The sequence below is a fragment of the Vibrio sp. 10N.286.48.B8 genome, from assembly GCF_003050085.1.
Classification (GTDB): Bacteria; Pseudomonadota; Gammaproteobacteria; order Enterobacterales; family Vibrionaceae; genus Vibrio; species Vibrio crassostreae.
The window spans coordinates 115,344-173,014 of record NZ_PIGD01000005.1; the positions used below are offsets into that span (position 1 = coordinate 115,344).

Here is a 57,671-nt window from a genome sequence, read left to right on the forward strand (position 1 = left end):
CTTTGCTAGGGAAGTGGCGGTATAACGCAGCCTCAGAAACACCCACTTGCTTGGCCAACTTTACCGTTGTGATACGAGAAGCACCTTCGGTCGATTCCAACATTTGTGCGAGAGCTTGTAGGATTTCTTCACGACGGTTTGATTTTCGAGCACCAGCCATCTATTTACTTCCTTTCCTAAAGATGAGGATTGAGTGAAGAAGGATTATAAACACCAATCAATTCTGTTTCCTAGTTTTGTGAGCCCTAGGTCAACAGAATCGAGAGGTGTCAGCAGATTGTCAGAGCAAATTTGTGCGTTTATGCATCAATAAGCTGTTGGATCTGATCGAGGATCTGGAAACCAAGTGTGTCTTTGCTTTCCAGTGGCAGAGACTTATCGCCGCCTTTCCAATAAAGATGCAGCTCATTGCTAGTGCTATTGAAGCCTTGACCTTCGACAGAAACGTCGTTGGCGCAAATCATGTCGAGGTTCTTTCTTTCCAGTTTGCCGCGCGCGTACTTCTCAACATCTTGAGTTTCAGCTGCGAAGCCGACAGTAAATGGGCGACCTTCAGTCATTGCAGCGACAGAAGCGACGATGTCAGGGTTCTTAACCATTTGAATGGTCATGTCGTCTTTACCGTCGACCTTTTTAAGCTTTTGGTCTGCGATGGTCTCAGGGCGATAATCTGCAACCGCGGCGCAGCTGATGAAAATATCGTGCTGAGCTGCATTGGCACTCACGGCATCAAACATCTGCTGAGCGCTGTCGACATCAATACGATTAACCTTATTTGGTGTCGCGAGTGATACAGGGCCGCTGATTAGAGTTACTGATGCGCCTTGTTTCGCTGCCGCTTCAGCCAGAGCATAGCCCATCTTGCCCGAGCTGTGGTTGGTAATGTAACGCACAGGGTCAATCGCTTCACGAGTCGGTCCTGCAGTAATAAGCACAGAACGGCCAGTAAGCGGCTTAGGTTGGAAGAAGTCTTCACAACGGTGCACAAGCTGCATTGGCTCGAGCATACGCCCCATACCGACATCACCACACGCTTGTTCGCCAGCCGCCGGCCCCCAAATCTCACAGCCACGACGTTTTAGGGTCGTGATGTTCTCTTGAGTCGCAGGGTGGCTGTACATCTGTTGGTTCATTGCTGGAGATACCGCAACTGGCGCATCGGTTGCTAAAACCAAAGTGGTTAGCAAGTCGTTACCCATGCCAGCTGTCATACGAGCAATAAGGTCTGCGGTTGCTGGCGCTAGTAATACCAAGTCAGCCCACTTTGCGAGCTCAATGTGGCCCATGGAAGCCTCAGCAGCAGGATCAAGCAAACTATCAGACACTGGCCTGCCAGAGACGGCTTGCATGGTGAGAGGAGTAATGAACTCCTTGGCTGCATTGGTCATGACGACCTGCACTTGTGCTCCACGCTCAACCAAACGTCGAGTCAGCTCGGCACATTTGTAAGCAGCGATACCACCACTAATACCAAGAAGAATTTTTTTCCCTGCTAGGCCTTGTTGGTCAGCGTTACTCAGTGGATTAACCTGTGTTTGCATGATTCTGTTCCTTAATTTTTCTGCGACTTACGATATCAGAACAAAGGATGAGTGCCTAGAAGCAGAACTCGAACAGAGTTGACGCTCATCAAGTTGGTGTTATCAAACTTATCAATTACACAGTTTTGCTAGTGAGTCGTTTCCTTTTATCTCTATCGAAGGATCTCTGATTACGATCTCATTACGCTGGTGGGTCGTGTTCATGACTAGTGATCAGTTTTTATATGCCAATAGATAAAATACCTGCCGAATCGATGCCGAGAGAAAAGCTATTAAATAGAGGGCCTGATTCTTTGAGTGATGCGGAACTGCTCGCGATATTTCTGCGAACAGGGACACAAGGAATGAACGTGTTGGAGCTCGCAGACAAGTTGATCAAAGACTTTGGCTCGCTCCGTCATCTCTTTTCAGCAACGCAGGAAGAGTTTTGTGCCCATAAAGGGATGGGGCAGGCCAAGTATGTTCAGCTACAAGCTGTATTAGAGATGACGCAGCGTTATCTAGCAGAGACTTTATCTCGTGGGGATGCACTCACTAGCCCAAGTCATACTAAGCTTTATCTTTCGAGCATGTTGCGTGATCGCCAGCGAGAAGCCTTCTATATATTGTTCCTCGATAACCAAAATAGGGTAATAAAGGACGAGGTGATGTTTGAAGGAACCATCGATGCCGCATCGGTTTACCCGCGTGAAGTGGTTAAACGGGCACTTCATCACAATGCGGCGGCATTAATCTTGGCTCATAACCATCCTTCGGGTGTTGCTGAACCCAGCCAAGCGGATAGGCGGATTACACGCCGATTAACCGATGCATTAGCGCTGGTGGACATCCGAGTTCTCGACCATTTTGTCGTTGGAGATGGCGAAGTTGTCTCTTTTGCAGAGCGTGGATGGATTTGAATCACATTTTAGGTTGTTAGTTGCGTTAAATCTGCTATTATTCCGCCCACATTTTTAGACCTAAAATCAGCTCTGATTACTCAAGCAAGCTGCGCTGCACAAAAAAAGATCACGAAATCCGTAAAAAGGATCTGTTCGGGTCTTGAGCAATGCGTGTCAAGTTAGTATAATGCGCGACCTTTGATAGCCTTGTATGGATTTTCCATAACGGTTTTTACCTTCTATTTTAATTGATAGAGAGGTTCGGCCACCAAGGTTGATATCGAGCTGAAACGATTGGAGAAGACATTCATGTCCCGAGTATGCCAAGTAACTGGTAAGCGTCCAGTAACGGGTAACAACCGTTCACACGCACGCAATGCTACTAAGCGCCGTTTTCTGCCGAACCTACAAACTCATCGTTTCTGGGTAGAGAGCGAAAAACGTTTTGTTAAACTACGTCTAACTGCTAAAGGCATGCGTATCATTGATAAGAAAGGCATCGATGCTGTTCTTGTTGATATCCGTGCACGTGGCGAAAACGTTTAAGAGGAATTAAGCAATGGCTAAAGGCATTCGTGAGAAAATTCGTCTAGTATCTTCTGCAGGTACTGGTCACTTCTACACAACTGATAAGAACAAGCGTAACATGCCAGGCAAATTTGAGATCAAAAAGTTTGATCCAGTAGTTCGCCAACACGTTATGTACAAAGAAGCTAAAATCAAGTAATTGATGCTTTTTTTGCTCTTCTTCAGTAGAAGAAAGAATTGAAAAACCCAGTTTAATCGCTGGGTTTTTTTATATCTAAAATTTGAGTAACTCAATTGCTCTTGTTTGATGTAGCGCTTGATATAGCGTCTGATAGATAGAAAACCGCGCAACATAGAAAATATTGCCACTTTCACGATATACTGATTACTCAATAGGTTAGATGAGCAGAATCAGATGAGATATCGTGGACGCCGGTGGAACAACATACTCATGTTCAGTGTGATCGCTTTTATTGGCGTGTTAAACCTTCCAACATTGATCAAAGCGTACCTTATCGAGCCTGAACCGCAGGTTGATAGCCCTTATCCTTATCTCCTGAATCCAAAAGCAGAGCTTCAAGCGTTGCACTTTGCTAAGTGGTCTGTCATTCAACAAGACAATCAATGGGTTTACCAGTTCCAAGGTATGGACTTCCCTCAAGCCACCAATGCACAAGAGCTGTCACAACGTTGGAAAGAGCTTGTGGGCACGGAAGTCGACTCACAGACCTACACAGATCTTACGCCTCGGTTAAAGACACCGCACACCATCGAAGTATGGTATCAAGACCAAGAAGAGCCCCAGCGTATTACCTATTATCAATTGCCTGAGTTCTGGTTGTTAAAAAACTGGAATGATCAGTGGTTGGCGGTGTCTATTGAAGAGAGCTACCTGTTTCCAAGTTTTAGCTCGAAACCTTCATTTAAATCAGACAAGCTATCTATATCAGACAAACCACCTAAATCGGACGACTAGATTATGCCTGAATTACCCGAAGTCGAAGTAAGCCGCATGGGGATCTCGCCTCATTTAGTTGGCGAGACCATTAAAACCCTTACCTTTCGCACGCCTAAGCTGCGTTGGGATATCCCACAAGAGCTCAAAGCATTAGAAGGGCAGGTGATTCGCTCTATCTCGCGTCGTGCTAAATATTTATTAATTGAAACGGATACTGGCACTGCCATTGTTCACCTTGGTATGTCGGGCTCACTGCGCGTGTTAGATGCCGATTTCCCGCCAGCAAAACATGATCACGTGGATCTTAAGCTCACCAACGGCAAAGTACTGCGCTATAACGATCCGCGCCGCTTTGGAGCATGGTTATGGTCGGCGCCTGATGAGATTCATCCTGTGTTACTGGGATCTGGTCCTGAGCCGCTCACTGACGACTTCAACGCCGATTACATAGCCGAGAAGGCAGAGAAACGTAAAGTCGCCGTCAAGCAGTTCATCATGGACAACAAAGTGGTGGTCGGGGTAGGGAACATCTACGCCAATGAAGCACTATTTTCTTCACGTATTAGCCCTTTGCGCCCAGCAAGTAAAGTGACAAAAGAAGAGTGGGTCTTGTTGACCCAAGAGATCAAACAAGTACTCGCTACCGCCATCAAACAAGGCGGTACTACGCTTAAAGATTTCGCTCAAGCAGATGGCAAGCCGGGATATTTCGCTCAAGAGCTACAAGTGTATGGCAAAGCAGGCGAAAAGTGCCCTACTTGTGAAGCTCTTATTCAAGAGTTAAAAATAGGGCAGAGGAACACGTTTTATTGCGAAGAGTGCCAAGTATAAAAAAACTGAACTCGTGTTCACTTTTTTACGCTAGTAGATAGGCAGGCTAATAGCTACAATTACACTAATGATATGAATTGAGAATAGTAGAATGAAATATTTAGTAACTGGCGTTGCCGGGTTTATTGGCTCTGCAGTTTCAGAGCGACTATGTGCGGCTGGACATAAGGTTGTCGGCATTGATAACTTGAATGACTACTATGAAGTCTCTTTGAAACATGATCGCCTAAAGCGCATTGAGCATGAAAACCTGACCTTCATCGAGCTAGATCTTGCTGATAGAGAAGGCATGGCAACACTGTTTGCTGAACAAAAGTTTGACCGTGTTATTCATTTAGCGGCACAAGCGGGCGTTCGTTACTCAATTGATAACCCGATGGCGTATGCCGATAGCAATCTGGTTGGTCACCTAGCTATTTTGGAAGGCTGCCGTCATAACAAGGTTGAACACCTAGTTTACGCTTCATCAAGCTCAGTTTATGGCTTGAACCAGAAAATGCCATTCCACACGGCAGACAGTGTTGATCACCCTATCTCGTTGTATGCTGCGACCAAGAAGTCGAATGAGCTAATGGCGCATACCTATTCTCATTTATACGATGTACCGACAACAGGTCTACGTTTCTTTACGGTTTACGGCCCTTGGAGTCGCCCAGACATGGCGATGTTCAAGTTTGCGAATTTAATCGTAGCGGGTAAAGAGATCGATATTTATAACAACGGCGACATGATGCGTGACTTCACTTATATCGATGATATCGTTGAAGGTATTATTCGTGTGCAAGACCGCATTCCAGAAAAACAGCCAGATTGGACGGTTGAGCAAGGCTCACCAGCAACCAGTTCAGCACCATATCGCGTATTTAACATCGGTCATGGTAGCCCGGTTAAATTAATGGACTACATCGAAGCATTAGAAGGTGCTTTAGGTGTTGAAGCGAAAAAGAACTTCATGCCAATGCAACCAGGTGATGTGTACGCGACTTATGCTGATACGGAAGATCTGTTTGAAGCGGTTGGCTACAAGCCTCAAGTTAAGATCCAAGAAGGAGCGAAAGCTTTCGCGGATTGGTATAAAGCCTATTACTCGCTGTAGTAATTGATAGCTTTTAATTAAAAATAGCGCTCAATGAGCGCTATTTTTGTTTTTTCGGTGTAGATCAAGCGAATTACTTAGCTGTTTTTATTTTGATTTCAGCCGCAACTTTTTGTGGTACAAACTGACTAATGTCCCCACCATGAATAGCCACTTCTCGGACTATTGTCGAAGAAAGAAATGCATACTCTTCTGATGGGGTTAGAAACACACTTTCAAGGCCGGGCAGGAGTTTTCGGTACATACTCGTGAGACCGAATTCGTATTCAAAATCCATGGTCGTTCTGAGGCCGCGTACTAGCACATTAGCTTTCTGTTGTTTGACAAAATCGACCAGTAACCCAGAAAACCCCTCAACAGACACGTTAGGTAAGTGAGACACAGCATCCCGCAACAGCTCTACTCGTTCCTCTAACTTAAACATGGTCTTTTTGCTTGGGCTCGCGGCCACCCCAACGGTGATATGATCAAACATGCTCGCGGCACGGACGATAATATCGAGGTGACCATTGGTTACCGGATCAAAAGTACCAGGGTAGATAACGTGTGTGGTCATATTAGCGGTCCTTGCTTAGTGTTTTTATGGAATTTAAGGCTTTGTCGAGTGTCTGCTTTACCATGTCGAGCGTGATGTCTTTCATTAAATCATTGCCTTTTGCTCGGGTTCCCCATGGAAGGTCTTTAACCGGTTTCCCTTGTTGTGCTTCTACATGTTGTTGATAAACACTGACCACGATATCCAGATCGTTGTAAGGGCCAGTTCTACGGGGATCGCTATGTGCGTACAAGCCGATTACAGGCGTAGACTGTGTTGTTGCCAGGTGTGCTGGGCCTGTATCTGGTGCGATTACCACTGTCGCATGTTTAAGTACGGCAGTGAGCTGCTTGAGGTTGGTTTTGCCAATTAAGTTGATGACAGGAGATTGACATAAGGCTTCGATGTCGCTACCTAGGTTAATTTCTCTTGGTGCCGGAGAACCACATAACACCACTTGCATGCCTTGTTCGACAGCATAATCAGCAATAGCTGCATATCGCTCAGTTAACCAGTTACGCGAATCCTTACTGGCTGCAGGAGAGATAACCAAGGTTGGCTTATCAGCCATAGTGTCGATGGCTAGCTGTTCATCTTCAGGTGTTAAAGGGATATCCCATTGAGGCTTATCGAAGGGGACACCAATGTAGCGAGCAAATTCGGCAAAGTTATCCAACACATGAAACTTATCTGAAATAGGTAGATGGTGGTTGGTAAAGAGTGACTGCATTTCACGAGTACGGTTTTTGCCAAATCCCACTTTGCACTTCGCCTTTATCCCCCAAGATAGCACGCTGGCTCTGAGTGCGGCTTGCATATGCAGAAGTGCATCAAATTTACGATCAGATAGCTGACGCCATAATTCACGCATTCCTTTGAAGCCTTGTTTTTTATCGAAAACAATCACCTCAATACCGGGTAGATCGCCGATCAGCATGGCTTCTATTTTGCCGGTTATCCAAGTAATTTTCGTTTCAGGCCACTGCTTCTGGATGGCTTGAACCACAGAAATAGCATGACAAACATCGCCAATCGCGGAGAGGCGAAGTATGCAAAGAGATTGAGGTGCAGTTGAGAACAGTGACATAAAGTGCCCGAAAAAAGTGAATAACATCAGAATTATGCAGATACTCGCATTAGTTGTAAAATAGCAATGACGAAAAGCGACCCAAAGGCCTCATAGATGGAAACGATTAGCACCAAGAACCAAACAATTTGGTACGACCCTGAACTTCTGGCTCAGGTACCAGAGGGCGATATTGCTCAGATTTTTGAGGCTGAATATTGGCAGCAACAAGACGCCATTTCAGGCAGTGCTCAAGGACGCGGTACCACATGGTTCATTCAGCTTGATGGAATACAGGCCGCATTGCGCCATTATCGCCGTGGCGGATTGTTTGGGAAGCTAGTCGAAGACCAATATCGTTTCTCTGATTGGGAGAGTACTCGCTGCGCTATGGAGCTTAATGTCCTAAAGATATTGGCAAACGCAGGTGTGAATGTACCGAAGCCCATTGCTGCTAGAGCCATTAAAAGCGGACTACTTTATCGAGCGGACTTGATGTCTGAACGAATTCCCAATGCCAGAGATCTAGTTGATGTATTGGTTACTAACCCGATTGATGCGGATATCTATCAAAAAATTGGCCAAGAGATACGCAAAATGCACGATACTGGGGTCAATCACACTGATCTCAATATCCATAATATCCTGCTTGATGATTCGCAAAAGGTGTGGATTATTGACTTTGATAAGTGTGGTCATCAAGCGGGTGATGACTGGAAAGAAGGCAACTTGGATCGCTTAAAGCGCTCGTTCTTAAAAGAAGTGAACAAGCGCCAGATTCAATGGCAAGAGCAGGATTGGGAACCGTTATTGCAAGGTTACCAAGGGTAGTTGCTGTTAGTTAAGAGTGGTGACTAGCTAAGAATGGTCATTAATTAAGAATGTATGCCAAGGTTTTATCCAACGCTCCTCGGTTCTGCTCAACCACTTGATAAGCCGCTAAGCCTTTAGTTTTACGCAGTTCTGATTGTTTGAACAGTTGTTGGAGTTGGCCTGCGATATCTTGGCTATCTTGACAAATAACCACGGCATTGGCTTCCAGTAGCTTGTCGGTGATCTCGCTAAAATTAAAGTAGCTAGGGCCATTCAGTAAGGGTAGCTGTAGAGCTGCTGGTTCTAGAAGATTGTGGCCACCTACCTTATCGCCTACAAGGCTTCCTCCCATAAAACACACATCAGCACCACCGAGTAAGGTCAACATTTCTCCCATCGTATCAGCAATATACACTTCAACATCAGAGGCGATAGGTTGTTGACTTGTTCGAGTGATGGTGTTGAATTCTTGCTGTTTAGCCAGTTCCGTCACTTGGCTGAATCGTTCAGGGTGACGAGGTACAATCATCAATAACGCTCTTGGTTTGTCTTTTAGAAGTTGCTTATGAGCATCTAAAACAATTTCATCTTCACCTTGGTGGGTACTCGCAGCAATCCAGACATCACGATTAAAGCCGACTTGATCCCTCAAAGCTTTACCTTTTTCTACTTGTTCAGAAGAGACTTCAATATCAAACTTGATTGAGCCTGTCACATGCACCGATGCTCTATCTAACCCTAATCGTATAAAACGATCAGCATCACTTGGGTATTGGCAGAGTACTTGAGAAAGGTTTTTCGCTAGAAGGTTAAAGACGGATTGGAATTTAGCATAGCGCTGGCACGAGCGCTCAGATAGGCGAGCGTTGAGTACTGAAATAGGAATCCCAGCTTTCGCGACGCAATGTAACGTGTTTGGCCAAAGCTCTGTTTCCATAATCAACATTTGCTTTGGTTTTACTGATTTAAGGAAGCCTCGTACACACCAAGAAAAATCAATCGGCATGTAGCGATGTTCGACCAAATCACCGAGTTTTTCTATCTGCTCTGCACCCGTGCTGGTTGTGGTGGTAACGATAATGGCTTGGTTTGGATTGCGTCGCTTCAGTTGCTTTATGATCGGTACGGCGGCAATCGATTCACCAACCGATACTGCGTGAATCCAGATAGGATTCTTACCTTGAGTTTGCGGTGTGATCCCGAAATGTTCTTTCCAACGCTGACCAAAACTTGGCTTTCCAGGTTTGCTCTTATAAAGCCCATACAGCAGTAGCGGAGAAGCTAATGACAATATGAGAGTATAGATAAGTCGTATAAGCATAAGAACAGTGACACCAGAAGGCAAAATCAATATTCAGAAGAGTATTTTCTTCAATCTCGAAAGTAAAGAGCGTTATAATTAAATGCTTAGTTGCGCTTTCAAACGGACATGGTGAATTTTATCTCATCGCTTATGCAAACCGATCAAACCTATCGTTTCTTGCTCTACGTCGAGCAAAATTATTCATTTGCTATTCTTCGCCCATTCTATGATTACGCGAAGCAACTCGGCCATGAGGTTAAGTGGTTGCTTGTTGGTGAAGACGCTTCTGAACATCTTTTACTGGATCAAGAGCAGAGCGTCTCTTTAGTTGAAGCTGTCTCCTTTAACCCTTCAGCTGTTTTAGTGCCCGGTGATCGCATTCCTGCGTTTATTCCAGGGTTGAAGGTACAAGTATTTCATGGTTTGAACGAGAGCAAACGTGGGAACTTATACCCTGAACGTGGTCTATTTGATTTGTATTGCACCGAAGGCCATGAAAGAACAAGCTCGCTTGAGCCGCTAGCTAAGCAGCGCGGCTATTTTCAAGTTAAAGAGACCGGGTGGCTGAAGCTCGATAGCTTGTTTAATTATCAAACCAGTGACAAGCATTTTGAAAGACCTCAAATTCTATTCGCTTCCACTTTTTCGCCAAGTTTATCCTGTGCTGAATTGGTTTATGAAGAGCTTAAGCGCCTAAGCAAACTGAGCCAGTGGCAATGGTTAGTCACATTGCATCCTAAAATGAAGCAAGAGACACGAGAAAAATACCAGGCGTTGGAAGGGGACAACCTTCTGTTCTTCGACAATGATCGAGTGATTGAAATGCAGCATCGTGCTGATGTGATGGTATGTGACAACTCATCGATCTTTCAGGAGTTTTTGTTGCTCAATAAGCCGGTTGTTACGGTAAATAACCGAGAGCCTCAAGCGAGCTTCATCAATATTACCCAAGCAGAGCAGTTAGAATCAGCAATTCAACAAGCTATGCTGCCTGATGAAACAAGAGATAAAGCCATTGCTAATTATGGTCCGTCAATAACGCCATATTTGGACGGTCAATCCTCAGCGAGAGTTCTGAGTGCTATTACGGATGTGCTAGAAAGCGGTTGGCAGGATAAAAAACCAAAAAATTGGATTCGTAACTTTAAAATCCGTAAATCATTAAACTATTGGAAATTCTAGGGCTGAATAATGAAAATATTAGTTTGTGCATCGTATCTACATGCTTGGAATAGTATTCGCCCTGAAGCGGAAATATTTGTAGAACTTGTAAATCAAGGGCATAGCGTTACGGTTATGACCCAAGGTGAGTCTGAATACGTAGATCGGCTTCGAACAAACGGTGTGAAGGTCATCGATTGTTATCCTAAAAGAAAGGTTTGTTTTGATACGATCAAGACCATTCGACGAGAATTAAAGAGTGGTGAATATGACATTTGTTATGCTTTTAACTCAAAAACTATTCCGAATGCGGCATTTGCATGTATTGGATTTAAAGTAAAGTTGATCGCCTACAGGGGAACAACGGGCGGCTTGTATCGACATGATCCAAGTGCTTACTTAACTCAACTTCATCCCCGAGTTGATGGCATCGTTTGCGTATCTGAAGCTGTTCGACAGGATGTTATCAAGCGAGTTTGGAAGAACAAAGATAATGTTGTCACCATATATAAGGGGCATCAATTAGAGTGGTATCAAGTCGATCCTACTTCTAGGGAGTCGTTAGAACTGAATCAGACCGATGTTGTTGCGTTTTGCGCTGCGCATGTGCGCCCTAGTAAGGGAATATCTGTTCTCCTCGAGGCGACTAATTATATTACAGTATCCAATTTTCATCTGGTCCTCGCGGGTAGTGGCTATGAGCCCCACTTTGACGAGATGAAAAATAGCCTGATCTCAGATAGAATTCACTATATTGGTCATCGAAAAGACATTCCGTCATTAATGGCCATGGCTGATATTCAGGTACAGCCATCCGTTAGTGGTGAAGGACTGCCTCGTACAATTATTGAAGCGATGGCCAATGGAACAGCATCAGTTGTTACCACTACAGGCGGAGCGCCTGAGCTTGTCGATGATGGACAAACAGGTTTTATTGTTCCCACTGCTGATGCTCAGGCACTAGGTGAAGCTATTAATAAAATTGCTCAGGATAAACAACAATGCTCTGATATGGGGCTTGCTGCTAAAGAGAGGCTAGCACGTCACTTTAGTTCTAAAGTGACAGTGGCTGAACACTTAAAGTATTTTGAACGTTTACTAGGTCATTCAAACTAGCTCAATGAAAAAGGTATATTGATTCAATGAGAACATTATCAGCGTTAATTATTTGTAAGAACGAAGAAGACCGTATTCGACCTTGTTTCGAATCGCTAAAAGGTTTTGCTGATGAAATAATTGTTTATGATTCTGGAAGTACGGATAAGACAGTTGAAATAGCAAGAGAATATACGGATAAAATCTGGGTTACGGAAGATTGGCCTGGTGATGGTTATCAGAAGGCCAGGGCTTTTGAGCAGGCTACGTGCGATTGGGCACTAATTATTGATGCAGATGAGTACTTGGATGAAGATATGAAGTCCGAGATAACACGCCAGTTAAGTGATCCAAATTTAGAAGAAGTAGCTTTCAAGTTACCTTGGGGGAATCTTATCTTAGGCAAACAAATGCGCTTTGGTCGTTCATCCAGAGCCCCTAAACGTCTTTTTAAGCGTGAAGGAGCCTCGATTACTAAAGTTGTAGTACATGCAAATGTAGAAACTGAAGGGAAGGTCTCTACACTGAAAAAGGGTTTTTTGATGCATAACTCGTTACGCGGCTTTGATCATTTGATGGAAAAAAGCCGAGTATACGGTTGGGAAACCACAAAAAAATATTACAGCAAGGGTAAGCCAAGTTTAGGGATTCCTTTCGCTATTGTGCGCTCAGTTTGGACATTTTTCCTAATTTATATTATCCGATTAGGATTTTTAGACGGTAGTCGTGGTCTATTGATGGCAATGAACTTTGCTCAATCGTCATTCAACAAATATGCGGGCCTGTGGTACTTAGAGCAAGAAGCCAAGCTGAAAAACAATAAGCATTTAGATAAGAATTAATAGAGATTTTAGTATGTTAAACAATAAGACAGTATTAATTACAGGTGGCACAGGTTCATTTGGTAAACAGTTCATTAAAACGATTTTAGAGCGCTATCAAGACGTAAAGAAAATCATCATATTTTCTCGTGATGAACTAAAACAGTTTGAAATTAAGCAAAACTATCCTCAAAAAGATTACCCACAATTACGTTTCTTCATCGGTGATGTGCGTGATCGTAACCGTATGATTCAAGCCTGTGAAGGTGTTGATGTAATTATTCATGCTGCGGCAATTAAGCAAGTTGATACAGCAGAATACAATCCGACCGAGTGTATTCGTACTAATATTGATGGGGCTGAAAATGTAATTAATGCAGCACTACAGTGTGGTGTAAAAGATGTAGTAGCACTATCTACGGATAAAGCGTGTGCTCCGATTAACCTATATGGTGCAACTAAGTTAGCTTCTGATAAATTATTTGCAGCAGCTAATAATATTCGTGGCTCTAAAGATATTCGTTTTAGTGTTGTTCGTTACGGCAACGTTATGGGCTCTCGAGGCTCAGTTATTCCGTTCTTTATGCAGAAGAAAGAAGAAGGTGTATTACCAATTACCCATGAAGAGATGACTCGTTTCAATATATCTCTTCAGGATGGTGTCAACATGGTGATGTACGCTATCGAGAACCATATTGGTGGTGAAATTTTTGTACCCAAGATCCCATCTTACAAAATATTAGACATTGCAGAAGCGATTGCGCCTGGTATGCCAACTAAAGTTGTTGGTATTCGTCCTGGTGAAAAGCTTCATGAAGAAATGATTACGGATACTGACTCTCTTAATACGATTGACCTAGGGCGTTATTACGCGATTCTTCCGTCGGTATCTTTTACATACACAGAAGATGAATACATGAATCATCATAAAGCTGAAAAAGTCCCGTTCGGTTTTAAGTACAACTCAGGTACGAATACTGAGTGGGAAACGATTGAAGGTCTACGTGACCTAATCAAAGAACATGTTGATCCTAAATTTACAGTGTGAGTAGAACAGTGATTCCATACGGCAAGCAAGATATCAGTCAGCAAGACATTGATAGTGTAGTTGATGTCCTTAAATCTGATTTTCTAACTCAGGGACCACAAGCTCCTGCGTTTGAAAAAGCGTTAACAGAACATACCGGTGCTCAGTATGCGTTAGCAGTGAATAGCGCAACCTCCGCTCTACATATTGCTTGTCTTGCTTTGGGTTTAGGCAAAGGTGATTGGCTTTGGACATCTCCTATTACTTTTGTTGCGTCTGCAAACTGTGGTCTTTATTGCGGTGCAAAAGTGGATTTTGTCGACATCGACCCAGACACATACAACATGTGCCCTAAACGACTTGAAGAGAAGCTCATCAAAGCAAAAGCTGAAGGTAGGCTGCCAAAAGTCTTAGTGCCAGTACATTTATGCGGACAGCCATGTGATATGGCTGCAATTGGTAAGTTAGCCAAAGAGTACGGTATTAAACTTATTGAAGATGCTTCGCATGCGATTGGTGGTCGATATCAAGAGCAACCGATAGGGAATTGCGAATATTCAGATATCACGGTATTTAGTTTCCACCCAGTAAAAATCGTGACAACTGCCGAAGGTGGCGCCGCTCTTACCAATAGCAAAGAACTGGCTGATAAAATGGCACTGCTGCGTAGCCATGGTATTACGCGTGATCCAGAGTTGATGCGTGGTGATGCTCATGGCGGTTGGTATTACCAACAGATAGACCTTGGGTTTAATTATCGTATGACAGAGTTACAAGCAGCACTGGGTGTGAGCCAAATGAAGCGCTTGAATGAATTTGTCTCTGCTCGCCACGAGTTAGCACAAGGCTATTATATTAAATTAGAGAATTTGCCGGTTGTTCTGCCTTACCAACTTCCCAATACCTACTCAGGGTTGCATTTGTTCGTGATTCGTTTGAAATTAGATGATATTTCACTCAGTCATCAACAGGTTTTTGATGCGTTGCGCGAGCGTGGTATTGGTGTGAATTTGCATTATATTCCAGTACATACTCAGCCGTATTATCAAGACTTAGGTTTCACTGAAGGGGAGTTCCCTGAATCCGAACAGTACTATCGCGAGGCGATTTCTTTGCCGATGTTCCACGGTATGACTGAAGCTCAACAGAATACAGTTGTCGACGTGTTAACTGATATTCTAAAAGGTGCGTAATGAAAATAGCGATTATTCCAGCTCGTGGGGGGAGTAAACGCATCCCGCGAAAAAATATTAAAGATTTTAACGGAAAGCCGATAATTGCGTACTCTATAGAAGCCGCATTGGCATCTGGATGCTTTGATAGGGTCATCGTATCAACGGATGACCCTGAAATTGCTGAAGTCGCAGAGCAGTATGGCGCAGAAGTACCGTTTATGCGTCCAGCAGACGTTTCTGATGATTTTGCCACTACGGCAGACGTTCTGTTGCATGCTATTGATTGGTACGAAGAGCAGTCGCAGTCGATTGAATATCTGTGTTGTATTTACGCAACAGCACCCTTTATCGATGTCAACGACATACGCAATACCTATAAGTTGCTACTAGAATCCCCCTCTGCTGATTACTGCTTCCCTGTTTGTGAGTTTCCATTCCCAATACAAAGAGGCGTAAAGTTGACTCAAGGACAACGTGTTGAGATGTTCCAACCAGAACATTTCAATACTCGATCTCAGGATCTTGAGGTCGGATATCATGATGTAGGGCAATTTTATTGGGGTAAACCAAACGCTTACCGTCAAAAGATCCCTATGTTTTCAGATAAAGCAATTGCATATCCTGTCTCTAGGAAACGAGTTGTTGATCTTGATACCCCTGAGGATTGGGATTTTGCTCTATTACTTTCTCAAGCATTAAAAGGTTAGATAGGTGCTTATTGGTATTCGCGTTGATGCGTCGTTCAAGATGGGGACGGGGCATGCATTCAGAATGCTCACACTTGCACGTAAGTTAGAGAGCAATGGACATCAAGTTGTTTTCATATGTCGAAAATTGGGAGGAAACTTAATTAATTTCATTGAAGAGAGTTTCAATGTTATTAGTTTACCTAAACCGGACGGAGCGGAGACTCACAACACGCATTGTGCTCATGGTAATTGGTTGGAAGTCCCTTATCAAACTGAGATTGTACAAGTACAAAATGTCGTATCTCATTACCTATCTGGTCTAACTCGAACAAAGTTAGACTGGTTGGTAATCGATCACTATGCGTTAGATGAGCGCTTTCAGGTGGCTTTGAGGCCACTATCTTGCTGTATTCTTCAAATCGACGACTTGGCTGATAGAGTTCATGATGTAAACATGTTACTTGATCAGAATTATTACTCTTTAGGTAAAAGTCGTTATGATGCTTACCTTCCCAGTTATACCAAGCGCCTTTGTGGCCCTAAATATGCGTTGTTGAGAGATGAGTTTCGTGAAAGCAGAAAGCATATTCCAAACTATACACAGCGTTTATCTAAGAGAAAAGTTGTGCTCTTTTTTGGGGGCATTGATTGGGCTAATGAAACATCCAAAGCGTTACTTGGATTATTGAGTGTCGATAGTGGTGATCATTTCGATGTGATTATTGGGATGAACAACCCTCATAAGCAACAGTTGGAAGCGTTGTGTGCTGAACATAAGGCTAGGGTGACCCTTCATGTTCAAGTGAAAAACATGATGGATTATTTTTCAGATGCCTACCTGTATGTTGGAGCGGTCGGTGCTACAACGTGGGAAAGGTGCGTGCTTGCCCTTCCTGGTATTGTGTGCTCGGTCGCCGACAATCAAACTCAGCTCGCTAAAGATTTGCATGACATAGACGGCCATTGCTATTTGGGCTTGAATTCCGAGCTATCATCACAAGATTATGCGCTTGCATATCAGCGTTTTATTTCTCAAAAAGAACTTCTCTTGAATCAATCTTCCATTTGCGGTGACCTAGTTGATGGTAAAGGGTGTGAAAGAGTTGTTGAACACCTAGAAGAGATTTCAAAAAATGACAACATTTAGTCTCCGCCCTGCACAAGAAGGCGATAAGTGGGCAGTGTTAGAGTGGCGCAACCACGCTGATGTGCGTGCTGTGATGTTAACTGACCATATCATATCTAAAACGGAACATTCTGCATGGTGGGATAAGACCATGCTAATGGACCAAAGACAGATCTTAATATTCTGTCGCGATGAGAAACCAGTTGGTGTAGTGACCATTTATTCATGGGAGCAAGACAACGCGACAGCATGGTGGGGGTTTTACCTCAACAACAGTGCGCTTGAGCAAGCTGAAAAAACAGCTATTTGGCTTGAACTTGAACAAGCTGTTATTCACTATGCGGGTAAAACGTTAAAGGTACATGAGTTGTATTGTGAATCACTAAGACAGAATCAGCTCGCGTGGAAACTACATCAAAAAAGTGGTTTTGTAGAGTGCGAGGCTCCTGTAGATGCGACTGATACTGCAAAAAATGTTGTTTACATGAAATATGTTTATCCAGAAAATAAGCTAGATAAACGCCAGCGGTTGTACCTATTCGCATCTCATAATACCGATTTTTTGTCGGATACCTTAACGAAGCATATTAAGACATATACGCAGTTTCCTTATAAAATTGCGATAGCTGAATTCGGTCGGTATCAGCTAGATCTTTTGGATTCTGAAAATACTGATATTAATGATGCATCTTCTTGCTACGCTTTTATCGAGCGAATTGAAGACTTCTTTGCTGATATCTATACCTTGCCAACAGAAGAATCCTTGTTACAAACAGAGCAACGCGTGTTGCAATATCTTGCATTCATCAAAAGTATTGCTCAGCGAGGTAATCGGGTTTTTGTTGCAGATTTTGCTATTCAGAAGGGCTTTCCTTTCTCGATTTCTGAACAATTGTCAGACTCAAAAATTCAGAGGCTAATCCAAGAATGGAATAACACGCTTTATACGATGAAAACCGAGAATTTGGTTGAAGTTATTCCTTACTCTCAAATTATCAAGCGTGCTGGCCAAAGTTTCTCCAATAAATATTGGTATATGGCAAGAGCACCGTTTTCCATTCAATTTCTGGAAGCGTACAGCCAGGCAATCATTGGTACTATTTTTGCGGCAAGTGCACTTTCTGCTCGAGTCTTAGTGCTTGATCTTGATAATACCTTGTGGAAAGGGATCATTGGTGATGATGGAAAAGACGGTATTAGCTTAGGGGGGGATTACCCAGGCAATATTTACAAAGACCTTCAGTCGCTCTTCCTCACACTAAAATCCAGAGGTATTTTGCTGACTATATGCAGTAAAAATACTGAGGAAGTGGCGTTAGATGCTATTGAAACCCATCCGGAGATGCGTCTGAGAGCGAAAGATTTTGTCAGCCATCGAATTAATTGGGAACCAAAATCACAGAATATTCATGCATTAAGTAAAGAATTAAACCTTGGTTTATCCTCTTTTTGTTTCATCGATGATAACCCTGTAGAGCGTGCAGAAGTGCGCCGAAATGCTCCCGACGTTTTTGTACCTGAACTACCGGAAGATCCTGCTGAATGGTTCCAGTACCTTTGTAATCTTCCTGAACTTTGCGTCGCGCAAGTGAGTGACTCTGATAAACGACGTTCGGAGCTCTACAAGCAAAGAGTAGATATTCAGAATGCACAAACTGAATTTGTTGACCGAGCGTCATTTATTAAAAGTTTGGGAATGGAAGTATGTGTAGAAGAGTTGAACTCAGATAACTTCGACCGAACACATCAACTCTTTAATAAAACGAATCAATTCAACACAACGACAACACGCTATAGCAAAGAGCAATTGAGCGAATGGATGAGGGCCTCTGACTATCAAGTTCTCCATGTCCGCTCTAAAGACAAATACTCTAAAGAGTATGAAGGCGTCGCGGCACTGGTTATCGTGAAAAAGGATAATCGTTGGGTCATTGATAACTTCGTTATGTCATGCAGAGTGATGGGGAGAGACATTGAGCATGTTATAATAAGTAAGCTGATTCTTTTAGCGAGTGAATCTTCTCAGGATGCTGTGACTGGTCGCTTTATAGCGAGCTCTAAAAATATGCCAGTTCGAGAACTCTATAAGAATAATCACTTTGTTTTACATGATAACGAGCAATGGGTATTCGAGTTTGCTCAGCAGTCGTTGCCGTCAGAGCCCAACCTAATGACTCTAAATTGGAAGGCGTAGGAGAAATTTATATGAATGCAATGTTTTCGGCTTTAGGTGTACTTCATGTTGATCACTATGCTGTGACGACGAAAGACTTGATAGCTACATTGAAAGATTTTTTATCTGTTCCAGGAGCTAAGTTGCTTCGTGGCCCTGGAGAAAACCCGGCACAACAAGTGTACTATGCATTTGTGGAGCTCAATGGTATGGGTGTTGTAGAGATACTTGCACCACTAGATGATCATTCTCCGATTCTTGGGCATCTAGGCTCAGGTGGTGGTGCTTATCATCTTTGTTATGCCGTGCAGGACATTGATAAAGCGATCAAAGTTGCTGAGCAGGATTTTGGTGCAAAACTTGTGGTTGCTCCTCGTGCCGACGGCGCATTTGATGGCCGTAGAGTCGCTTTTCTTGTCCATCCAAATCATGGTTTGTTTGAGTTACTTGAAGCTTATCCTGTAGACTCAATACCTGTATCCCATCAGTCTATTAAGCTTGATGTTGTAGATTCGAAAAAAGATAAGCTTATGGAGATCTATCGTTCAGTTATAGATAGTAGTCGCGTTGATTACGATGGAACGGATATGGCAAATTGTCCTGAATGGGACTCGTTTAAACATTTGATGTTAATAATGGAAATCGAAAAGCAATTCGAAATATCGATACCTGCGTCTGATATGTCGACGTTGGATTCGTTGAAAAAGATTGAAAGTTACCTGGCGAATAAGTAGGAAATAATGAAGATAGCAAATAGAGATATTGGTAAGGGACATAGACCTTACATCATAGCGGAGATGTCAGGTAACCATAATGGTGATATCACTCGCGCAATTGAATTGATTAAAGCTGCGAAAGATGCGGGGGCCGATGCTGTTAAATTGCAGACTTACACGGCTGATACCATCACAATTAATCACGATAGTGAAGAATTTATGATCCGTGGTGGTCTATGGGATGGCTCAAAACTTTATGACCTGTACGAGCAGGCACATACCCCTTGGGATTGGCATAAGACATTGTTTGATGAGGCTGAAAAGCTTGGTATTACCATCTTTAGTTCTCCATTTGACCATACAGCTGTCGATTTCCTAGAAAGTTTGAACGCACCGGCATATAAAATCGCGTCATTTGAGTTGATCGATTTACCATTGATTCGAAAAGTGGCGGCAACCGGTAAGCCGATGATCATGTCGACGGGTAACGCGAATTTGGCAGAAATTGAAGAAGCGGTTGCGGCAGCGAAAGGAGCAGGCGCTTTAAATATCGTACTTCTTCATTGCACAAGTGGTTATCCAACTCCAGCATCTCAAGCAAATATTTCTACAATGGCTGTTATGCGTGACGCTTTCGGAGTAGAAGTCGGCTTATCAGATCATACTATGGATATTGGTGTATCGGTTGCTGCTGTAGCATTGGGAGCATGTGTGATCGAAAAGCACTTCACGCTTGCGCGTGCAGATGGTGGCCCTGATTCGGCTTTCTCGCTTGAAAAAGAAGAGCTAAAGTCACTAGTAACAAATTGTACTATGGCTTTTGAAGCTATAGGAGCTCCAAATTTTGTAAGCACAGAGGCAGAGCTACAGACTAAATGTCATCGCCGTTCACTTTATGTTGTTAAAGATATTAAGCAAGGTGAATTGTTTACTGAAGAGCATGTTCGTTCAATCCGTCCAGGCAATGGCATATTGCCAAAATACCTTGATGATGTCATTGGCTCAAAAGCGACGTGCGATATTAAGTTTGGAACACCTTTAGACTTTAAGCATTATTAAGTATGAAGTGCCTAGAGGGAATGAAAGGTTTCTTCTAGGCGCTTTTTTAATAGGTGTGGATTCTTCTTCCAAGAAATGATCTGCTCATCAAAATTACCCATCTCTTCATCTCTGAACAGCTTACGCCTTTCACAAAATTGTTCAAACCCTAGTCCCGCTGTTGAGTTAATAGAAGCAACAATCACCTTATTAGGGCTATTAAGAAGCTCTAATTCTAATGGGTGTTTGACTGAAAGAAATTTATCTTCATCAAAATAAGGAAGGTAATCCTTTATGTCTTCACTAGGGTGAAGCTTTATAAAGTAAGGCTTCCCTTCACTCTCCATATGTTTTGCTATACATTGATGTATATAGAAAAAGTAACCTTCATCTTTAAGCATGTTAGCAAGAGTTGATGATAGTGGTTGAGTAGCAATAATAACGATATTGCTTTGAACATTTACTAATTTTGGAGTGAATTTAAAAACAGTGTTGATTGATGGTAAACCTTCTGATTTTCCAAGAAATTCAATAGTTTTTCCTTTTTCTTTCACTGAATTCGGTAACTTTTCAGGCCACACGACATTGATAGTAGTGCAACGCGTGCTTTCCCCCATAACCCAAGTATTAAGGCCTTTAAAATTTATAGGGTTTAAGTATTTACTGATTCCCTTCTTTGGTATCTCATAATAATTCCCAACCCCATCCTCTATAACTTCATATTTTTTTATTAGCAACTTAAAAAGGCGAGCAACTTTGTTTTTGTCATTGAAAACAAACAAGGATAAATCATTAAAATCGCTTGGCTTCAATATTTCTAATTTTATTAGTTGATCAGATGCTAATTTTGTTATTTTTTCGTTTGGCTCTATATTTCTCATGGATAGGAATAGTGTTAATTTTCCAAGCCAAGATTTTTTTAATTTATAGATTAATTCTTTTCGACTGATTAATATTATTTCTATATTTTCATTTTTAATGTTTTTATTTATCTTGTCCTTATCAACCCCTTGGTAATCATAGAAAAACAAAATAGTAGAATGTTCATTTGGCTGATAGCAAGCTTTTGATATCGAAAATAAAAAGTGTCTTAGCGTTGAGCAAACGTAAAGGTTCATTGTTGCCCCCTATTGTTTTTTATCTTTTTAATTAAAAACATAGTGGTAAGTAAGTAAAGAAAGTACGTGCCTGGATGCGAGATAGGTACATAACTTAACCCTGCTACAAAAATAAATATTGGCATGATTAATAATAGCGGGGAGTAATTTGAGTTAAAATTCTTAATTCCATAAAAAAATGGAATAATCAAAACGCTTATATATAATATAAGACCAATGAAACCATATTTCACAGTCCTATCTACAACGCTATTATGAAAGTTCTTGTTGTCAAATCGAGCTAGGGACTTTTTAACTTTACCTTCTTTATACATTTTCTGAATGATTTCTAGGTGTTTGGTTTGGCCTAAACCTAGCCACGATTTATCGTTTTTTATAATATCGTAGCCAACTAACCATAGCTGAACTCTTATACCCCATGATGAGTCTAAGTTGCCTTTTGTAAGGAGCTCTATTTCTTTTGCTGATGTGTCAATTCTGCCTTTGATAATAGGGTAGTTTAATGTTGTCACAGTAGCAAATAAGGCAAGGCTCATGAGAGTAACTTTCCAGTTTCTTTTCTTCATAAATATAAGAAAAATGATAGTTATATATACTGTAATTAGAGCGAGCCATGTACCTCTTGTATCGACTAGTATGACATTAATAGTAAGAAGAATAAAACTTACAACTGATAGCAATGATAGTAATTTACTCTTACTAATATAGCCAAGATAAAGGGCTATTATCGATAATAAACCGGTATAATTTGAATAAGGGATTGCATTTAAGGGGAGTTTCATCCGACTTAAGTTTTTTATCTCTATAATATTTATAGTTTGGTAAGTTATGTATATCGAACTCAATGTAATTATAAATATCAGAGACTTATAACGAATTTTTTTTGGGATTGATATTGCTGAGTATAAAGCTGTACTAATAAGAACCCTGATCTCAGAAGAGCTATATCCGCTATGATAATACTTTAACGATGCATAAATAGCACATATGAAAACTATCCCAATCATATGGTTATATTTAAAATCAATGCTATCATCACTATCGAAAAGGCAACCGACTAATTTTGCGACTAAAGATATTATTATCAACGTGACTAAAATCTTATCACCGTTGTTAATAATGAAAAGACCACTAACAGCCCAATAAATTGGCAGTAAGTGTATAATTTGCATTAATTTTCGAAACATATTATTTATAAGGATTGATATTAGTTTCCGGACGAGTCTTAAGTAACCTTAAGATCCACATATATTGTTCTGGATTCTTACTCACATAATCTTCAATGCATTGATTCATCATACGTGCGTCCTCCTCTTCGCTTCCTGTTGGGAAAGGAAGGGCAGGATAAAAATCCAGAGTGTATTGGCCGGTCTTGCTATCGTATTGAGCAAACAAAGGAACTATTTTAGCTTTACTCAGTTTCGATAGCCGACCAAGGCCTGAAATTGTTGCTTTTTGAGTCGCGAAGAAGTCAACGAAGACACTGTGTTCACGACCAAGATCTTCATCGGGCAGATAGTAGCCCAGATAGCCATCTCTCACTGATTTGATGAAAGGCTTGATGCCTCCACTACGGTCGTAAACGCGCCCGCCGTATTGCACTCGCTGTCTGTGCATCAACCAGTCACTGAGTTTGTTTTTCTGCGCTTTCGCCATCGCAGACACGGGTAAATTGCGCGATGCTAATAATACGGCTGGGATATCGATGGCCCATGTGTGTGGTACCAACAAGATCACATTCTCGCCACTGTTTGTAATATCGGTTAGGTTGCTCAGGCCGTTTATCGAAGTGTTATTCTCTAGCCAAGTTTTACTCTTGAGTGTCAGAGAAGCAAATCCCATCAAAAATGAGATGGAAGTAACGTATGACTGATAAAGAGTTTCTTCGCGCTCTTTGACTGATTGCTCGGGAAAGCACATCTCAAGGTTTACGCGAGCTCGACGGTTAGCCTTATTCTTGATTTTTACAGCTTGCTTAGCCATAAACTTAGCTAATGTTAAACGAATGCTATTAGGTAAGAAGCAGACTAAAGACGATAACAGAACAGCAATCCAAGTGCCCCAGTATTTAGGTGCAAGAAATCCCCATTCAAACTTAGGATTGTAAGCTTTTGGATCAAAATCATTGCGTTGTGTGGTCATTCGTTCACTACATTATTTAAATCAGAGAGTTAACTTTATATCGGTCACTCAGGGAATGATTATGTTTACTAGATTGCCCAATAATGCACCCCAAAAAGTAGGGGGTACTATTAGACTTAATCTGAAATATAAAGCTTACAGCTATGCGTTTACGAGCTTCATGTACTCAGCGACGCCATCTGCTACTGTTCTAAACTCGACATCGCAACCTGTATTGCGAAGCTTAGTTAAGTCAGCTTGAGTGAATTCTTGGTAAGCACCTTTCAGATGCTCAGGGAAAGGAATCGTTTCGATTTCGCCTTTACCATGGTGCTTGATTACGGCTTTTGCGACTTCTTCAAAAGACTCTGCGTTGCCCGTACCTAGGTTGAAGATGCCTGAAACACCATTCTTCAAGAACCATAGGTTTACCGCCGCTACATCACCTACATACACAAAATCACGCTTGAAGGTTTCGCTACCTGCGAACAACTTAGGGTTTTCGCCGGCGTTCATTTGGTTGTTTAGATGGAATGCTACTGAGGCCATGCTGCCTTTGTGTTGCTCGCGTGGGCCATAAACATTGAAGTAACGGAAGCCAACGATTTGTGGAAGCGTTTCGTTATGCGCTACGGCATCTGCAGTTAGGCGACGAACGTAGTTATCAAACTGCTGTTTCGAGTAGCCGTAGACATTCAATGCACCTTCGTATTCTCGCTCTTCAATGAAAGTATCAGTTTCACCGTACGTTGCAGCGGAAGAGGCATATAGGAACGGAATTTCACGCTCAACACAGTAATGAAGTAGCTCTTTTGAGTACTCATAGTTGTTAAGCATCATGTACTTGCCATCCCACTCAGTGGTCGCAGAGCACGCTCCTTCATGGAAAACCGCTTCAATATGGCCGAAGTCATCACCAGCCATGACTTGAGTTAGAAAGTCATCACGATCCATATAATCAGTGATGTCTAGGTCTACAAGGTTCTTAAACTTCTTACCATCTTTTAAGTTGTCGACGACTAGTATATCGTTGTGGCCCGCTTCATTGAGCGCCTTTACCATATTGCTGCCGATCATGCCAGCACCACCCGTTACGATAATCATAATTTTCTAACTCTTTTGAATACAAAACTGTCTCGAGTATAGCAAGGAATGGATAAGGCGGGCTAGTGGAATAATTCTCCAAGCAGAGTATGATATGGCCAGTTTAACTATGAATTAATTTGAGTAAATAACTCAAACCAATAGGTATTAATATGAAAATTGCAGTAGCTGGGACAGGCTATGTTGGTTTATCAAATGCGATGTTATTGGCACAAAACCATGAAGTCGTAGCTGTCGATATTATTGAAGAAAAAGTTGCAATGCTTAATAAGAAACAATCCCCGATTGTTGATAGTGAGATTGAACACTTTTTATCGAGTAAGAAGCTTAACTTTAGAGCCACAACAGACAAGGCTGCATATAAAGATGCCGAGTTCGTTATCATCGCAACCCCTACGGATTATGATCCTAAAAGTAACTATTTCAACACTTCCTCTGTTGAGTCTGTTATTAAGGATGTTATGAACATAAATCCTGATGCGGTAATGGTGATTAAATCAACGGTTCCTGTAGGTTACACCGCGCAGATAAGAGAAGAGCTTGGTTGCGAAAACGTTATATTCTCACCTGAGTTTTTACGCGAAGGCAAAGCTTTGTACGATAACCTACACCCATCACGTATTATTGTTGGTGAGTGTTCTGAACGAGCTAAAGTGTTCGCTAATCTTTTGGTTGAAGGCGCTGAAAAAGACAATATTGATGTTTTGTTTACCAACTCAACAGAAGCAGAAGCAGTAAAGCTATTCTCAAATACTTATCTAGCGATGCGTGTTTCTTATTTCAATGAACTTGACTCTTACGCAGAAGCTCACGGTTTGGATTCTCGCCAGATTATTGAAGGTGTTGGTTTAGACCCTCGAATTGGCAATCACTACAACAACCCTTCATTTGGTTACGGTGGTTACTGCTTACCGAAAGACACCAAGCAGCTATTAGCTAACTATCAAGATGTACCAAACAACATTATTGGTGCCATCGTTGATGCTAACCGTACCCGAAAAGATTTTATTGCGGATTCAATTATCAAGCGATCTCCTAAGATTGTTGGCATCTATCGATTGATAATGAAAGCCGGCTCGGACAACTTCCGTGCTTCTTCGATTCAAGGCATCATGAAGCGTTTGAAAGCTAAAGGTATTGAAGTGGTTGTATTCGAACCTGTGTTAGAGGAAGAGCATTTCTTTAACTCGAAGGTTTATTCTGACCTAGAAGAGTTCAAAGCCGTATCAGATGTAATTGTATCTAACAGAATGGTAGAAGAGATCGCAGACGTTGCAGATAAGGTTTACACACGAGACCTCTTTGGCAGTGATTGATTACAGTAGCGATTAATTTGGCTCTATTTTAGCTATTGCTAATTAGACCAGATGTTAACAGCTCGATCTATCCGTTTAGTGGCGATATACTGACCCCCTAAACGGATAGGGATACTAATAACTAATGAAAACACGTGACAAGATTGTTTACGCTGCTCTAGAGCTTTTTAATGAGCACGGCGAGCGCAGTATTACGACCAATCATATTGCTGAACATATAGAGATTAGCCCTGGTAACCTCTACTATCACTTCCGCAACAAACAAGAAATTGTCCGTGATATCTTTACTCTCTATTCAACAGAGTTGCTTGAAAGGTTCACGCCGATTCAAGGCCAACAAGAAAGCCTGACGCTACTAAAGACCTACTTAGATTCTATCTTCACACTGATGTGGAAGTACCGATTCTTCTATGCGAATCTGCCTGAAATATTGTCACGTGATGAAAAACTCCACCTTGATTACATGGCCGTGCAAGAAAGATTACAAACCAACCTTGTCGATATCATGAGAGCCTTTGTTGAGTTGAACTTGCTCAAAGCAACGGATTCGGAAATGAAATCGATGGTCACTTCTCTTCACTTGATCGCATCGGGTTGGTTAGCTTATCAGTCTGCGATGTCTCCAAAAGCTCAAATTACTGAGCAAGTCGTTCACCAAGGAATGCTGCAGATGATCGCGACTGTTAAACCAATTGCGACTGCTCAAGGTTTTGAACAGCTGACATTATTGGAAGACGGTGTGAGAGCGTTGAACTCTAAGTAGAAAGATACGAGTAATGAAGATCGGGAAAGAGCAGATTCGAGTAACGGGATACGAGTAAACGAAAAGTTTAAAAGCAGATGCGAGTAACCGAGATTCGAGATACGAAGAGCGGTGGTTACTCATTAATACGATTACTGCACTCGCTTTCTAAAGCTCTTGGTTAGCGTTATTCGTATCGATGTCTTCATCACGCATTGTAAATAGCGACGTCATTCCCTACAGCGAGGTACGAGCGTGATAGGGAATCTTTGTGTTGTGGTGAATTAAACATGACAAATAATATATGAGACTGAGATTCCAGATATTTCGTTCCTCAATTCTGGAATGACGAGGTTTTGTAAGTGACTAGTTCAAGGCCTCTTAACTCTTTTGGGTTGCTCAAGATTAATTAGCACCTTTTCCTCGAACCTACTCTTAACCTTTCTGTCTCTGGAGCATTCGCCCCCGATTCTGCTTTAAGCTCTTCGCATCTCGGTTACTCGTATCCCGCATCTGCTCTTACCTAACCAACCAACTCTTTGGATTCTGAGCTTGGCTGTTTCTGCGAATTTCAAAGTACAGTGATGGGCGCGTTTGGCCGCCAGTGTCACCCGCAAGTGCGATGGCTTCACCCGCTTTAACCTTGTCACCTTCTTTCTTTAAAAGCGCTTGGTTAAAGCCATAGAGCGTCATATCACCTTTACCGTGGTCAAGTAGTACAACTAAACCATAACCACGCAGATACTCGGCAAATACCACCGTACCTGAGTAAACAGATTTTACCTGCTGACCGTACTTGGCGTTGATCACCATGCCTTTCCAGTTAATTTGACCCGTTTGGCGTGAACCATAGTTATGTAGCACCTTATCTTTGATCGGCCAAGGTAGCTTACCTTTGCGTTTTGCTAGGCCATCCATCGGGACTGCATTACGTCGTTCTCGAGCTGCTTTTTCTGCTTTCGCAATTTCGGCTTTCAGGCGAGTTTCATTGCGCTGAAGTTCAGCTAAGTAATTTTTGTCGCCAGAAATATTCTTCTTGATACTACCAACGGTTTTCTTACGTTGCGTTTGAGTCTGAGACAACTTGTCACGCTTGGTGGTTTGCTGTTTTAACAATGTTGCTATCTGTTCTTGCTCGAGTTGGCGCTGTTTATGGCTTTCTTCTAGCTCAAGTTGAGTTTGTTCAATCGTTTTGATTGTTGCGGAGCGAGCTTTGGCAAGGTGTTGGTAATAGTGGCTGATGCGATCTTCTTCCACACCTGTGTTGAGGATGTGAGAAGAAGCTTTAGCTCGACTAGTCATGTAGTAAGTCTGAATCAGTTGCTCTAACTTATCGGTATGGACTTTTTTCTGAGCAGTAAGCGATTTAATCTTGGTGTCTAAGCTGGCAATATTTGCATTGGCCGTATTGAGTTGCTTTTTACTGTCTAGAATCGCTCTTTCAAGCGAAGCGATGGATAGCTCTTGTTTCTTGAGGCTTGCTTGCAGGCTATCGAGCTTTTTCTGCTGTGATGATAGGTTTTTTTGTTGGCGAGATATTTCACTCGACACGCCTTTCAGCTCTCCCTGAGAGGCGGCAAATGACGATGTAGATAAAAGAGCAGCGCAAAGGCTGGCAGATATCAGAAGAGTCCGGCTAATGGCTCGAATTTGTTTCATCATTATCGTCATTTAGTTGTATTCATCTGCTCTGAATTTTTAGAATTTAGCTGAATCGAATCTCGCATCTGCTTTTAAGCTATTCGTATCCCGGCTACTCGAATCCCGCATCTGGTTTTAAGCTTTTCGCATCTCGGTTACTCGAATCCCGAACCTGCTTTTAAGCTTTTCGTATCTCGGTTACTCGAATCCCGAATCTGCTTTTAAGCTCTTCGCATCTCGGTTACTCGCATCCCGTATCTGCTCTTAAATCCCATCACCATGGATGAAGTTCTGAGAGCGACCATTAAACCCTTGGTCCATATCTAGAGATGGTTTATCTGTCTTTGGCTTGCCAACAATCTTGGCCGGGACACCCGCGACCGTCGTATGAGGAGGTACGGCTTGTAGTACCACAGAGCAAGAGCCAATCTTCGCGCCTTCGCCAACTTCAATATTGCCGAGGATTTTAGCACCTGCACCAATCATCACGCCTTCGCGGATCTTAGGATGACGATCGCCGCCTTCTTTACCCGTACCACCTAAGGTAACGTCTTGAAGGATAGATACATCATTTTCAACGACAGCGGTTTCACCAATCACAATACCTGTCGCGTGGTCGAGCATGATCGCTTTACCGATACGAGCTGCTGGGTGAATATCCACTTGGCAAGCGACTGAAATTTGATTTTGCAGATAGGTGGCAAGAGCAATACGACCTTGCTTCCACAACCAGTTCGCCACTCGATAACCTTGAAGGGCGTGATAGCCTTTCAGATAAAGCAGAGGCATCGAGTACATCTCGACCGCAGGATCTCGATTTACCGTCGCGCAAATATCACAAGCGGCAGCATCAATAATCGACTGGTCCTGCTTAAATGCTTGTTCAACCACTTCACGCACTGCCATTGCTGGCATTGAAGCCGTCTTTAGCTTGTTTGCTAGGATGTAGCTAAGGGCTGCGCTTAAACTTTCATGATTGATGATCGTGGCATGATAAAAACTCGCAAGCATAGGTTCTTGCTCTGACTGCTGTCGAGCTTCCTTCACAATGCATTGCCAAACTTTTTGTTGTTCACAGTGTTTCATTTTACCATCCATTCCTTTAAACCAGATACGTGTAGCGAGATGAGAGATGCGAAGAGCTATAAGAGCAGGTGCGAGTAACCGAGATTCGAGATACGAAGAGCGAGATGTAAAGAACAGATTAGAGTCGTGAGATACTAGTAATGAAAAGCATTGTCATCGAACGTTTGAAGGCACTCTTCATCTTTTCGCATCTCGATTACCCGAATCTCGTTTCTGCTTTTACTCTTTTCGCATCTCGTTTACCCGTATCTCGTTTCTGCTTTTACTCTTTTCGCATCTCGTTTACTCGAATCTCTCTACCGCTTTTCTATCTTTCTGACTTCTTGTCTCGTGCAAGTAGATCTTGTGCTGCTAAGTGTGCATCTTTCCCTTGATACAGCACTTGATAGATTTGTTCAACAATTGGCATCTCGACGCCCATGCGTTCTGATAATAACCAAACTTCTTTGGTGTTGCGATAACCTTCAACGACTTGGCCAATTTCTTCTTGAGCCGTGTCGACGTCTTTACCTGAGCCTAGCGCCAAGCCAAAACGGCGATTTCGCGATTGGTTATCGGTACAGGTTAGTACTAGGTCACCTAATCCAGCCATGCCCATGAAGGTTTCTGGTTGCGCGCCAAGAGCTGCACCTAATCGGCTCATCTCAGCTAAGCCGCGAGTGATAAGTGCGGTACGAGCATTAGCACCAAAGCCAATACCATCCGACATGCCTGCGCCAATTGCGATAACATTCTTCACTGCGCCGCCAAGCTGCATACCAATGAAATCTGAGTTTGCGTATACGCGGAATGTTTTGCCGCAGTGAATTTTTTCTTGAAGCTCCTCTAGGAAAACTTCATCAGGTGAAGCTACAGAGATAGCCGTTGGCATACCCATCGCTAACTCTTTTGCAAAAGTAGGGCCAGATAGAACCGCTAACGAGTACCCATCACCAAGCACATCGTGCGCGACATCTTTAAGTAGGCGTCCTGTCTCTGGCTCTAAACCTTTCGTTGCCCAACAGATACGTGAGCTTTCTGATAGATGAGGTTTCAGACTGTTTAAAACGATGCCAAACACGTGGCTAGGGACAACGACAAGAAGGTCGCGACTTGCTGTTACTGCTTTCTCAAGATCTGATTCGATGATTAGGCTTTCTGGGAAGTCGATGTTTGGCAGAAATTCATTGTTAGCCCGTTCTGATTCAAGGCGACTCATATGAACAGGATCATGTCCCCAAAGAACAACATTGGCACCGTTACGCGCTAGAGATATCGCTAAAGAGGTTCCGTAAGAACCTGCACCAATGACAGTCATGGCGATCTCTTTGCCGTAAGCGCTGTCTTTACCGTAAGCGTCTGCCGTGTTAGTCGGGCGAGTTGTTTCTGTCATGCTTCCACCTAAAAATAATGAGGGAAATCGAAGAGTTCTGAAAAAGCTTTCCACTAAAATAAGCAGAGCTTTCAATCTTAGTACAGTGTAAAGAAAAAATGCACATCGCAGAAGTTGCGATGTGCATTTAAAAGCTAACTAGCGCTTGAATCGTTAGAGTTAAGTTCTACTGTGAGACTTAAGCCTGTTCGCCTTCAGCTTGTTGAGCTTGGTTTTGTAGGTAGTTCATGAACAAAGCATCAAAGTTTACTGGAGCTAGGTTCAGTTGTGGGAACGTACCTTTAACTACTAGGCTAGAAATCGTTTCACGAGCGTATGGGAATAGGATGTTCGGGCAGAATGCACCTAGGCAATGAGCCAGTTGACCAGCTTCCATTTCGCTTGCAGAGAAGATACCGCCTTGCTGAACTTCACAAAGGAATGCTGTGTCTTCTGCGTTCTTAACGGTAACCGTTAGACGTAGAATTACTTCGTACACGCCTTCGCCAAGTTCACGGCTTTGAGTGTCTAGGTCCAGTTTTACATCTGGGTTCCACTCTTTTTGAAACATGTCTGGAGAGTTTGGCGCTTCGAAAGATACGTCTTTTAGGAAGATACGTTGGATTGCGAAGTTTTGTTGTGCGTCTTGTTGTGCTGCTTCAGCCATTTTCTTGTCCTTAAAAATTTAAATTAGGTTTTGTTCGTCATATCTGCCAGACAAAACCTTAAAGTCATATTCGTGTAATCAGGTCAGCTTGCTGCTTGTCTTTAAAGGTTTTTCACCTTTAACTACTTCTTACCTTTAACCAAAGGTAAGTTAGCTTCGCTCCAAGCCACTAAGCCGCTTTTCAGTACGCTTACGTTTTCGAAACCTGCTTTAACCAGCAAGTTTGCGCTTTCTTGAGCGGTTTGACCTGTCTTGCATACTACGATGATTGGGTCTGCTTTGCGGCTTTCAAGGCTACCAAAGCTATTTGCTTTGATGTCTGACGGCAAAATGTGAACTGCGTCCGTAATATGGCCCTTTTTGAACTCATCCTTAGTACGAATATCAACCACAACACCATTTTCACGGTTAATCATGTGTGTGGTTTGCGCTGCCGTGATCTCTTTGTAGGCTGCGTTTGATGTCTTGATAACGTTCGCAATGATGGCAACAACCAAGCCGATCCATACGATGGCTAAAATCATATTCTCTTGAACAAATGGAACTAACTCTTGCATATCTTGAACTCTTATTCGTTATTGGGCGAAAAATTATAGGGTAGGAGTATAGCGATAAAGGGGGGGATAATACAGAGGAAGGACGTTGTTGTGAGGATATCGGCCGTAGCTCGAGGAAAAGCATTATAGTGACAAATGTAAGGAAAACTATTGCTAGTGGAATTGGCTTGTAACTGTTGTTACCTCTTAGCGTAAAGTGTGCAGTACTTTACGAGTAAAAGTTGGATAAGCCTCACTCTATTTGGTATGATTTTTCACTTTTAGTAAACTCTGAATTCAACCATAGAGTTCGCATACCCTGATAAGTTTTTGCCTTTAGGAGCCAAACCTAAGGGCGGTAGCTTATCTAAATTTGAGTACACATACGTTTGGGTATGGGTATCTAGCAGCTTATGAGAGTATGCGCTAATTGATATTAACTTCACTCTCATTTTAAAAATAATGTTGGAACTGTGAATGGATTGGCTTTTATTATCGTGCATGTCCGACTTTATACGCTCTCGAAATTATGGAAAGTAGAGTTTGGGCTTATAGGTGTTGTGTCCATGACGGTATTACTGCTGGCAGTGGTTTCAAGGAGTAGGGAGAGTCGCTGAATCTTTGGTGAAGACAATTATGAGGGGTGATGATAATCCATTGTCTGTTTACGAATAAAAACAGCTTGGTGGATTAATGGCCACTTAAAATAAGAAATTAGTTGATAATATCAAATTACATTAATCGGATTAATATTGAATGAAAAATTTGCTCAAGAAAATTTATGCACTTGTGATTTTGAAAAGAGTAATGAGAACGGTTCTCGAGTGTTGTTATAACTTTATGTATGATTGCGCCTCTTATATGAAGCATTCCGCATCTGTTTTTCAGGAAAACGATAAAATTAAGCTAGAAGGGCGAATCTGCGTTCTTTACCATGCCATTGAAAAAGGTATGTCCCTGAAAAAGAGCCAAGATGGATTTGGTAAGGAAAAAGTTAAGAAACTGATCGATTTGTGTAATAAATACAAGGAGCTAGGAGGTGAAGAAGAGTTACTTGTGACGTGTAGAAATGTTTTACGCGGCTATTGTGCACATCAGGAACAATATTTGGATAGTAGCTTCCTAGAAGAGCTAAAAAACTCACAATTGTATGCTTTGGAATCAACGATACTTAGTGACGGTGGTGTTGAGGCTTTTACACCCAAAGAGTTCGACTTTGTTAAATATAAAAACTTCGTCCTAGCGAGAAAAAGTGTTCGGAACTTCAGTCAAGATGATGTTGCATTTGAAGACCTAAAGGATGCCATTGATGTTGCTAGGTATACACCATCTGTATGTAACAGACAGCCTTGGATGTCATATATTTATACCAATGAGAGTGAAATAGAACAAGCTCTATCATATCAAAACGGTAACCGAGGATTTGGTGAGCAGGTGAAAGGTTTGATCTTAGTTACCGGAGAGAAGAAGAAATTTTGGCATGCTATCGAAAGAAATGAAGTTTATGTCGATGGTGGTATGTTCTCAATGTCTATTGTTTATGCGCTCCACGCTAAAAACCTATCTTCTTGTTGTTTAAATCTAAATATGACAGCGCGAAAAGAAGCTGAACTTAAGAAGTCTCTTAATATACCAACTTCTGAAGCTTTGATTATGATGATTGCTGTAGGTAAAGCTGAAAGCAATGCAAATGCAGCTGTTTCAAGTCGATTTAGTACAGAAAAATTTATAGGTAATTTATAATGAAAATCGGTATTCTTACTTACCACGATACGTTCAATGCGGGTGCTTTTCTTCAAACATACGCCACATACAAATACTTACTAGATCAAGGGTATGAAGTTGAAGTCATAGATTATTGCCCTATGTCCGGCTTTATTAAAGAGCGGAAGACGAAAATTAAGACTAAGCAACCGCTATTAGGCCTAAAGTCGTTACTGACAAAACGTTCATTTTTAAATAAACACCTAGCGCTTTCGAAACAACGAGTTATTAGTAACGATTTTGATAAATCAAAGGGCATCCTTGAAGGATATGATGCGGTGTTGGTTGGTGCTGATACAGTATTTGAAGTTAAGCAGCAAAGTGTAGCATTTGCCCCTCAGATTCCTAATATTTATTATTTTCCTGAATCGTTGAAGTGTCGCAAAGTTGCTTTTGCTGCATCTGCAGATGCCTCTGATTTCAGTTTGTTGAACCCAAGCCAAAAAGATTACATTACAAGCTCCCTCAACGACTTTCACGCGCTATCTATTCGAGATACATTTACTTTATCAGAGCTTGAATCAATCGCACCTAACGATTTTAAACTTGTTTTCGATCCAACGTTTATGATCGACTTTCCGAGCACAGGCATTGATAAAAAACTTAATATCGAAGGTGACTTTGCTGTACTAAACATTCCAAACCAACAGTTAAGTAAGTTGTTTTCTGATGTGTTTCGATCAAGAGGTTGGAAGGTGGTCTCTCCAACAAGAAACAAATACGCTGACATCAATTTAAATGGCCGAGTCAACCCGTTTGAATGGGCGGAGCTATACAAATATGCAAAGTTCACCGCTACAGATCGATTCCACGGAACTATATTTAGTTTGAAAGGAGGCTGCCCTGTTGTTTCAGTAGACAGCTTGTCACTTTATGAAAACCAGCTCAGCAAAAAAGCAGACATGCTACAACGAATGAACTTAGAACATTTATTGCTCGATTTTAAAAAAGCATCTAACACCTCTACTGTAGAGTTGAATATAATTATCGATCAGATTATCGACAACTGGGACTATGAAGAAATAAGTACGCAACTAAACTATGCTGGAACTATTTCTAAAGATTTTCTTTCTGAAGCTTTATCTTAACGCTGATATATAATGTTTAATTTAAACAGCACAATTATGAAGTTTGCCAAAAATGCATCGTGGTTAATTTTTGGTAAGCTTTATCGAGTAGTTCTAGTTACTTTTACTACTATATATCTTTCTCGATATTTAGGTCCTGAAGAGTTTGGTTTATTAAACTACTCTCTTTCGTTAGCTATCTTATTTTCATTTATTATTGGTCTTGGCTTAGAGTCGCTAATAGTTAATGAAGTTCATAAAAACGAAAAAAAATCGGGAGAAATACTATCGTCAGCCATTGCTTTAAGGTTGATCGGTTGGATCGTTTATGTTGGCGTAATAAGTGGTGTCTGCTTTTTTCTAAGACCTGGTGATGTAGAGTTTTTCAAGTTGATGATCGTATTGTCTATCGGATACTTATTTAAAACGTTCGAAGTTTTCAGGTTTTTCTTTGAGTCTAAGGCTTTAGGTAGATTAATATCCTTAGCAGAAATTGCTGCTATATCAATAAGCTGCTTTATGAAGTTCTATTTCATTTACCTTGGTTTAAGTGTGGAGTGGTTTTTCTATATAGCAGTGTTAGATATTGTGTTCTTGTCAATATTTCTATCGTTGTTATATGCCAATCACAGGCGCGTTCTGGATAGTAATTCTTATGCCTTAACTCCAACTATAAAGAAAATGAAAAAGCTTATTTCTCTTTCATGGCCACTAATTTTTGCAAGCGGTTTATATTTAATTTATTCAAAAATAGATCAGGTTATGCTGGGAGAACTTGCAGGAATGCGTGCGGTTGGAGTTTACGCGGCAGCTGTTAAGCTGAGTGAGGGAAGTGGTTTTATTTTTACCACGCTTGCTGTGGCATTATTTCCCTTAATGTTGAAAGAGAAAAACGTCAGCGACGAGCGGTTTTTATTGCAAACTAAAAAGCTTCTTTCGTTATTAGTAGTTTTGTCCGTATCTTTAGCTTCTATCGTATCTTATAGCTCAACATTCATATCAGATTTAATATTTGGTGACCAATATAAAGGTGTGGATACAGTCCTAATGTTACATGTATGGGGAGCAGTATTTATAGCTATTAATGCAATTAGTTCTAAGTACTTAGTAACAGAGGGACTTCAAAAACACTCAATATATAAAAATGTTATCGGTATTTTTTGTAATGTTGGTCTGAATTTCCTACTTATTCCAAAGTATGGAGCAAATGGAGCGGCTTTTGCTACAGTAGTTTCTCACATCTTATCAACTTATATATATTTTGGTCTGAGAAAGGAAACTAAGCGCCTGTTTTATATCCAGAGCTATGCAATATTTTTCGCATGGCTACCAAGTTTATTGAGAAGAGTTGTAAGAAATAGAACTTAGTTATTACATTGACTGACTTTAAGGCGTTAATTTGAAAAGAATAGGGTTATATTTAGTATCGTTTTCTGGTGGCGGAGCCGAACGAGAAATGATCTATTTAGCAAATGAACTTGCTAGGAAAGGCTATTTGGTCGATTTGATAGTGCATCGTGATTCTGGTCCTTTAGAGTCACTTGTCTCCGGTGCTGTCAATAAATTAATCATAGACAAAACATATTGGCATGATGTTCTGTATTTAGCAAAGTATATGAGGAAAAATAAACCTCAGTTTATGCTGAGCACATTACATATGCCCAATTGGACCTTAGCTATTGCCAAGTTACTATCATTTACTAAAACAAAAATTTCATGGCGTATTGTCATTAGTCTTTCTGAGTCTAAAAAAGATGGTAAAGGTATCGTCTCAAAGTTACTAAATTTGTGTTATCCGATATTGTCGAGGAATGTGGATAACATAACTTGCGTATCTAAGGGCGTGGCTGAAGACCTCATTACTAACTTTAGCGTTAATAGAAAGAAAGTTAATGTAATGTATAATCCAGCTTATACAGATGAAATACATGAACTAGCAAAAGAAAAAATCGAGCACCCATGGTTTGAAGAGCAGTACAAAACAGTTACCTCTCTTGGGCGTCTATCTTCTCAAAAAGACTTCCGAACACTAATTAGTGCATTTCAAATTGTCAATCAACAAGTTCCAGAAGCACGACTACTTATTTTGGGCGAAGGGGATTTAAGAAGTGAACTACAGACACATATCGACACTTTAAAACTGTCCAATGTAGTTGAGCTCCATGGTTTTGAACTCAACCCGTATAAATACCTCGCAAAATCAAACATGTTTGTACTTTCATCTATCTATGAAGGGTTCGGTAATGTGATCGTAGAGGCCTTAGCTCTTAATATTCCAGTGGTAAGCACCGATTGTCCCTCTGGACCTTCTGAGATTCTTAACGATGGAGAGTGGGGTGAACTAGTAGCAATTAGAGATATAGATGCGCTTTCTGATGCTATCTTGCGAACATTTGAGAAAGAACACCAGAGAGATACTTTGGCACGGGCAAAAGAATTTAGTGTTGAAAGTGTGGCTAATAACTATATTGATTTGATGCAGTAGCAATCAATAAGGACAACTAATGTTTAAATATTACGACTGCTTAGGTTCCAGATCTTATTACCGAGGAACAGCAGAGCCCCAAGTGTTTTCTTCGTTTGCTGATTGTATAAAATCCAAAGGAAACTCAGTTCGTCAAATCGACGATATGGCTGTTCTTAGTATTTTGATGAAAAACTATAGCGTAGGCGATAGGACTTTAATCAAAGGAATCGAGCGTACATCATGGATGTCTCGTCAAATGAGTGATGGCTCTTGGTCGGATGCTGATCTACCGAAGCATGGTCGAGCGGTAGTAAGCTCATCCGAGGCATGCAAGACCCTTCATCACAACTTACGACTGGAAGTACTAAATTTTGTTTCAGACAAAAATAGCGTAGGGATTCTTTTAAGTGGTGGGATGGACAGTCGTATTGTGGCGGGAATTGTCCGAGAGTTACAACAGTCTGGGGAGTATACTGGACAGGTTGTTGCGTTAACTTGGGGAATCTCTGAAAGCCGTGATGTTGTTTATGCTAAAAGGATTGCTGATGAGTTTGGTTGGGGGTTTGAGCATTTTGAACTTAATGCTGATGTACTTAAGCGAAATATTGAGCTAACGGCAGAAAGAGGCGCAGAGTATTCGCCTGTTCATTTACATGCAATGGAACAGGTCTCAAAAGCAAAAGGTGTCGATGGTATTCTTGCTGGCAGTTACGGGGATAGTATAGGCCGTGGAGAATATTCTGGCAGACGAACAAATAAACTGCCTGGAATCTTAGATAAGCATCTAAACCATTTCGCATTTATGTCTATTGGAGCCGAGAAAAGAGCGCTAACTACAATGAAGCAGGTGTTGGCTGATTCGCGAGCTCGTTTTCCTGGCAGAGACGAAATGGCCTATCGAGAAATTGACATGCAAATGCATTACATGCGTAGACAGCTTAATGCTTGTATGGAGGTTATAGACGATAAAATTCCTCTTTATCAGATGTTTGGTTCTCCGACCACATTTGGTTATATGTGGTCCCTTTCTTCTGATAGTCGTAGCGATGATGTCTACGAGGATCTGTTAAAATCGCTACCAAGTGTCCTTAGGGAGATACCTTGGGCTCGAACTGGTAAAAAGTATAATAGTGAGGCTTCTCCGGTAGAAGATAGCCATACAGCACTAAATAATCGCTATGGTATGTGGCTTAGAACAGACTTGCGAGCACATGTTACCGAATTAATTTCAACTGGTGCACTTCAAAGTCTCGGAGTTTTTAATCCAGCGGCTTTGAAATTTTGGGTCGAGCATTGGGCAAGAGGCGATCATCCCAAGGCAGATCGTCTAGATGAAAAAATGGCGTGGTTAGCTTCTCTGTCTTTATTAATTGAAAAATATAATATTCAACCTAGCTATGATAAATCAGTAAATTCATCATTAGTCGATTCCTTTAACCTTACCAAAGCAATAGTACATACCAAACTGTATCATGAAGCGCTTAAATGGAAGCGTAAATAATTAATTGCCGGATAGCTAATATCCGGCTCATTTAGATAATTCTATACTTATAGAGCAGGTGGGTAAGGTGATATTGTATTCTCGAATTGTCGGTTTGTTAGTTGGGCTCTGTTTAGTCGTAGTACTCCTAACGTATCGTTCATTTGAAACTAATTTTGTGTTCTATCTTAGTTGGTTGTCTGGTCTTTTTATAGTATTCCTGTTTGTCAATACAACTGTAATTAAAGTTAAGATTGATAGAGTGACGGCAGTGGTTTTAGCCATTGTTTTAGCATGGCTTTTTATTGGGCTTATTTTCTTTCCCTTTGCTTATGATAAGACTGAACATTTTAAAATACTTGCGATAACTACTTTTTATATGGTTACTGCAACTTTTTTTTCAGAGTTATTAATTAAGAGCAAGATTAGCTTTTCAAAATATACATTTTTTATGGTAAATGTATGGGCAATAGTTAATTTAATTCTTCTGCTTCTATTTTTTGTAGGTGTTTACGTACCAGAAAAACATCAGTTTTCTGGTGTGTTTCATGATAGAAATGTTTTTTCTATAACGACACTTCTGGTAGTTGGATTTGCTGTCAGTCATTCTGAAAGTATTACAAGCAGATTCTCGCGTGTATTACTTTATATAAGTGTTATAGCGTGTTTCTTTATGATTCTTATATCAAAGTCTATTACAGGTAGTTTAGGCTTACTCATATTGATGTTTCTCTATAGTCAACGTTTTACTTTAGCGAAGCGTATTTGGGCTTTTAGCCTGCTCATTTTGGCTTTTGTTGTTGTTATTGCAACTGATAATCCTCTAAGTGCGAGAATCTCTAGATTTGTTATTGCTATCATGGGAGACACTGATTCTCTAAATACAAATGAAAGTGCTTATTTGAGAGTTTATTTGATTAAGAGTGGCTTTGAGTTGATTGCACAACACCCCTGGGTCGGCGTAGGGTTAAATAATGCTAAAGAGTTTGTTGTGTGGCCTGATCGAGGGTATGGTAGCTTTTTGCATAATACATACTTAGACGTATTTACTAGCGGAGGTTTTCCGTTGTTTTTAGTGTACTATGGGCCTATATTTTATTGCTTATTCTCTTTAATTTCATTAAGAAGAAAAGTTTTGATGATTTTGGATGAGCGATATTACAGTTTATGGAAATTAGCCTTTGTTAGTTTAAGCTTGAAGCTAATATGTGATCTCACATGGACAACTTACTTTGAGTATTTTATGGTTTTCACAGTAATATTTAGTATGTATGTCACCTTTTATATTAAGCGAGCGTTGCGAATGAAAATGAAGTATCGAGCGTTTGTATGATTCTGTTTCGTTATTGTTGTTGAGCTGATTGAATATGGAAAAAATAAAATTATTATATGTAGTAAGCACGTTAGTACGCTGTGGCCCAACGAATCAGTTACTAAACATTATCAGGAACCTCGATCCTGGAGTTTTCCAACCTACGGTTATCACACTATCTCCAGAGCCGAGTGATAGTCTTAAGTATAAATATGATGAGTTAGGGATTGATGTTCAGTCACTAGACATCTCAAGAGTTCAAGGCTTGTTCAAGTCGAAAGAGCTCTTACGCCAGAGAATAAAAAAAATAGCACCTTCAGTCATTCATACTCAAGGTATCAGGGCTGACTCCTTGCTCTCAAAGCTAAAATTACAAACACCTTGGGTAATGACCTCTCGTAATTATCCGTTTGATGACTATCCAATGAAATTCGGAGCGTTAAAAGGTAAATTAATGGCCTATTCGCACATTGCAGCGATGAGAAGATGCAATAACGTAGTAGCTTGTTCAAAAACTATCGCGAGTGTGCTTACTAAGCATAATATAGTTGCAACTCCGATTCAGAACGGTGTGCATAATGAACCTGTTAGCAGTGTGGCAGATAGTGGTGAATTACCAAGGTATGAAGCTCCTGTATTCATAAGTGTTGGTAGTTTGATCGCGCGTAAGAATATGGAGCTATTGATTGAGGCGTTTAACCGATACTCGAAAGATCATAAAGGTAGTCTACTGATACTAGGTGGTGGTCCTGAACAATCAGCTTTAGAGGAACAGGTGGAATCAGAGCGTATCCACATTTTGGGATCTGTCAGTAATGTGAGAGACTACCTGTTGGTCTCCGACTATTTCTTGTCTGCGTCTCTTTCTGAGGGATTACCTAACACCGTTCTTGAAGGACTTGCTTCAGGGCTTCCTGCATTGCTTTCTAACATTCCTTCTCATGAAGAGATTGAATCAGAGTCTTCTAAGTGTTCTAACATATTTGCACTCGAAAAAGGTGCCGACGAATTACTTGAAAAGATGATTTTAGTTAATCGTATCTTTGATGAAAATGCCTCAGATGCTGCTTTAAAACTTGCACAAACAGTGCTTTCTGCCGAGGCTATGTCAAATAAATACCAGGCTTTATACCAAAGCCTTCTGAAATAATTTACTGAGAAATACCATGAGTGATTCATACAGTCCTTTAGAGAGAGCTATTGCGCGTATTTTGGCACGAGCTCCATTTATAAAAAATATTATCAAGAGGTGTTATTCACAACTTGTTTATCTACGTTCTAAGAAAGATTACGAGTATAAGTCTAGTTTTGATGTAGCTTGCATTAATGTTAATCAAAGTACAGAGAGTTTTTTTGGTTATTTTGATAAACCTCCTGTATCGAAAGGTGGTTACACACTAATACATAAAACTGCAGAAAAAACGGATTGCTTGCCTCAAGGTGACAAAGCGGTATCACTTGCGGTGATTGCCCCTTCTGGGGAGGAGCTATTTGCAGTGAAAACTAACACGTTTAATTGGCAGCAAGGCTCCCGAGCACATTGGCTTGATGGAGAGAACTTCATTTTCAATGATTTTGATACTAAAGCCCAAAAATACGTGAGCCGAGTTTATTCGATAGCGACTAAGCAAGAAGTGAAACAATTTGGCTATGCTGTGCAAGATTCATATAAAACCGACTACTTCTTATCTCTGAATTACCGTCGACTGATGACGATGAGGCCTGACTATGGCTACCGTAATCTACCAGTTATGAATAAAGATGAGCTGCAGAATACAGATGACGATGGTATTTGGAAGGTCGATTTCGACTCAGGAGAGGGGCAGCTTTTACTGTCTATTTCTGACGTTAAAGAGGTCGAGTATGAGCCTAGCTTTGATAATGCAACTCATAAAGTTAACCATGTAAGTATATCTCGTTCTGGTGAACACTTCATTTTCCTTCATCGCTACTTTGTTGGACAACGCCGCGTTGATCGCTTAATGCTGTCGTCCGCAGATGGAAAACAAGTGAAATCTCTCGTTGCGTTCGGCATGGTTAGCCATTGCTTTTGGGCTGATGACTCTACTATTTTGGGGTATTTGAGAGGGCCCGGCGAAAAAGACGCGTATTGGTTAATCGATATTCACACGGGAAATATGACGCATTTTGCTGACGGTGTACTTGATTCCTATGGTGATGGTCACCCACACGTTGTTGGCGACTGGTTTATTACAGACACTTATCCAGACAAAGCTCGTATGCAGTATTTATTGCTCTGTAACTGGAAAACAGGAGAGGTTAAGAGTCTGGGAGAGTTCTACCATGGCTTTGGTTATAACGGTGAAACTCGTTGTGATCTGCATCCAAGACTGTCAGAAGATGGCTGTAATGTTTTCTTTGATTCAGTGTTCAGTGGTAAGAGACAACTTTATCGTATTTCTTTAAACGAGGAGTAATCAGTTAAACAACGTTTATCTGGTTACTAGCAGATTGAGTATGTGAGCTGATAAAGTGAAGATGAAAAAAATTTCGGTATTGATGTCTCTCTATGAGCAAGAGAGGGTCGACTTTCTGGCATTGTGTCTGGAAAGTTTGATGAAACAAACTAGACAGCCTGATGAAGTGGTTATCGTTTTTGATGGCTTTGTGAATGATGCTTTGAAAGATACAGTTAATGAATATTGCCAGCATTTACCAATCATTAAGGTATGTTTAGAGAAAAACTCAGGGCTTGCGATTGCTTTAAATGAAGGGCTAAAGCATTGTTCCGGTGATTTGATCGCCCGAATGGACACTGACGATATATGTTTGTATGAGAGGCTTGAAAAACAAGAAGAATATATAGTCACTCAGGGTTTGGATATAGTTGGTACTGCTGCAGTTGTCGTGGATCTTGACGGGAAAATTACAGGAGTTCGAAGAAATCCGACAACTCATACTGATATTGTTGATAAGTTGTGGTGTAACCCATTGATCCACCCTAGTGTAATGTTTGTGAAATCAAGTATTGAAAGGATCGGCGCTTATGATCATTCATTACGAAGACGTCAAGACTATGAGTTGTGGTTTAGGGCGGCAAGTCACGGATTGAAATTCGGAAATCTTCAAGAGAAACTCATAAAATATCGCTTTGATCAGCACACTTTGCAGAAGCAGTCCCCAAAACTTGCTTGGCAACAAGGTATGATAGGATTCAAAGGGAGCATGTCCTGCAAGCTAGGGGTAATAAAGTCCGTTGTTTGCTTTGTCCCGTTCATACGCTCATTGTTACCTATTGGGCTTCAAGTGAGGTTTACTAAATTAATGAAAAGCTTTGATTCACGCACAAAATGAATGATAAATGCATTTGAGTTTCAATTTAATAAACTTCAATCTGACCAGATATAATCGAGTAACTATCGATTTGTTTCACTTCTAACAAAAAATTGAGCAATGAATATATTATTAACTGGTGCAAGTGGTTTTGTAGGTAGCCACTTTTGTGGTGACGATAGCATTAAGCGAGTAGTCGTGCGCGATAGCGATAATTGTTCCCATTGGGGCTGTGACCAATATCAAGTCGACGCTATCGATGGACAAACTTGTTGGTCTGATGCTTTTGAGAACATTGACGCGATCATTCATTTAGCAGGGCTAGCACACAGCCGAACATTCACCAGTGACGACTATCAAACGGTGAATGTTGATGGTGCGTTACACTTGGCGAAAAAAGCTGCGCTTGCTGGTGTGAAAAGGTTTGTTTTTGTTAGTTCTATAGGAGTGTTGGGTTCACATACGAGTGAAGCTCCTCTTACGGTTGATAGCCCGCTTATACCTGAGAATGAATATACTCAATCTAAGTTATCTGCTGAGATCGGGTTAAAGAAAATCTCGCGAGAAACCGGTTTAGAAGTTGTTATTGTTCGTCCGACACTCGTTTATGGGGCTGATGCGCCGGGAAACTTTGGTATGCTAGCTAAGCTAGTATCTCGTGTACCAATACTTCCTTTTGGACTCGTTAGTAATAAGCGTGATTTTGTCGCTGCTGATAATCTGAAAGATATTCTAATGTGTTGTGCTTTGCACCCGGCAGCTAAAGGTGAAACCTTTTTGGCGAGCGATGGTGAAACAGTTTCAATTGGCGAGTTTACTAGTCATATTGCACAAGGGTTGAACCGGAAAGTCATTCAATTGCCAGTCCCTATCTCGCTCTTTAGATTTTTAGGAAGGTTGAGTGGAAAGACTCAATTGGTGGAGCAACTAGTCGGTAACCTACATGTTGATAACTCTAGCTTGAAACAAAAATTGGACTGGACTCCTTCGCACACCATGAAAGACGTTATGTCACGACTGAATAAAGGCAAAAAATGATTCGTACTATTGATTTTCTCGCGGCACTTATTGGCTTAACATTACTATGGCCCATATTGTTAGTTGTCGCTGTCTTAGGGCTGTTTGACACGGGTTCCCCTATCTTTGTACAAACCAGAGTCGGTAAAGGAAAAAAGCCATTCAAGCTGATTAAATTTCGCACTATGTCGGTAGAGACCAAGTCCGTTGCGAGTCACTTGGCGGCTAACTCTTCTATTACCAAATTGGGAGCTATTTTACGTAAAACTAAAATAGATGAGTTGCCACAACTAATTAATGTTTTGAAAGGTGAAATGAGCTTAGTTGGCCCTCGTCCAAATTTATTCAATCAAGAAGAGTTAATTAAAGAGCGAGAGGCGAAAGGTATTTACGATGTTCTTCCTGGAATCACAGGGCTTGCACAAGTAGAAAATATCGACATGTCAACGCCGAAGCTGCTTGCTGAGACAGATAAGAAGATGATCGAGATGCTGACGTTGAGAGATTATTTTAAGTATATCCTTATGACAGTTACAGGTAGCGGTTCTGGCGATGCAGTGAAATAAACGCGCAGGTACGAAAAGGCTTTATTTGGTTTCATTTTGACCTGATGCTTTTGATGGCCCCTGTTATGGATGAGATGTTTGTTTTTGTAGATGTAAACATCTCATGCAATCCAACACATTTGCGACTCTCTATTGTCATGTGCATGAGTCACCTTCCTGTAGTGATTTGCAAGTAAACTTGTTTTTAACCTTTAGGTATCGATTAGAGACAAAACCCACTTTCGTCGGTACCATTTGGTGTTAGTTTTATTAAGAGAAATATAATGGCTAGGCTTAACTTTTTTTGGAATTTATCTCGCTTTCATAAGCGGCTGATAAGTATATTCGTTGACGCTTGTTTTGTTGTTATATCTTTTTATGCAGCGTACTGGACTCGTATTGGCCATATGAAGCCTCTCGACGATATATCTACTCGGTACGTATTGTTCGGTACTTTATTGGTTACTATTCTCGCTTACACTAAGCTTGGATTATATCGGGCCATTTTACGCTACCTAACGTTTCATGCCTTAGCTGTAGTCAGCATAGGAACAATCCTATCAGCAGGGTGTGTTGCTATTTTGGCTTTTTATTTTGACGCTAGCATACCTCGTTCAATCCCAATCATATATGGTGCATTTCTATGTCTCCTTAGTGGTGGTTCCAGATTGATTATTCGAGTGTTGGTCTCTCAAGCTAGCAGTAAAGATAAGAAAAAAGTTCTTATTTATGGTGCTGGTGCAGCTGGTAGGCAGCTAGCGCTTGCACTTCGCTCTTCTGAAACCCATAGAGTTATGGGTTTTATAGACGAAGATACTACGTTAGAAAATACCATTATCATGGGTCTTAAAGTTCATGATACAAGTTCAGCACAAGCGCTAGTAGAGAAGTGCAATGTAAATCAGATTTTACTTGCAGTTCCCAGCGCTTCTAGGTCAAGGCGCAAGGAAATTCTTGATGCTTTAGTACACCTTTCTGCAGAGGTGCTTACTATTCCAGACATGAAAGATATTGTAGAGGGCAAATCAAAGATAGATGAACTGAAAGATGTTGCTATCGATGATTTGTTGGGGCGAGACCCTGTGGTACCCCAACAAGTTCTTATGGAAGGCAACATTAAAGATAAAGTTGTAATGGTGACAGGAGCTGGTGGCTCTATAGGCTCGGAATTATGTCGTCAGATTTTGCGAAATAAACCTAAAACTCTTGTTTTATTTGAGCTCTCTGAGTTTGGTTTATACCAAATAGATCGTGAGTTATCTTTGTTGAACAAAGATGAAGGCTTGGGTGTTGAAGTTATTCCATTGCTAGGCTCTGTACAGCGTATAAATCGCTTATCCACCGTAATGACAAGCTTTAAGGTCAACACTGTTTATCATGCAGCAGCTTACAAGCATGTTCCGTTGGTAGAGTATAATGTTGTAGAAGGCGTACGTAATAACGTTTTTGGCACTTACTACGCAGCAAGAGCAGCAATTGAGGCCAACGTTGAGTCATTTGTTCTTATTTCAACTGATAAGGCTGTGCGCCCAACGAATATCATGGGCACGACGAAGCGTGTAGCTGAACTCGGTTTACAAGCTTTAGCTGAACAAGAAAATAAAAAGCAAAAAGGCACCCGTTTTTGTATGGTTCGTTTTGGTAATGTGTTGGGCTCATCTGGCTCTGTGATACCACTCTTTAAACGACAAATAGCGAAAGGTGGGCCGATTACGGTAACTCACCCAGATATTATTCGTTACTTCATGACTATTCCTGAAGCTGCACAATTGGTTATTCAAGCTGGCGCGATGGGTAAAGGTGGTGATGTTTTTGTTTTGGATATGGGGAAACCCGTTAAGATAACTGACTTGGCTGAAAATCTTATTCAACTTTCTGGGTTAGAGGTTAAGAATGATGATAACCCGTATGGTGATATCGCGATCGAATTTACTGGGCTGAGACCGGGTGAGAAACTGTTCGAAGAGCTACTTATTGGTGATAATGTTGCTCTTACCGCTCATGAACGTATTATGACAGCTAACGAACAATTTTTAGCAATTAATGAATACCAACGATTGATTGCAGATTTAGATGATGCGTGCCATAACTTTGAGCATGAAAAAATAAGGCAGTTATTATTAGATGCCCCTACCGAGTTTTCTCCAACGGATGGGATCGGTGATTTAGTTTGGAAGCGTACTGCTCCTCGACAAAATTGATATGAACCTCTGCCTGTTCAAACATAGCTTTGAGAGTGCTTCTCAAAGTTGCATTGATTTGTTTGCATTCTGTTTAAGTGTAAGGTGCTGATTAAACTAGATTGATTTAAAGAATGCTGTTAGAAAGTTTACGAATCGAACAATACTAACAATGTACAGTATGATAGTATTTGTCGGTAATTAATTTAGATGTTTTGAGAGATTTAAAGTGAAGCAGTCAACACAACCCAAGCCATACTCTGCGCACAATCCACCTATGTTCATAGAAGATGACGAGATCGATCTTAGAGATATTTTTAAGATGCTATGGGATGGCAAGTTAATTGTAATATTGGTTACTGCTTTGTTTGCGATTGGTAGCATTGCTGTTGCGCTAACAACGCAAGAGTGGTGGTCATCTAAGGCTAAGATCACAGAAGCCCAGCCTCAAAACTTAACAGCATACCAGCAGCAGGTTAAGCAATTTCAGCCCGTTTTCGATATTTATCAGGACGATGGAACAGTACTTGTAAGTAATGATTTGAATAAGTTAGTTGACTCCGAGTTATTGTTTAAACGTTTTGTAAGTACTTTCAATTCAGCTAATAATAAACGTGCTTTTTTAGATAGTAGTGTTGAGTTTCAAGAGTTCAAAAATACTCTTTTTGCTGATAGTTCAGAAGTGACAGATGACACGGTTCGTGCTTTGTATCTGCAATGGTTTGATAGAATTACAGCATCTATTTCAGATAAGAAAGATCGTAACTCACCTTATTTCGTAAGCTTTCAAACAACTTCTAAACAAAGTAGTTTTGATTTACTTACCTCGTATCTTTCCGTTACTGAAGCTAAAGTTCGTCAAGATGCATTTAACAACTTGAATGCCGTTGTTGATGGCAAGCGGAATGAACTGATACAGCAGAAAAAGATCCTCGAAACTCAAGCTAAAAGTCAGCTGCTTATAGAAGCTGAGCGAACTAATTATGCAGTTGCAATAGCAATTGCTGCGGGGGTCGAAAAGCCTATTCAGACGAGCAATCATCGTGAGCTATTTGGAATTGATTTAGGTTCTAAAGGGCTAGAAGCGAAAATGAAAGCTTTAGAGTCAATTAAAAATTTAAGTGTTATTGAGCCTCGCCTTCTGCAAATCAATGCCAAATTGGACATGCTTAATAATCTTACGATAGATCGAAACATTGAATTTCAAATGTTTCGTTTTCTAGAACGAGTGGAGCAACCAATTACAAGAGATAAACCTAACCGTGTGCTGATTGTTCTTTTGGGAACATTGTTTGGTGGGATTCTGGGATTGATGATTGTCGCGATTAGATTTGCTTTTAGAAAACAAGATTAACAACTACCAATGGCTAGTGTTTATACACTAGCCATTTTTTTGCTGAGTATATTTTGTCATTTCGCTATTCGATATTTGTGTGTCTTATCAATACTGACGAGCAGAAAAGCTTACTTGGACTTCATACCTCAGTAACACATGTTAGTTGCCTCTGATTGTATACTACATCCCAAAGTAGTCCGTGCACTCGGTTTTACCTCCAATACATCATTCTAATGGTATTAGGTAAGCGTGCGGACGTTCGCGTTGATCTTTCTCATTTCTTACCTTTTACCCCTTTCTGACGCAATCCTGACTTTTTTTTGAATCGTTGTGGTGCGTTTATTAATTATACATTTACTTGATAGCGGTAATTACCTATCATAATGCTCAATTAGTTGTTTAATCAGAGTAATTCCTTTTTAGGCTATCTATCATTGATTAGATGGTTTTGGTTGGATATTGAAAGCAAAGCAACAATCTTCTTGTGTTGGTACCTTCTGAGTACCATTTTTGTAGTGTCATACGAAAAGATTATGCTAGCTGCTCGCTTGCTGCATACAAAGCAAGCTACTCTTAAGTTCTTTGTGCTTGTTAAACAGCATTGATAAATCTGGCGAAATTCAAAAAGTACAGTATTGACCTGTCTGTAGCTTCTAGCTTCAGTATGCAATATTGTGCAATTGCGTCAGTAGCTTTGGTACGGAATGGCGTGTATGAGTGTCTGCTTTTTGGGCTTTCATACAAAAACTGATTAGACTATCGCTTAGATTTGCTAGGAAAATCAGCCTCAGTTCAGTTTGAAATATGGAAGATATAATTATATGAAAATGCAGTGGTTAGCTAGGGTTTCACCTTTGTTGTTGCTATCAGCAACAGCTGTTGGAGCTGAAAATTTATACGTAGGCGCTAAAGTAGGTAGTGTAACTGCCGATAACTTTGCACCATTAGTAGAGAGCCGTACGGCTATTGACGACTCAGACACATCTTACGGTTTGTTTGTGGGTTATCAATTATTGGATACCTTGTCTATAGAAGGCAGCTACAACTATCTTGGTGAATATAACCTTAAAGATATTGCCGGTGGTAGTTACGATGCAAGCACCTTTGACGTGCTACTTAAAGCCTCTGGTAATATAAACGATAGTCTAGCGTTATATGCTAAAGGTGGCTTCGCTATTTATGACTGGAACGCAAACGGCCCTGGCGTGGAATCTGATGATTCTGGCGTGATTCCAACAATCGCTTTCGGTTCTGAATACTCGATTACACCATCAATGAAGATTGGCTTAGAGTATCAATTCTATGATGGTATTGGTGGTGTTAACATCGATTCATTTAATGTTGCCTTGTCTCATAGCTTTTAATCATTTGTAGGGATAAATTGTGAAATATAAAATTTTAGCGTTATCAGTCGTTGGTGCAATCCTTGGTGGTTGTGGCAGTGACAACAACAACAGCGTGCCACCTGAGCAAGCGTACCGCAATATTATGGCATTCGACCCTGCAGTTATGGGTATGAAAGGCACATTCAGCTGTGACGATGGTACAAAGGGTTCTCTTGAAGAAACAAACTACTACGGTGTTTCTGAAGTTACTGAGCTTACCGTTCTTAACTACCCTGAAACTTGTTCGTTTGCTTACGCTGCAACAGCGGATGCAGTTGACGTTTCTAACGGCAAAGACATGAGTAAGGTGAGCTACAAGTTCCCTAAAGGCCTAGCGAACTACGACGACCTTGTGACATCTTCTCCAATCTCAACACTGATTGAGAAAGAGCTAGATGGTCAATCTTATGATGAGTCGATTGGTGAACAGATTCTTAACGATCTTGGCTTGGGCTACCTAGTAAACAATGGTCGTGCTACTAGTGTGGCTGACTTCCTACGTCGTACACAAGAAATTATTGAAGACCTTCCTGCATCTGAAGCAAGCCTAGTTTCGGCAACAGCAGCGGTACTATCAGACGTACTTGTAGTAAGCCCGAATGCATCAGCAACAGAGTTGTCTGACGCAGCGGTTGCAATTACAAAAGAAGTTATCAATACCTACCCTGACTACCCTAAAGCTCCGGGTGGCGATGAGATTTACTTAGATCTAACAGAAGATCCATCATTCATTGAAGGTGTGGTGGCTGATCCTACTCAGGATGTGACTATTCCAGATTCAGCAGAAAAACCATCTGAACCGGTTCCTGACCCAGATGAAGGCACTAAGCCACCAACTGGCGGTACTGGTGGTACTGGTGGTACTGGCGGTACTGGCGGTGGCGGTAACGGCGGTGGTACTGGCGGCTAATTTAAGCATCATTAATAAAAGGCACCACTCGGTGCCTTTTTTGCATGCTATTACTATCGAGCACTGTCACCATTAAACTCTGTCGCTATTAAACATAGTCACTTTCAAGCACTGTTACTAATAAACACGGCCACTATCTAACATAGTCACTGTCACATACGGTTAAAACCTATTGTATCCCAATGAAAATACTCAGTTATTCTAAAAACGCATCTTTCATAGCATCTCTTAGCGCATTAGCCATCGCTTCCAATGCCTACGCCGTCGATAACTTGATGTCGTCCCAAAGCTATACCGGCGCAATCATTGTGCCCAATGCTCAAGTGATGGACACTGGCGACATCTCTTTCCTTTATGGGCAGGGTGTACCGTACAACGGAAAAATTAGTGAGTTAGACAACATATTATTCAGCGTGGGCTTATTCGATGGGCTTGAGGCTGCAGGTCGAATTGTTACAAAGACCTATGATTGTCACCTTTACCCAAATGTACCAAACTACAACCCTAATTGTGGTAACGGTATTCGTGACTTATCGGCATCGTTTAAATATCAGCTTCCTTTCGTTAAAGATTGGACCGGGTTTGATTTGGCGATAGGTGTTCAAGATCTCGGTGGCGCAGCCAGTAACTTTGAGACCTACTATGCAGTAGCCGATTATGAGCCTGATTTTGTCCAGGCAAGGTTTAGTGCTGGTTATGGTGTTTCATATGCTAAATCAGGCGACAGGCATGATGTCCTGAATGGACCTTTTGCCAGTCTAGAATATCAGCCATTGGATTTTGTTCAGCTTATTGCAGAGCACGACTCCCATCAGTTCAATGCGGGTTTAAAGGTGTTTACACCAGAAAACTACTTGCCACTTGATACGCAGTTATCTTTTCAATACCAATTTTATACCAGTGGTGAGGCCGATATAGACATTTGGTCTGTGGCAGCATCGACTCCGTTAATGGGCTTCTCTGAATCTCGCCGAGTGAATGAGTTAACCCTAGAAGACAAGATCGCAGTAGAACAAGCACATCATAAATTTGCCGGTATGGTTCAACTTAAAAAAGCACTGGTTGATGAAGGCTTTCTTAACGTCAGAATTTCTGCGGATGATATTGGTTTAAACGTTGCACTGGAAAACCGACGTTATAACCGTAACCAAGTGGACGGTGTGGGTGTTGCGTTGGGTATTATCTCTTCCTACGTGGGAGAAGGTATGCTTCAAGACCTCGGGGTTAAAAACTACCAACAACAAAACATTCGCCTGTTTAACTTGGTGAATGACATGCCGATGATGGAAGTGATCACCAATGCGCCATGTTACCGTGAGTTTGTAAAAACAGGCGAGCCTTGCAAAACCCTTCTTGTTCGCACCTCAGATGTGAAAAAGAGTTATGCAAAAGCAAACTTTGATAAAGAGGTGGCTCGTTCAGGCTTTGGTCGTACGCAGGTAATTGTTTCCCCTGCTTTGTACCACAATACCGCCACAGAATACGGTGTATTTGACTACTCTTTAGCACTTGCAACTAACTTATATACGCCGCTTTGGAAGGGCGCCGCGTTGGATGTTCGACACGTAATGCCACTGGCAGAGAGTGACGACTTTGAAGAGGGCGAAATTTGGGGCGACGACGCGTTTGAAAATGAAGTCGATAGGGTACTTTTCCACCAAGCATTCCAATTGCCTTATAACCTCACGACTCAATTCTCATTCGGACAAGTTTACGGAAACTTTTTGGGCTTTTTGAATGAAACGCAGTATGCGAGCAATAGTGGTCGTCACATTCTAGGGGCTGAATACGCGAACTTTTCTGCTCAAGATAAGTACGACTCAAGAGGGAAGGCTATCTTAGATGCGACCCCGATGATTGGCCACTACACCTATTCAAGACCGGACTGGAACTGGCAAGGTAAAGTGCAAGCCGGTCAATTCTGGAAAGGCGATGAAGGGGTACGTGTGACCACCAGTCACTGGTTGGGTGATGTAAGAGTTGATGCGTCATACCAGACCACAAAAGCAGTAGGCAGCAGTGAAACCGAAGATTTTGTGACGCTTTCTATCGCGATTCCGCTGACACTATGGCGTGATATGAGCCCTGACTACGTTCAATTACGTGGTATCGACCAGTTTGTATACGCACTTCAAACTCGCGTTGGTGAGACTCACAATAATTTAGGCACAGGCTTAGGTGTCGATACTGGCTTACAACACAATATTGAAAGGCAGTACTTCAACCGTAACCGCATCGGCGCAAGTTACTACTATGAAAACCGACAGCGCTTACGCAACGCTTACCTAAAATATTTAGAAGCCGTAAAATAATTTAGCGTAACATCTAAATCTAAGAGCCAGCACCTCATGTGTTGGCTCTTTTAATTTTTTTCGCACCATCCGCTCTTACCTTTTCGTATCTCGTTCATTCGCATCCCGAACCTGCTCCTAAACCATTCAACTAGGTTGATAATAACCACAATTTGTGGATAATGTTTACGGATTAAAATGACCGGATGCAAGCATCGTTTTTGCTGCGTTTTGGGATAACTACGCAGTGTGGTGTTGCGGACGATCAAGGGGCGGTAGCATCTTGATTTTTCGATGATAAATGAGAGTTAGATCTTATTATTTGTTCACGTAAGCACTATTTTAAGCTGCATAGCTGATAAAATTACGCGCTTAACTTCCTTTGGTGTCCTTTTGGGTATCACAACACATTCCACCTCTATTACTTGGTTAACATGAAGATCAATAAAAATCGTCTCCTTTTCGCGCTTATACCTGCATTGCTTGTAGGGTGTACGACTCCAGGTACTCACCTGTCTACCGGTGGTAAGAATGTGATTCAGCCTTCTGAGGAACAACAAGAATCTGATATCTCTGATGTGGTTAACCTTTACCCACTCACGGCTCAATCTGTATCAAGTTACCGAAATGAATCTTTATCGGTTTCACAAGCCAACCCGGAACTTGACGTAGACATCGCGAAGTATGAATACCAAGTGGGTGTCGGTGATATTTTAAATATCACGATCTGGGATCACCCAGAACTGACGATACCTGCCGGTTCTTACCGTAGCAGCACAGAAGCGGGTAACTGGGTTCATGCCGATGGCACCATCTTCTACCCGTACATTGGTACAGTCGAAGTAGCAGGAAAAACGGTTCGTGAAATTCGTTCTGATATAGCGGCACGTTTGGCGAAATACATCGAAAGCCCGCAAGTTGATGTGAACGTAGCGGCTTTCCGTTCTAAGAAAACCTACATTACTGGCGAAGTGTCTAAACCTGGCCAGCAGCCGATTACCAATATCCCACTAACATTACTGGATGCCGTGAACCGCTCTGGTGGTTTGTCTGAAGATGCTGATTGGCGTAACGTTTCATTAACCCGTAATGGCGTGGAAGAGAACCTTTCGCTTTACGGCTTGATGCAACGTGGTGACTTAACGCAAAACCGCTTACTGCAAGCCGGTGATATTGTTCACGTACCTCGTAACGACAATCAGAAAGTGTTTGTGATGGGGGAAGTGAAAGAGCCTAAGTTATTAAAGATTGATCGCGTAGGAATGAGCCTAACCGAAGCACTCAGTAACGTAGGTGGTATTAATGAACTTACCGCCGATGCAACGGGTGTGTTTGTGATCCGAACTTCTGATGATAAATCAGAGCGCATGGCGGATATTTACCAACTGGACATCGAAGATGCGTCAGCCTTAGTGATTGGCACCGAATTTGATTTAAAGCCTTACGACATTGTTTACGTAACGGCCGCACCAATCAGCCGTTGGAACCGTGTAATCGGTCAGTTGCTTCCAACCATCAATGGATTTAACAACCTAACCGAAGGTATGTTGCGCGTTCGTAATTGGTAATAACTGAATATTAATCATCAGGTTGCATTTAGCGTGTAACCTGATTTTTTATGCTTATAAATACATTACAGTTTGTCGGTAAACTCAGTTTAAAAGCTTGTTTCGTTTATTAAATCATTTAGCTTATAGCTACGTTCAGCTTGATAAGCCCATTACAATTAGAAGTCAGTTATGTTTAATAAAATTTTAGTCGTATGCGTGGGCAACATTTGTCGTTCCCCAACTGGAGAGCGAGTTTTACAAAAATTGCTTCCCAACAAAGAAGTGGCCTCTGCGGGTATTGCTGCCGAAAAAAGTCGTTTAATCGGTAAGCCAGCAGATGAAACTGCAATCTTAATTGCCGCTGAAAATGGGGTAGATGTTGAAAACCATCAGTCTCAGCAAGTGACGCCACAGCTTTGTGCGCAGTATGACTTGATCTTGGTGATGGAGAAGGGCCATATGGAGGCGCTTACTCAAATATCACCAGAGGCACGCGGTAAAACTATGCTGTTCGGTCAGTGGATTGGCCAAAAAGACATTCCTGACCCTTATCGTCAAAGTCGTGAAGCCTTTGAACACGCTTATAAGCTGATTGACGAAGCGGCACAAGCTTGGGCAAAAAAGCTGTAATTGATAGAGAAAATCTTCAGTTAAGCTATGTTACATAGCCACCAACAGAATCATATAAAAGAGAAGTACGCGGAGCGTATATGAAGTCTCTTAAATAGCAATAATTTAGGAAGTAGCAAACAAATGACAACACAACCCTCTCAGCAATCGCATACAGATAACTCTGATGAGATAGATTTAGGAAAACTGCTTGGCATTCTGCTGGACGCTAAATGGCTAATCATGCTGACCACATTTGCTTTTGCTGTGTTTGGTATCGCGTTTGCTCTGCTTTCAACGCCAATATACAAAGCCGATGCCCTGATCCAAATTGAAGAGAAAAGCTCTGGCGGCATTTCATCGATGGTCGGTGACATGGGCGAGTTGTTCTCTCAAGAATCTTCTGCCACGACAGAAGTGGAGATCATCAAATCTCGTATGATCTTGGGCGAAACGGTTGATAAGTTTAACTTAACTACGGTGACATCACCGAACTATGCACCCATCGTTGGCAAAGGCTTTGCTCGCTTAACCGGTGACATCAACCACATTGCGGTTAGCCGTTTTAACATGCCAAGCTATGCGAGCGACTACGGGCACACGATCCAGATCCTAGATGCCGAGCAGGGCACTTACCAATTAGTTCGCGACGATGAGCGCGTTATCCTAAAAGGCAAAGTGGGTGAATTAGCCACTGCCGACGACTACAGCTTGTTTGTGGCAGGTTTTGAATCACACAATGGTTTTGAATTTTCTATTGGTAAACAAAGCCGACTAGAAGCGATCGAATGGCTGAAGAAGTCTTTATCATTGTCTGAGCAAGGCAAGCAGACTGGCATTTTGAAGCTGAGCTTTGAAGGTGAAAACAAGCAGCAGATCTCTGAGATACTCAATCACATCAGCCAGATCTACTTCTTGCAGAACGTGAAACGTAATTCTGCGGAAGCAGAGAAGAGCCTTGAGTTCCTAGAAAGCCACCTACCGGGCATTAAATCCGAGCTAACGGGTTATGAAGATACGCTAAACAACTACCGCCAAAAGAACGAATCGATCGACTTAGGCTTAGAAGCACAATCTACTTTGAAGGTAATGGTCGAGCTTGAAGCGCAATTGAATGAACTGACGTTTAAAGAGAGTGAAATCAGCCAGCGCTTCACTAAAGATCACCCAGCATACAAAGCCCTGCTTGATAAGCGTAAAACGCTATTGGGTGAGAAAGAGCGCTTAAATAAGCAAGTACAAAAGCTACCGAAAACACAACGTGAAGTACTGCGCATGACACGTGATGTTGAAGTAAACCAACAGATCTACATTCAGCTTTTAAACAAGGTTCAAGAACTCAGCATCATCAAAGCCGGTACCGTCGGTAACGTTCGTATCTTAGATGACGCGCAAGCGTATGCTCGTGCTGTAAAACCTAAGAAGCCGCTAATTGTTGTGTTAGCAACGTTATTGGGTGGCATGCTAAGTGTCGCGTTTGTATTAGTGAAAGCGGCATTCCACCGTGGTGTGGAAAGCCCAGACCAAATTGAACAAATCGGACTTCCGGTTTACGCCGCGGTACCAAAATCTGATTTACAGATTGAGCTAACCAACCGCTTTAAATCGAAGAAAGTACAAACAAAAGGCGTTCAGGCACTGCTTGCCGAATCGAACCCTGCGGATCTTTCGGTTGAAGCGCTGCGTGGCCTGCGTACCAGTTTGCACTTTGCGATGCTCGAAGCGAAAAACAATATCTTGATGATCTCTGGCCCTGCACCGGGCATTGGTAAATCATTCATCTCGACCAACTTTGCTGCAGTAGCCGCCAAAACAGGCCAAAAGGTATTATTGATTGATGCCGATATGCGTAAAGGTTACCTACAACAAAGCTTCGGCGTGAACTGGGATAACGGCCTTTCTGATGTATTGAGCAGCAAGCAAGAATTCGCTCAATCAGTGAAGTCGACTCCTGTTGAAAACCTCGACATTATTACTCGCGGCCAAGTGCCACCCAACCCATCTGAGCTGCTGATGCACCCACGCTTTGCTGAGCTAATGGAATGGGCATCAAAAGAGTATGACTTGGTGATTGTCGATACCCCACCAGTACTCGCGGTAACCGATCCAAGCATTGTCGGCGCTTTCGCTGGTACCACATTAATGGTCGCGCGTTACGGTCAAAACACCATTAAAGAGATCGATGTTGCTCGTAACCGCTTCGAACAAT

Annotated in this window: 52 protein-coding genes (2 of these 52 cut by a window edge); 38 read left to right on the forward strand and 14 right to left on the reverse strand. The window is 41.6% G+C overall.

The genetic code is table 11. The annotated features are described in order from the left end of the window. Both slmA and coaBC read right to left on the reverse strand, forming a co-directional pair. On the reverse strand, positions 1–160 hold the start of the coding sequence (gene slmA / locus CWO08_RS08100) for a nucleoid occlusion factor SlmA (protein ID WP_017063086.1). The gene continues 431 nt to the left of window position 1, outside the view; only the first 160 of its 591 coding nucleotides appear in the window; it begins with the start codon at positions 158–160; its stop codon lies off the left edge, out of view. Between the two features lie 139 nt (positions 161–299). Next, positions 300–1,541, reverse strand: a complete 1,242-nt coding sequence (gene coaBC, locus CWO08_RS08105; RefSeq protein WP_108020211.1) for a bifunctional phosphopantothenoylcysteine decarboxylase/phosphopantothenate--cysteine ligase CoaBC — start codon at positions 1,539–1,541, stop codon at positions 300–302. 224 nt (positions 1,542–1,765) lie between these two features. Here coaBC and radC point away from each other — a divergent pair, with 224 nt between their 5' ends. The 6 genes from radC (at position 1,766) to CWO08_RS08135 (ending at position 5,835) form a co-directional block, all read left to right on the forward strand. Beyond that, positions 1,766–2,440 carry a DNA repair protein RadC gene (radC, locus tag CWO08_RS08110; RefSeq protein ID WP_017071069.1) on the forward strand — a complete coding sequence of 225 codons (675 nt, stop codon included), beginning with the start codon at positions 1,766–1,768 and terminating at the stop codon, positions 2,438–2,440. A gap of 291 nt (positions 2,441–2,731) precedes the next feature. After that, positions 2,732–2,968, forward strand: a complete 237-nt coding sequence (rpmB, locus tag CWO08_RS08115; RefSeq protein WP_004728407.1) for a 50S ribosomal protein L28 — start codon at positions 2,732–2,734, stop codon at positions 2,966–2,968. Between the two features lie 13 nt (positions 2,969–2,981). Next, complete coding sequence (rpmG, locus tag CWO08_RS08120; RefSeq protein WP_002535344.1) at positions 2,982–3,149, forward strand: 50S ribosomal protein L33; 168 nt, start codon at positions 2,982–2,984, stop codon at positions 3,147–3,149. 216 nt (positions 3,150–3,365) lie between these two features. Next, positions 3,366–3,926: a hypothetical protein gene (locus CWO08_RS08125; RefSeq protein WP_108020212.1), complete on the forward strand. Its 561-nt coding sequence runs from the start codon at positions 3,366–3,368 to the stop codon at positions 3,924–3,926. A 3-nt stretch (positions 3,927–3,929) separates the two neighbouring features. Then, positions 3,930–4,739 carry a bifunctional DNA-formamidopyrimidine glycosylase/DNA-(apurinic or apyrimidinic site) lyase gene (gene mutM, locus CWO08_RS08130; RefSeq protein WP_108020213.1) on the forward strand — a complete coding sequence of 270 codons (810 nt, stop codon included), beginning with the start codon at positions 3,930–3,932 and terminating at the stop codon, positions 4,737–4,739. A 91-nt stretch (positions 4,740–4,830) separates the two neighbouring features. After that, positions 4,831–5,835, forward strand: a complete 1,005-nt coding sequence (locus CWO08_RS08135) for an NAD-dependent epimerase (protein ID WP_108020214.1) — start codon at positions 4,831–4,833, stop codon at positions 5,833–5,835. A 73-nt stretch (positions 5,836–5,908) separates the two neighbouring features. Here the strand turns inward: CWO08_RS08135 and coaD are convergent, their stop codons facing one another. Next, positions 5,909–6,391, reverse strand: coding sequence for a pantetheine-phosphate adenylyltransferase (coaD, locus tag CWO08_RS08140; RefSeq protein WP_048661322.1), 483 nt, complete (start codon positions 6,389–6,391; stop codon positions 5,909–5,911). Position 6,392: 1 nt separating this feature from the next. Further along, positions 6,393–7,457 carry a glycosyltransferase family 9 protein gene (locus CWO08_RS08145; protein WP_108020215.1) on the reverse strand — a complete coding sequence of 355 codons (1,065 nt, stop codon included), beginning with the start codon at positions 7,455–7,457 and terminating at the stop codon, positions 6,393–6,395. Between the two features lie 96 nt (positions 7,458–7,553). Here CWO08_RS08145 and CWO08_RS08150 point away from each other — a divergent pair, with 96 nt between their 5' ends. Beyond that, the gene (locus tag CWO08_RS08150) at positions 7,554–8,267 is read left to right on the forward strand and encodes a 3-deoxy-D-manno-octulosonic acid kinase (protein ID WP_108020216.1); all 714 of its coding nucleotides are present in this window, start codon (positions 7,554–7,556) and stop codon (positions 8,265–8,267) included. 40 nt (positions 8,268–8,307) lie between these two features. Here the strand turns inward: CWO08_RS08150 and waaA are convergent, their stop codons facing one another. Continuing rightward, positions 8,308–9,570 (reverse strand): lipid IV(A) 3-deoxy-D-manno-octulosonic acid transferase, encoded by a 1,263-nt coding sequence (waaA, locus tag CWO08_RS08155; RefSeq protein WP_108020217.1) that lies wholly within the window; start codon positions 9,568–9,570, stop codon positions 8,308–8,310. Between the two features lie 132 nt (positions 9,571–9,702). Here waaA and CWO08_RS08160 point away from each other — a divergent pair, with 132 nt between their 5' ends. The 10 genes from CWO08_RS08160 to pseI are packed head-to-tail and all read left to right on the forward strand — an operon-like array spanning position 9,703 to position 20,594. After that, the gene (locus CWO08_RS08160) at positions 9,703–10,734 is read left to right on the forward strand and encodes a UDP-N-acetylglucosamine 2-epimerase (protein WP_108020218.1); all 1,032 of its coding nucleotides are present in this window, start codon (positions 9,703–9,705) and stop codon (positions 10,732–10,734) included. 9 nt (positions 10,735–10,743) lie between these two features. Next, a complete protein-coding gene (locus CWO08_RS08165) occupies positions 10,744–11,829 on the forward strand; it encodes a glycosyltransferase family 4 protein (protein WP_108020219.1) in 1,086 nt (361 codons plus the stop codon). A 26-nt stretch (positions 11,830–11,855) separates the two neighbouring features. Beyond that, complete coding sequence (locus tag CWO08_RS08170; RefSeq protein WP_108020220.1) at positions 11,856–12,650, forward strand: glycosyltransferase family 2 protein; 795 nt, start codon at positions 11,856–11,858, stop codon at positions 12,648–12,650. Between the two features lie 13 nt (positions 12,651–12,663). Beyond that, entirely contained in the window at positions 12,664–13,677 is a 1,014-nt protein-coding gene (gene pseB, locus CWO08_RS08175) for a UDP-N-acetylglucosamine 4,6-dehydratase (inverting) (RefSeq protein ID WP_050619734.1), read from the forward strand. After that, the gene (gene pseC, locus CWO08_RS08180; protein WP_108020221.1) at positions 13,674–14,849 is read left to right on the forward strand and encodes a UDP-4-amino-4,6-dideoxy-N-acetyl-beta-L-altrosamine transaminase; all 1,176 of its coding nucleotides are present in this window, start codon (positions 13,674–13,676) and stop codon (positions 14,847–14,849) included. The genes pseB and pseC overlap by 4 nt, the downstream gene beginning before the upstream one ends. Then, positions 14,849–15,538 (forward strand): pseudaminic acid cytidylyltransferase, encoded by a 690-nt coding sequence (pseF, locus tag CWO08_RS08185; protein ID WP_108020222.1) that lies wholly within the window; start codon positions 14,849–14,851, stop codon positions 15,536–15,538. Before pseC ends, pseF begins: the two co-directional genes overlap by 1 nt. A gap of 4 nt (positions 15,539–15,542) precedes the next feature. Next, the gene (pseG, locus tag CWO08_RS08190) at positions 15,543–16,667 is read left to right on the forward strand and encodes a UDP-2,4-diacetamido-2,4,6-trideoxy-beta-L-altropyranose hydrolase (protein ID WP_108020223.1); all 1,125 of its coding nucleotides are present in this window, start codon (positions 15,543–15,545) and stop codon (positions 16,665–16,667) included. Next, on the forward strand, positions 16,654–18,840 hold the full coding sequence (pseH, locus tag CWO08_RS08195; protein ID WP_108020224.1) for a UDP-4-amino-4,6-dideoxy-N-acetyl-beta-L-altrosamine N-acetyltransferase: 2,187 nt from the start codon (positions 16,654–16,656) through the stop codon (positions 18,838–18,840). The genes pseG and pseH overlap by 14 nt, the downstream gene beginning before the upstream one ends. An 11-nt stretch (positions 18,841–18,851) precedes the next feature. Next, positions 18,852–19,553 (forward strand): VOC family protein, encoded by a 702-nt coding sequence (locus CWO08_RS08200; RefSeq protein ID WP_258185284.1) that lies wholly within the window; start codon positions 18,852–18,854, stop codon positions 19,551–19,553. A 6-nt stretch (positions 19,554–19,559) separates the two neighbouring features. Further along, the gene (gene pseI / locus CWO08_RS08205; RefSeq protein ID WP_108020225.1) at positions 19,560–20,594 is read left to right on the forward strand and encodes a pseudaminic acid synthase; all 1,035 of its coding nucleotides are present in this window, start codon (positions 19,560–19,562) and stop codon (positions 20,592–20,594) included. Between the two features lie 11 nt (positions 20,595–20,605). Here the strand turns inward: pseI and CWO08_RS08210 are convergent, their stop codons facing one another. The 4 genes from CWO08_RS08210 to rfaD form a co-directional block, all read right to left on the reverse strand. Further along, a complete protein-coding gene (locus CWO08_RS08210) occupies positions 20,606–21,691 on the reverse strand; it encodes a polysialyltransferase family glycosyltransferase (RefSeq protein ID WP_108020226.1) in 1,086 nt (361 codons plus the stop codon). Continuing rightward, positions 21,688–22,878, reverse strand: a complete 1,191-nt coding sequence (locus CWO08_RS08215) for an O-antigen ligase (RefSeq protein ID WP_108020227.1) — start codon at positions 22,876–22,878, stop codon at positions 21,688–21,690. The genes CWO08_RS08210 and CWO08_RS08215 overlap by 4 nt, the downstream gene beginning before the upstream one ends. 1 nt (position 22,879) lies before the next feature. Then, positions 22,880–23,833, reverse strand: coding sequence for a lauroyl-Kdo(2)-lipid IV(A) myristoyltransferase (gene lpxM, locus CWO08_RS08220; RefSeq protein WP_108020228.1), 954 nt, complete (start codon positions 23,831–23,833; stop codon positions 22,880–22,882). A gap of 141 nt (positions 23,834–23,974) precedes the next feature. After that, the gene (rfaD, locus tag CWO08_RS08225; RefSeq protein WP_108020229.1) at positions 23,975–24,916 is read right to left on the reverse strand and encodes an ADP-glyceromanno-heptose 6-epimerase; all 942 of its coding nucleotides are present in this window, start codon (positions 24,914–24,916) and stop codon (positions 23,975–23,977) included. A 152-nt stretch (positions 24,917–25,068) separates the two neighbouring features. On the opposite strand from rfaD, the gene CWO08_RS08230 reads away from it, so the two are divergent. Further along, entirely contained in the window at positions 25,069–26,232 is a 1,164-nt protein-coding gene (locus tag CWO08_RS08230; protein ID WP_108020230.1) for a nucleotide sugar dehydrogenase, read from the forward strand. 124 nt (positions 26,233–26,356) lie between these two features. Further along, a complete protein-coding gene (locus CWO08_RS08235) occupies positions 26,357–26,995 on the forward strand; it encodes a TetR/AcrR family transcriptional regulator (protein ID WP_065675998.1) in 639 nt (212 codons plus the stop codon). Between the two features lie 498 nt (positions 26,996–27,493). On the opposite strand, the gene CWO08_RS08240 is transcribed toward CWO08_RS08235, so the two are convergent. The 5 genes from CWO08_RS08240 to CWO08_RS08260 form a co-directional block, all read right to left on the reverse strand. Further along, a complete protein-coding gene (locus tag CWO08_RS08240; protein ID WP_108020231.1) occupies positions 27,494–28,645 on the reverse strand; it encodes a murein hydrolase activator EnvC in 1,152 nt (383 codons plus the stop codon). A 234-nt stretch (positions 28,646–28,879) separates the two neighbouring features. Continuing rightward, positions 28,880–29,701, reverse strand: coding sequence for a serine O-acetyltransferase (gene cysE, locus CWO08_RS08245; protein ID WP_016799132.1), 822 nt, complete (start codon positions 29,699–29,701; stop codon positions 28,880–28,882). Positions 29,702–30,008: 307 nt separating this feature from the next. Further along, on the reverse strand, positions 30,009–31,073 hold the full coding sequence (gene gpsA, locus CWO08_RS08250) for an NAD(P)H-dependent glycerol-3-phosphate dehydrogenase (RefSeq protein ID WP_108020232.1): 1,065 nt from the start codon (positions 31,071–31,073) through the stop codon (positions 30,009–30,011). 178 nt (positions 31,074–31,251) lie between these two features. After that, on the reverse strand, positions 31,252–31,719 hold the full coding sequence (secB, locus tag CWO08_RS08255; protein ID WP_009847959.1) for a protein-export chaperone SecB: 468 nt from the start codon (positions 31,717–31,719) through the stop codon (positions 31,252–31,254). A gap of 122 nt (positions 31,720–31,841) precedes the next feature. Next, on the reverse strand, positions 31,842–32,276 hold the full coding sequence (locus tag CWO08_RS08260) for a rhodanese-like domain-containing protein (RefSeq protein ID WP_048612491.1): 435 nt from the start codon (positions 32,274–32,276) through the stop codon (positions 31,842–31,844). A 735-nt stretch (positions 32,277–33,011) separates the two neighbouring features. Here CWO08_RS08260 and CWO08_RS08265 point away from each other — a divergent pair. The 19 genes from CWO08_RS08265 to CWO08_RS08355 form a co-directional block, all read left to right on the forward strand. Then, complete coding sequence (locus CWO08_RS08265) at positions 33,012–33,998, forward strand: nitroreductase family protein (RefSeq protein ID WP_108020233.1); 987 nt, start codon at positions 33,012–33,014, stop codon at positions 33,996–33,998. Beyond that, entirely contained in the window at positions 33,998–35,107 is a 1,110-nt protein-coding gene (locus CWO08_RS08270; protein ID WP_108020234.1) for a polysaccharide pyruvyl transferase family protein, read from the forward strand. Before CWO08_RS08265 ends, CWO08_RS08270 begins: the two co-directional genes overlap by 1 nt. A 36-nt stretch (positions 35,108–35,143) precedes the next feature. Next, complete coding sequence (locus CWO08_RS08275) at positions 35,144–36,454, forward strand: flippase (RefSeq protein ID WP_181360039.1); 1,311 nt, start codon at positions 35,144–35,146, stop codon at positions 36,452–36,454. Between the two features lie 31 nt (positions 36,455–36,485). Then, entirely contained in the window at positions 36,486–37,571 is a 1,086-nt protein-coding gene (locus tag CWO08_RS08280; RefSeq protein WP_108020236.1) for a glycosyltransferase, read from the forward strand. A gap of 19 nt (positions 37,572–37,590) precedes the next feature. Beyond that, positions 37,591–39,054 (forward strand): asparagine synthase-related protein, encoded by a 1,464-nt coding sequence (locus tag CWO08_RS08285; RefSeq protein ID WP_108020237.1) that lies wholly within the window; start codon positions 37,591–37,593, stop codon positions 39,052–39,054. Between the two features lie 241 nt (positions 39,055–39,295). Next, positions 39,296–40,366, forward strand: coding sequence for an O-antigen ligase (locus tag CWO08_RS08290; RefSeq protein WP_146161755.1), 1,071 nt, complete (start codon positions 39,296–39,298; stop codon positions 40,364–40,366). Between the two features lie 34 nt (positions 40,367–40,400). Continuing rightward, a complete protein-coding gene (locus tag CWO08_RS08295; protein ID WP_258185285.1) occupies positions 40,401–41,495 on the forward strand; it encodes a glycosyltransferase in 1,095 nt (364 codons plus the stop codon). Between the two features lie 346 nt (positions 41,496–41,841). Beyond that, positions 41,842–42,783: a glycosyl transferase gene (locus CWO08_RS08300; protein ID WP_258185286.1), complete on the forward strand. Its 942-nt coding sequence runs from the start codon at positions 41,842–41,844 to the stop codon at positions 42,781–42,783. Positions 42,784–42,865: 82 nt separating this feature from the next. Continuing rightward, positions 42,866–43,660, forward strand: coding sequence for a glycosyltransferase (locus CWO08_RS08305; protein WP_258185292.1), 795 nt, complete (start codon positions 42,866–42,868; stop codon positions 43,658–43,660). A gap of 99 nt (positions 43,661–43,759) precedes the next feature. Continuing rightward, on the forward strand, positions 43,760–44,677 hold the full coding sequence (locus tag CWO08_RS08310) for an NAD-dependent epimerase/dehydratase family protein (protein ID WP_108020241.1): 918 nt from the start codon (positions 43,760–43,762) through the stop codon (positions 44,675–44,677). Further along, positions 44,674–45,222 carry a sugar transferase gene (locus CWO08_RS08315; RefSeq protein ID WP_108020242.1) on the forward strand — a complete coding sequence of 183 codons (549 nt, stop codon included), beginning with the start codon at positions 44,674–44,676 and terminating at the stop codon, positions 45,220–45,222. Before CWO08_RS08310 ends, CWO08_RS08315 begins: the two co-directional genes overlap by 4 nt. Positions 45,223–45,485: 263 nt before the next feature. Next, positions 45,486–47,402 carry a nucleoside-diphosphate sugar epimerase/dehydratase gene (locus tag CWO08_RS08320; RefSeq protein ID WP_108020243.1) on the forward strand — a complete coding sequence of 639 codons (1,917 nt, stop codon included), beginning with the start codon at positions 45,486–45,488 and terminating at the stop codon, positions 47,400–47,402. 208 nt (positions 47,403–47,610) lie between these two features. Continuing rightward, entirely contained in the window at positions 47,611–48,735 is a 1,125-nt protein-coding gene (locus tag CWO08_RS08325) for a Wzz/FepE/Etk N-terminal domain-containing protein (protein ID WP_181360040.1), read from the forward strand. Between the two features lie 803 nt (positions 48,736–49,538). After that, positions 49,539–50,081, forward strand: coding sequence for an outer membrane beta-barrel protein (locus CWO08_RS08330; protein WP_108020244.1), 543 nt, complete (start codon positions 49,539–49,541; stop codon positions 50,079–50,081). Positions 50,082–50,100: 19 nt separating this feature from the next. Further along, entirely contained in the window at positions 50,101–51,012 is a 912-nt protein-coding gene (locus CWO08_RS08335) for a serine/threonine protein kinase (RefSeq protein WP_108020245.1), read from the forward strand. A gap of 182 nt (positions 51,013–51,194) precedes the next feature. After that, positions 51,195–53,324, forward strand: a complete 2,130-nt coding sequence (locus tag CWO08_RS08340; protein ID WP_108020246.1) for a YjbH domain-containing protein — start codon at positions 51,195–51,197, stop codon at positions 53,322–53,324. A 413-nt stretch (positions 53,325–53,737) separates the two neighbouring features. Then, complete coding sequence (locus CWO08_RS08345) at positions 53,738–54,871, forward strand: polysaccharide export protein (RefSeq protein ID WP_108020247.1); 1,134 nt, start codon at positions 53,738–53,740, stop codon at positions 54,869–54,871. Between the two features lie 171 nt (positions 54,872–55,042). After that, positions 55,043–55,483 (forward strand): low molecular weight protein-tyrosine-phosphatase, encoded by a 441-nt coding sequence (locus tag CWO08_RS08350; RefSeq protein WP_108020248.1) that lies wholly within the window; start codon positions 55,043–55,045, stop codon positions 55,481–55,483. Positions 55,484–55,606: 123 nt separating this feature from the next. Beyond that, positions 55,607–57,671, forward strand: the 5' portion of a protein-coding gene (locus CWO08_RS08355) for a polysaccharide biosynthesis tyrosine autokinase (RefSeq protein WP_108020249.1). It continues 107 nt past the right edge of the window; only the first 2,065 of its 2,172 coding nucleotides appear in the window; it begins with the start codon at positions 55,607–55,609; its stop codon lies off the right edge, out of view.

Excerpts from the sequence above, each read along its gene's own strand:
- coaBC (WP_108020211.1), bottom strand. The coding sequence starts at position 1,541 with ATGCAAACACAGGTTAATCCACTGAGTAACGCTGACCAACAAGGCCTA.
- radC (WP_017071069.1), top strand. The coding sequence starts at position 1,766 with ATGCCAATAGATAAAATACCTGCCGAATCGATGCCGAGAGAAAAGCTA.
- rpmB (WP_004728407.1), top strand. The coding sequence starts at position 2,732 with ATGTCCCGAGTATGCCAAGTAACTGGTAAGCGTCCAGTAACGGGTAAC.
- rpmG (WP_002535344.1), top strand. The coding sequence starts at position 2,982 with ATGGCTAAAGGCATTCGTGAGAAAATTCGTCTAGTATCTTCTGCAGGT.
- CWO08_RS08125 (WP_108020212.1), top strand. The coding sequence starts at position 3,366 with ATGAGATATCGTGGACGCCGGTGGAACAACATACTCATGTTCAGTGTG.
- mutM (WP_108020213.1), top strand. The coding sequence starts at position 3,930 with ATGCCTGAATTACCCGAAGTCGAAGTAAGCCGCATGGGGATCTCGCCT.
- CWO08_RS08135 (WP_108020214.1), top strand. The coding sequence starts at position 4,831 with ATGAAATATTTAGTAACTGGCGTTGCCGGGTTTATTGGCTCTGCAGTT.
- coaD (WP_048661322.1), bottom strand. The coding sequence starts at position 6,391 with ATGACCACACACGTTATCTACCCTGGTACTTTTGATCCGGTAACCAAT.
- CWO08_RS08145 (WP_108020215.1), bottom strand. The coding sequence starts at position 7,457 with ATGTCACTGTTCTCAACTGCACCTCAATCTCTTTGCATACTTCGCCTC.
- CWO08_RS08150 (WP_108020216.1), top strand. The coding sequence starts at position 7,554 with ATGGAAACGATTAGCACCAAGAACCAAACAATTTGGTACGACCCTGAA.
- waaA (WP_108020217.1), bottom strand. The coding sequence starts at position 9,570 with ATGCTTATACGACTTATCTATACTCTCATATTGTCATTAGCTTCTCCG.
- CWO08_RS08160 (WP_108020218.1), top strand. The coding sequence starts at position 9,703 with ATGCAAACCGATCAAACCTATCGTTTCTTGCTCTACGTCGAGCAAAAT.
- CWO08_RS08165 (WP_108020219.1), top strand. The coding sequence starts at position 10,744 with ATGAAAATATTAGTTTGTGCATCGTATCTACATGCTTGGAATAGTATT.
- CWO08_RS08170 (WP_108020220.1), top strand. The coding sequence starts at position 11,856 with ATGAGAACATTATCAGCGTTAATTATTTGTAAGAACGAAGAAGACCGT.
- pseB (WP_050619734.1), top strand. The coding sequence starts at position 12,664 with ATGTTAAACAATAAGACAGTATTAATTACAGGTGGCACAGGTTCATTT.
- pseF (WP_108020222.1), top strand. The coding sequence starts at position 14,849 with ATGAAAATAGCGATTATTCCAGCTCGTGGGGGGAGTAAACGCATCCCG.
- pseH (WP_108020224.1), top strand. The coding sequence starts at position 16,654 with ATGACAACATTTAGTCTCCGCCCTGCACAAGAAGGCGATAAGTGGGCA.
- CWO08_RS08200 (WP_258185284.1), top strand. The coding sequence starts at position 18,852 with ATGAATGCAATGTTTTCGGCTTTAGGTGTACTTCATGTTGATCACTAT.
- pseI (WP_108020225.1), top strand. The coding sequence starts at position 19,560 with ATGAAGATAGCAAATAGAGATATTGGTAAGGGACATAGACCTTACATC.
- CWO08_RS08210 (WP_108020226.1), bottom strand. The coding sequence starts at position 21,691 with ATGAACCTTTACGTTTGCTCAACGCTAAGACACTTTTTATTTTCGATA.
- CWO08_RS08215 (WP_108020227.1), bottom strand. The coding sequence starts at position 22,878 with ATGTTTCGAAAATTAATGCAAATTATACACTTACTGCCAATTTATTGG.
- lpxM (WP_108020228.1), bottom strand. The coding sequence starts at position 23,833 with ATGACCACACAACGCAATGATTTTGATCCAAAAGCTTACAATCCTAAG.
- rfaD (WP_108020229.1), bottom strand. The coding sequence starts at position 24,916 with ATGATTATCGTAACGGGTGGTGCTGGCATGATCGGCAGCAATATGGTA.
- CWO08_RS08230 (WP_108020230.1), top strand. The coding sequence starts at position 25,069 with ATGAAAATTGCAGTAGCTGGGACAGGCTATGTTGGTTTATCAAATGCG.
- CWO08_RS08235 (WP_065675998.1), top strand. The coding sequence starts at position 26,357 with ATGAAAACACGTGACAAGATTGTTTACGCTGCTCTAGAGCTTTTTAAT.
- CWO08_RS08240 (WP_108020231.1), bottom strand. The coding sequence starts at position 28,645 with ATGACGATAATGATGAAACAAATTCGAGCCATTAGCCGGACTCTTCTG.
- cysE (WP_016799132.1), bottom strand. The coding sequence starts at position 29,701 with ATGAAACACTGTGAACAACAAAAAGTTTGGCAATGCATTGTGAAGGAA.
- gpsA (WP_108020232.1), bottom strand. The coding sequence starts at position 31,073 with ATGACAGAAACAACTCGCCCGACTAACACGGCAGACGCTTACGGTAAA.
- secB (WP_009847959.1), bottom strand. The coding sequence starts at position 31,719 with ATGGCTGAAGCAGCACAACAAGACGCACAACAAAACTTCGCAATCCAA.
- CWO08_RS08260 (WP_048612491.1), bottom strand. The coding sequence starts at position 32,276 with ATGCAAGAGTTAGTTCCATTTGTTCAAGAGAATATGATTTTAGCCATC.
- CWO08_RS08265 (WP_108020233.1), top strand. The coding sequence starts at position 33,012 with ATGAAAAATTTGCTCAAGAAAATTTATGCACTTGTGATTTTGAAAAGA.
- CWO08_RS08270 (WP_108020234.1), top strand. The coding sequence starts at position 33,998 with ATGAAAATCGGTATTCTTACTTACCACGATACGTTCAATGCGGGTGCT.
- CWO08_RS08275 (WP_181360039.1), top strand. The coding sequence starts at position 35,144 with ATGAAGTTTGCCAAAAATGCATCGTGGTTAATTTTTGGTAAGCTTTAT.
- CWO08_RS08285 (WP_108020237.1), top strand. The coding sequence starts at position 37,591 with ATGTTTAAATATTACGACTGCTTAGGTTCCAGATCTTATTACCGAGGA.
- CWO08_RS08295 (WP_258185285.1), top strand. The coding sequence starts at position 40,401 with ATGGAAAAAATAAAATTATTATATGTAGTAAGCACGTTAGTACGCTGT.
- CWO08_RS08305 (WP_258185292.1), top strand. The coding sequence starts at position 42,866 with ATGTCTCTCTATGAGCAAGAGAGGGTCGACTTTCTGGCATTGTGTCTG.
- CWO08_RS08310 (WP_108020241.1), top strand. The coding sequence starts at position 43,760 with ATGAATATATTATTAACTGGTGCAAGTGGTTTTGTAGGTAGCCACTTT.
- CWO08_RS08315 (WP_108020242.1), top strand. The coding sequence starts at position 44,674 with ATGATTCGTACTATTGATTTTCTCGCGGCACTTATTGGCTTAACATTA.
- CWO08_RS08320 (WP_108020243.1), top strand. The coding sequence starts at position 45,486 with ATGGCTAGGCTTAACTTTTTTTGGAATTTATCTCGCTTTCATAAGCGG.
- CWO08_RS08330 (WP_108020244.1), top strand. The coding sequence starts at position 49,539 with ATGAAAATGCAGTGGTTAGCTAGGGTTTCACCTTTGTTGTTGCTATCA.
- CWO08_RS08340 (WP_108020246.1), top strand. The coding sequence starts at position 51,195 with ATGAAAATACTCAGTTATTCTAAAAACGCATCTTTCATAGCATCTCTT.
- CWO08_RS08345 (WP_108020247.1), top strand. The coding sequence starts at position 53,738 with ATGAAGATCAATAAAAATCGTCTCCTTTTCGCGCTTATACCTGCATTG.
- CWO08_RS08350 (WP_108020248.1), top strand. The coding sequence starts at position 55,043 with ATGTTTAATAAAATTTTAGTCGTATGCGTGGGCAACATTTGTCGTTCC.